The 57671-nt window shown below is 51.1% G+C and carries 56 protein-coding genes, 1 tRNA gene, 1 pseudogene and 1 riboswitch (1 of these 59 running past the window's edge); of the genes and pseudogenes, 34 read left to right on the forward strand and 24 right to left on the reverse strand.

Annotated features, from left to right (window positions below; translation table 11 throughout):
- From D5398_RS15365 to D5398_RS15405, 10 genes are all read left to right on the forward strand, one after another.
- Positions 1-524, forward strand: a 524-nt coding sequence (locus D5398_RS15365) for a bacteriophage T4 gp5 trimerisation domain-containing protein (protein WP_425272771.1), incomplete at its 5' end; no start/stop codon positions are given.
- A complete protein-coding gene (locus D5398_RS15370; protein WP_120508419.1) occupies positions 524-1765 on the forward strand; it encodes a hypothetical protein in 1242 nt (413 codons plus the stop codon). The genes D5398_RS15365 and D5398_RS15370, both read left to right, overlap by 1 nt.
- 33 nt (positions 1766-1798) lie before the next feature.
- Positions 1799-2020 (forward strand): hypothetical protein, encoded by a 222-nt coding sequence (locus D5398_RS15375; RefSeq protein ID WP_120508420.1) that lies wholly within the window; start codon positions 1799-1801, stop codon positions 2018-2020.
- A 10-nt stretch (positions 2021-2030) separates the two neighbouring features.
- Positions 2031-3047 carry a DUF2169 family type VI secretion system accessory protein gene (locus D5398_RS15380; protein ID WP_120508421.1) on the forward strand — a complete coding sequence of 339 codons (1017 nt, stop codon included), beginning with the start codon at positions 2031-2033 and terminating at the stop codon, positions 3045-3047.
- Positions 3044-4114, forward strand: coding sequence for a hypothetical protein (locus D5398_RS15385; protein ID WP_120508422.1), 1071 nt, complete (start codon positions 3044-3046; stop codon positions 4112-4114). Before D5398_RS15380 ends, D5398_RS15385 begins: the two co-directional genes overlap by 4 nt.
- Positions 4101-4772: a DUF4150 domain-containing protein gene (locus D5398_RS25650; protein ID WP_244216773.1), complete on the forward strand. Its 672-nt coding sequence runs from the start codon at positions 4101-4103 to the stop codon at positions 4770-4772. The genes D5398_RS15385 and D5398_RS25650 overlap by 14 nt, the downstream gene beginning before the upstream one ends.
- Before the next feature lie 13 nt (positions 4773-4785).
- On the forward strand, positions 4786-5163 hold the full coding sequence (locus D5398_RS25530) for a hypothetical protein (protein WP_208645971.1): 378 nt from the start codon (positions 4786-4788) through the stop codon (positions 5161-5163).
- Between the two features lie 15 nt (positions 5164-5178).
- Complete coding sequence (locus D5398_RS15395; RefSeq protein WP_120508423.1) at positions 5179-6165, forward strand: type VI immunity family protein; 987 nt, start codon at positions 5179-5181, stop codon at positions 6163-6165.
- Positions 6166-6184: 19 nt separating this feature from the next.
- Complete coding sequence (locus tag D5398_RS15400) at positions 6185-6583, forward strand: effector protein Tle3 domain-containing protein (protein ID WP_120508424.1); 399 nt, start codon at positions 6185-6187, stop codon at positions 6581-6583.
- An 11-nt stretch (positions 6584-6594) separates the two neighbouring features.
- Entirely contained in the window at positions 6595-7314 is a 720-nt protein-coding gene (locus D5398_RS15405; protein ID WP_120508425.1) for a T6SS immunity protein Tli3 family protein, read from the forward strand.
- An 82-nt stretch (positions 7315-7396) separates the two neighbouring features.
- Here D5398_RS15405 and exbD read toward each other — a convergent pair whose 3' ends face one another.
- A complete protein-coding gene (gene exbD / locus D5398_RS15410) occupies positions 7397-7831 on the reverse strand; it encodes a TonB system transport protein ExbD (RefSeq protein WP_120508426.1) in 435 nt (144 codons plus the stop codon).
- Positions 7832-7840: 9 nt separating this feature from the next.
- A complete protein-coding gene (gene exbB, locus D5398_RS15415; protein WP_244216774.1) occupies positions 7841-8767 on the reverse strand; it encodes a tol-pal system-associated acyl-CoA thioesterase in 927 nt (308 codons plus the stop codon).
- Between the two features lie 522 nt (positions 8768-9289).
- Here exbB and D5398_RS15420 point away from each other — a divergent pair.
- The 5 genes from D5398_RS15420 (at position 9290) to D5398_RS15440 (ending at position 14398) form a co-directional block, all read left to right on the forward strand.
- A complete protein-coding gene (locus D5398_RS15420) occupies positions 9290-10267 on the forward strand; it encodes a TRAP transporter substrate-binding protein (protein WP_120508428.1) in 978 nt (325 codons plus the stop codon).
- A 56-nt stretch (positions 10268-10323) separates the two neighbouring features.
- A complete protein-coding gene (locus D5398_RS15425) occupies positions 10324-10836 on the forward strand; it encodes a TRAP transporter small permease (RefSeq protein ID WP_120508429.1) in 513 nt (170 codons plus the stop codon).
- Positions 10837-10849: 13 nt separating this feature from the next.
- Positions 10850-12142: a TRAP transporter large permease gene (locus D5398_RS15430; protein WP_120508430.1), complete on the forward strand. Its 1293-nt coding sequence runs from the start codon at positions 10850-10852 to the stop codon at positions 12140-12142.
- Positions 12143-12331: 189 nt separating this feature from the next.
- Positions 12332-13525 (forward strand): cystathionine beta-lyase, encoded by a 1194-nt coding sequence (gene metC / locus D5398_RS15435; RefSeq protein ID WP_120508431.1) that lies wholly within the window; start codon positions 12332-12334, stop codon positions 13523-13525.
- Between the two features lie 213 nt (positions 13526-13738).
- A complete protein-coding gene (locus tag D5398_RS15440) occupies positions 13739-14398 on the forward strand; it encodes a DedA family protein (protein WP_120508432.1) in 660 nt (219 codons plus the stop codon).
- A 21-nt stretch (positions 14399-14419) separates the two neighbouring features.
- Here D5398_RS15440 and D5398_RS15445 read toward each other — a convergent pair whose 3' ends face one another.
- The gene (locus D5398_RS15445; protein ID WP_120508433.1) at positions 14420-15355 is read right to left on the reverse strand and encodes an AraC family transcriptional regulator; all 936 of its coding nucleotides are present in this window, start codon (positions 15353-15355) and stop codon (positions 14420-14422) included.
- 306 nt (positions 15356-15661) lie between these two features.
- On the opposite strand from D5398_RS15445, the gene ahr reads away from it, so the two are divergent.
- Positions 15662-16702, forward strand: a complete 1041-nt coding sequence (gene ahr, locus D5398_RS15450; RefSeq protein WP_120508434.1) for an NADPH-dependent aldehyde reductase Ahr — start codon at positions 15662-15664, stop codon at positions 16700-16702.
- Between the two features lie 127 nt (positions 16703-16829).
- Positions 16830-17654 (forward strand): 2,5-didehydrogluconate reductase DkgA, encoded by an 825-nt coding sequence (gene dkgA, locus D5398_RS15455; RefSeq protein WP_120508435.1) that lies wholly within the window; start codon positions 16830-16832, stop codon positions 17652-17654.
- Between the two features lie 64 nt (positions 17655-17718).
- On the opposite strand, the gene ftsP is transcribed toward dkgA, so the two are convergent.
- The 3 genes from ftsP to parC form a co-directional block, all read right to left on the reverse strand.
- Positions 17719-19134: a cell division protein FtsP gene (ftsP, locus tag D5398_RS15460; RefSeq protein ID WP_120508436.1), complete on the reverse strand. Its 1416-nt coding sequence runs from the start codon at positions 19132-19134 to the stop codon at positions 17719-17721.
- Positions 19135-19217: 83 nt separating this feature from the next.
- The gene (locus D5398_RS15465) at positions 19218-19955 is read right to left on the reverse strand and encodes a 1-acylglycerol-3-phosphate O-acyltransferase (protein ID WP_120508437.1); all 738 of its coding nucleotides are present in this window, start codon (positions 19953-19955) and stop codon (positions 19218-19220) included.
- Between the two features lie 218 nt (positions 19956-20173).
- On the reverse strand, positions 20174-22447 hold the full coding sequence (gene parC / locus D5398_RS15470) for a DNA topoisomerase IV subunit A (protein ID WP_120508438.1): 2274 nt from the start codon (positions 22445-22447) through the stop codon (positions 20174-20176).
- Between the two features lie 323 nt (positions 22448-22770).
- Between parC and D5398_RS15475 the strand changes: the two genes are divergently transcribed.
- Together D5398_RS15475 and D5398_RS15480 are read left to right on the forward strand one after the other, a co-directional pair.
- Positions 22771-23358 (forward strand): NAD(P)H-dependent oxidoreductase, encoded by a 588-nt coding sequence (locus tag D5398_RS15475; RefSeq protein WP_120508439.1) that lies wholly within the window; start codon positions 22771-22773, stop codon positions 23356-23358.
- A gap of 30 nt (positions 23359-23388) precedes the next feature.
- Positions 23389-23694: a putative quinol monooxygenase gene (locus D5398_RS15480; RefSeq protein ID WP_095923548.1), complete on the forward strand. Its 306-nt coding sequence runs from the start codon at positions 23389-23391 to the stop codon at positions 23692-23694.
- A 93-nt stretch (positions 23695-23787) separates the two neighbouring features.
- On the opposite strand, the gene parE is transcribed toward D5398_RS15480, so the two are convergent.
- The 5 genes from parE to nudF all read right to left on the reverse strand — a co-directional run bounded on the left by parE (position 23788) and on the right by nudF (position 28292).
- Positions 23788-25683: a DNA topoisomerase IV subunit B gene (gene parE / locus D5398_RS15485; protein WP_120508440.1), complete on the reverse strand. Its 1896-nt coding sequence runs from the start codon at positions 25681-25683 to the stop codon at positions 23788-23790.
- 115 nt (positions 25684-25798) lie between these two features.
- On the reverse strand, positions 25799-26380 hold the full coding sequence (yqiA, locus tag D5398_RS15490) for an esterase YqiA (RefSeq protein ID WP_120508441.1): 582 nt from the start codon (positions 26378-26380) through the stop codon (positions 25799-25801).
- Positions 26377-27207: a 3',5'-cyclic-AMP phosphodiesterase gene (cpdA, locus tag D5398_RS15495; protein WP_120508442.1), complete on the reverse strand. Its 831-nt coding sequence runs from the start codon at positions 27205-27207 to the stop codon at positions 26377-26379. The genes yqiA and cpdA overlap by 4 nt, the downstream gene beginning before the upstream one ends.
- 27 nt (positions 27208-27234) lie before the next feature.
- Positions 27235-27657 carry a DUF1249 family protein gene (locus tag D5398_RS15500; RefSeq protein ID WP_162940772.1) on the reverse strand — a complete coding sequence of 141 codons (423 nt, stop codon included), beginning with the start codon at positions 27655-27657 and terminating at the stop codon, positions 27235-27237.
- A complete protein-coding gene (gene nudF, locus D5398_RS15505; protein ID WP_120508444.1) occupies positions 27657-28292 on the reverse strand; it encodes an ADP-ribose diphosphatase in 636 nt (211 codons plus the stop codon). Before nudF ends, D5398_RS15500 begins: the two co-directional genes overlap by 1 nt.
- Positions 28293-28515: 223 nt before the next feature.
- Between nudF and tolC the strand changes: the two genes are divergently transcribed.
- The 3 genes from tolC to D5398_RS15520 all read left to right on the forward strand — a co-directional run bounded on the left by tolC (position 28516) and on the right by D5398_RS15520 (position 32042).
- A complete protein-coding gene (gene tolC / locus D5398_RS15510) occupies positions 28516-30015 on the forward strand; it encodes an outer membrane channel protein TolC (RefSeq protein WP_279635009.1) in 1500 nt (499 codons plus the stop codon).
- A gap of 185 nt (positions 30016-30200) precedes the next feature.
- A complete protein-coding gene (locus D5398_RS15515; RefSeq protein ID WP_120508446.1) occupies positions 30201-30872 on the forward strand; it encodes a DUF1190 family protein in 672 nt (223 codons plus the stop codon).
- A gap of 9 nt (positions 30873-30881) precedes the next feature.
- Positions 30882-32042, forward strand: coding sequence for a glutathionylspermidine synthase family protein (locus D5398_RS15520; RefSeq protein ID WP_120508447.1), 1161 nt, complete (start codon positions 30882-30884; stop codon positions 32040-32042).
- 52 nt (positions 32043-32094) lie between these two features.
- Here the strand turns inward: D5398_RS15520 and ygiD are convergent, their stop codons facing one another.
- Positions 32095-32883 (reverse strand): 4,5-DOPA-extradiol-dioxygenase, encoded by a 789-nt coding sequence (gene ygiD, locus D5398_RS15525; RefSeq protein ID WP_120508448.1) that lies wholly within the window; start codon positions 32881-32883, stop codon positions 32095-32097.
- 250 nt (positions 32884-33133) lie between these two features.
- Positions 33134-33787, reverse strand: coding sequence for a 3,4-dihydroxy-2-butanone-4-phosphate synthase (gene ribB, locus D5398_RS15530; RefSeq protein WP_120508449.1), 654 nt, complete (start codon positions 33785-33787; stop codon positions 33134-33136).
- Positions 33788-33921: 134 nt separating this feature from the next.
- Positions 33922-34096: riboswitch (FMN riboswitch) on the reverse strand.
- A 132-nt stretch (positions 34097-34228) separates the two neighbouring features.
- Between ribB and ubiK the strand changes: the two genes are divergently transcribed.
- Positions 34229-34501 (forward strand): ubiquinone biosynthesis accessory factor UbiK, encoded by a 273-nt coding sequence (ubiK, locus tag D5398_RS15535; protein WP_120508450.1) that lies wholly within the window; start codon positions 34229-34231, stop codon positions 34499-34501.
- 77 nt (positions 34502-34578) lie between these two features.
- Here the strand turns inward: ubiK and yjeH are convergent, their stop codons facing one another.
- From yjeH to D5398_RS15555, 4 genes are all read right to left on the reverse strand, one after another.
- The gene (gene yjeH / locus D5398_RS15540) at positions 34579-35829 is read right to left on the reverse strand and encodes an L-methionine/branched-chain amino acid transporter (protein ID WP_120508451.1); all 1251 of its coding nucleotides are present in this window, start codon (positions 35827-35829) and stop codon (positions 34579-34581) included.
- 112 nt (positions 35830-35941) lie between these two features.
- Positions 35942-37369 (reverse strand): bifunctional D-glycero-beta-D-manno-heptose-7-phosphate kinase/D-glycero-beta-D-manno-heptose 1-phosphate adenylyltransferase HldE, encoded by a 1428-nt coding sequence (gene hldE / locus D5398_RS15545; protein WP_120508452.1) that lies wholly within the window; start codon positions 37367-37369, stop codon positions 35942-35944.
- Positions 37370-37456: 87 nt separating this feature from the next.
- The gene (glnE, locus tag D5398_RS15550; RefSeq protein WP_120508453.1) at positions 37457-40294 is read right to left on the reverse strand and encodes a bifunctional [glutamate--ammonia ligase]-adenylyl-L-tyrosine phosphorylase/[glutamate--ammonia-ligase] adenylyltransferase; all 2838 of its coding nucleotides are present in this window, start codon (positions 40292-40294) and stop codon (positions 37457-37459) included.
- A gap of 57 nt (positions 40295-40351) precedes the next feature.
- On the reverse strand, positions 40352-41659 hold the full coding sequence (locus D5398_RS15555; RefSeq protein ID WP_120508454.1) for a CYTH domain-containing protein: 1308 nt from the start codon (positions 41657-41659) through the stop codon (positions 40352-40354).
- Positions 41660-41939: 280 nt separating this feature from the next.
- Between D5398_RS15555 and D5398_RS15560 the strand changes: the two genes are divergently transcribed.
- Positions 41940-42560, forward strand: coding sequence for a TIGR04211 family SH3 domain-containing protein (locus D5398_RS15560; RefSeq protein WP_112286724.1), 621 nt, complete (start codon positions 41940-41942; stop codon positions 42558-42560).
- A 150-nt stretch (positions 42561-42710) separates the two neighbouring features.
- Positions 42711-43946, forward strand: a complete 1236-nt coding sequence (locus D5398_RS15565) for a multifunctional CCA addition/repair protein (RefSeq protein WP_120508455.1) — start codon at positions 42711-42713, stop codon at positions 43944-43946.
- Between the two features lie 107 nt (positions 43947-44053).
- Here D5398_RS15565 and bacA read toward each other — a convergent pair whose 3' ends face one another.
- Positions 44054-44878 carry an undecaprenyl-diphosphate phosphatase gene (gene bacA / locus D5398_RS15570; protein WP_120133286.1) on the reverse strand — a complete coding sequence of 275 codons (825 nt, stop codon included), beginning with the start codon at positions 44876-44878 and terminating at the stop codon, positions 44054-44056.
- Positions 44879-45064: 186 nt separating this feature from the next.
- Positions 45065-45421: a bifunctional dihydroneopterin aldolase/7,8-dihydroneopterin epimerase gene (gene folB, locus D5398_RS15575; RefSeq protein WP_120508456.1), complete on the reverse strand. Its 357-nt coding sequence runs from the start codon at positions 45419-45421 to the stop codon at positions 45065-45067.
- A gap of 107 nt (positions 45422-45528) precedes the next feature.
- Between folB and plsY the strand changes: the two genes are divergently transcribed.
- Entirely contained in the window at positions 45529-46158 is a 630-nt protein-coding gene (plsY, locus tag D5398_RS15580; RefSeq protein WP_120508457.1) for a glycerol-3-phosphate 1-O-acyltransferase PlsY, read from the forward strand.
- Positions 46159-46276: 118 nt separating this feature from the next.
- Here the strand turns inward: plsY and tsaD are convergent, their stop codons facing one another.
- A complete protein-coding gene (gene tsaD / locus D5398_RS15585; protein WP_120133209.1) occupies positions 46277-47290 on the reverse strand; it encodes a tRNA (adenosine(37)-N6)-threonylcarbamoyltransferase complex transferase subunit TsaD in 1014 nt (337 codons plus the stop codon).
- A gap of 305 nt (positions 47291-47595) precedes the next feature.
- Here tsaD and rpsU point away from each other — a divergent pair, with 305 nt between their 5' ends.
- The 3 genes from rpsU (at position 47596) to rpoD (ending at position 51781) form a co-directional block, all read left to right on the forward strand.
- Entirely contained in the window at positions 47596-47811 is a 216-nt protein-coding gene (gene rpsU, locus D5398_RS15590) for a 30S ribosomal protein S21 (protein WP_001144069.1), read from the forward strand.
- Positions 47812-47946: 135 nt separating this feature from the next.
- Positions 47947-49695, forward strand: a complete 1749-nt coding sequence (dnaG, locus tag D5398_RS15595) for a DNA primase (protein ID WP_120508458.1) — start codon at positions 47947-47949, stop codon at positions 49693-49695.
- A gap of 247 nt (positions 49696-49942) precedes the next feature.
- Positions 49943-51781 (forward strand): RNA polymerase sigma factor RpoD, encoded by a 1839-nt coding sequence (gene rpoD, locus D5398_RS15600; protein WP_120508459.1) that lies wholly within the window; start codon positions 49943-49945, stop codon positions 51779-51781.
- 83 nt (positions 51782-51864) lie between these two features.
- Here the strand turns inward: rpoD and mug are convergent, their stop codons facing one another.
- Positions 51865-52362 (reverse strand): G/U mismatch-specific DNA glycosylase, encoded by a 498-nt coding sequence (gene mug, locus D5398_RS15605; protein WP_120508460.1) that lies wholly within the window; start codon positions 52360-52362, stop codon positions 51865-51867.
- Between the two features lie 142 nt (positions 52363-52504).
- Between mug and D5398_RS15610 the strand changes: the two genes are divergently transcribed.
- The 4 genes from D5398_RS15610 (at position 52505) to D5398_RS15625 (ending at position 54649) form a co-directional block, all read left to right on the forward strand.
- Positions 52505-52581 (forward strand) — tRNA-Ile (locus D5398_RS15610).
- 207 nt (positions 52582-52788) lie between these two features.
- Positions 52789-53685, forward strand: coding sequence for an ATP-binding protein (locus D5398_RS15615; RefSeq protein ID WP_120508461.1), 897 nt, complete (start codon positions 52789-52791; stop codon positions 53683-53685).
- Positions 53686-53687: 2 nt separating this feature from the next.
- Complete coding sequence (locus D5398_RS15620) at positions 53688-54038, forward strand: STAS-like domain-containing protein (RefSeq protein WP_120508462.1); 351 nt, start codon at positions 53688-53690, stop codon at positions 54036-54038.
- On the forward strand, positions 54038-54649 hold the full coding sequence (locus D5398_RS15625; protein WP_120508463.1) for a PIN domain-containing protein: 612 nt from the start codon (positions 54038-54040) through the stop codon (positions 54647-54649). Before D5398_RS15620 ends, D5398_RS15625 begins: the two co-directional genes overlap by 1 nt.
- Positions 54650-55146: 497 nt before the next feature.
- On the opposite strand, the pseudogene D5398_RS15635 reads toward D5398_RS15625, so the two are convergent.
- Positions 55147-56139, reverse strand: a pseudogene (locus tag D5398_RS15635) (hypothetical protein); the annotation flags it as partial.
- Positions 56140-56280: 141 nt separating this feature from the next.
- Between D5398_RS15635 and D5398_RS15645 the strand changes: the two are divergent.
- A complete protein-coding gene (locus D5398_RS15645; protein ID WP_120508467.1) occupies positions 56281-56808 on the forward strand; it encodes a tail fiber assembly protein in 528 nt (175 codons plus the stop codon).
- Positions 56809-56930: 122 nt separating this feature from the next.
- On the opposite strand, the gene D5398_RS15650 is transcribed toward D5398_RS15645, so the two are convergent.
- A complete protein-coding gene (locus D5398_RS15650; RefSeq protein ID WP_120508468.1) occupies positions 56931-57440 on the reverse strand; it encodes a phage regulatory CII family protein in 510 nt (169 codons plus the stop codon).
- Positions 57441-57469: 29 nt separating this feature from the next.
- Positions 57470-57671, reverse strand: partial view of a regulator gene (locus D5398_RS15655; protein ID WP_120508469.1) — the 3' portion only. The gene runs 20 nt beyond the window's last position; the window shows 202 of its 222 coding nt (coding positions 21-222); the start codon falls outside the window, past its right edge; it ends in the stop codon at positions 57470-57472.

The raw sequence follows: 57671 nt of genomic DNA on the forward strand, positions 1-57671 counted from the left end.
CCGCACAGGAACTGCTGTCGATCCATGCTCAGAAAGACATGAAGACGAAGGTGCTAAATAACCGGATGACGGATGTGACGGTTGACCACACGGAGACGATAGGTAAAGGACAGACGGTGACGGTCGGTAAAGAGAAAGCCGCCGGACATGACCAGAAAACGACGGTGACAAATGATCGTCAGGTCTCAGTGGGCAATGACCAAAAGCTTGACGTTGCGCATGACCACCGCACCACAATCGGTAATGACCAATATCTCGATGTGACGAATGATAGACACGCCCAAGTCGGCAACGACCAGAGCAGTGATGTTACAGGGGCCGATACACAAAATGTCAAAAAATCTCAGGTAATTACCATCGGCGAAAACTACACGCTGACGGTAAAGGACAGTCTCACCATCAAAGTCGGCGAATGTCTGCTGACCATGAAGAAGGATGGAACGGTTACCCTGAATGGGGTAAAAATCCTGCTCAATGGTGAAAAAGACATCAAACAAGTCTCAGGTAAGGTCAATATTAACTGATGATTAATCTCAAGACCGGTGTCGCCCCGCTGCTCGCAGAGCAATATGCAGATATGCTATCGCTGGATTATCGTCGTCGTAATAGTCTTCTGCGCTCCTATCATCACAATACTGATGATTTGATTCAGTGGGACAGGAGATTACAAACTTATCTCTCAGGTTTGCTTTATCTTAAAAATGACGCGTATTCTTACTTTGAGACGCAACTCGAATCACCATTAAGTCGTGGCGATGTATTTGCAATAGGTCTCTTCGCATTCCATTCGGGTAATATTCAATTGCTGGAGGGATGCCTGGGACTAATGCAGGTAATGCCACATTTACTGCCCGTAATTAATCCTCTTATTGCATGGGCTCCCGTAAAGTCTCCGCTCTGGGAACGCCTATTTATCAATCCACTTTTCCGGGTTATTGCTGCCTACCAGAAAATTGGACTACCACAAGCACCTGCATTAACAGAGAGTGAAATTGACAAACTCACAGTCTTGCCGGGGGCAGTTCCGGGGTTAATTTATGCACTTCATCAGCAACGGCATCCAGACTACTTTTCTCTGGTCACTCAACTCGCAAACTCTCCAGACTTTCAGATAAGCCTGGAGGCATTACAAACAATTTTGGTACGCCACTTACCCTGTCAGGATATTTCTATTGAGGCGTTACTTCTCCGGCTTATTCAATGTAATAACGATGAAATCCGTGAAAGAGCAGTACGGTTATACCTTCTCAATACCGGTTATTCACCATCGCATTGTCTTCATGTGCTGAGTCAGAAATCATCTAACCGGCGTCTGTATCTCAGCGCTTTGGGAATATCGGGTATGTCAGAAAACATTCCCATACTCAGTGAATATCTCGATTCACCGGACTATGCCCGCCTGAGCGCTGCCTCTATCGTTATGATTACCGGAATGAGCCCGGAACAGGCTGGCTGGCATAAGCCATCGCTGCTTCCTGAATCCTCCTCACACCTGGCTCAGGATGGCACGATCCCAGAAAATGAGGCCGACGAAGATCTCAGCTGGCCAGATAAACCTGCCTTTGAGCAATGGTGGGGAGTCAACTCCTGCGACTTTGAAAAATCGTCTGCTTATACCGGCGGATATCCTGCGACAATTGCAGGACAGCGTTCAGTTTTACAACGTGGTTTACTTGCGCTGCATCCTCTGGCTATTGCTCGTTTGCAATACCTGAAACAAGAAGTCAGCACTCTCTACACCCCCTCTTTTCTTCGTATTTTCTGATATGAGTATCGGGAAAATAAGGATGCAAAAAATATGCTAGGCACCAAAGACAGACCAGTTACACAAAATGATAACGCGACAAGTAAAGTTGCTGATGAAGTTATTATTTCTTCGGAAAAGAAAATTACTCTCAGCTGCGGAAAATCAAGCATCACTCTTTACCCCAACGGCAAAATTGTGTTGAAAGGCGACTATATCCTCAGCGATGCAGAAGGTGTTAATCGCCTGTCTGGCGGGCGTATTGATATTAACTAAGGAACACAGGATGTGGAGCCTAAAAAATGAAACCCCTTACAGTGCAGAACGTGGATGGTACAGAGATGTTAACGGGGCCGAAGTTTGGGTCGTGGCGATAAAAGCAACCTATGACATTCTTGCTGACGGTTCAACTCAATTAACCTCACCGCTACCGGTTAATAATGGCATTGTGATGTTTCCTGACAGCGAAGAAATATTATATGAAACAGATTTAGGACCAGAAAAAGACTCTACTGATATCATACTCAATGGCCATGCCTGGGCACCTAATAACAACCCTGTGAACAGACTATTTATAGGTATGAAATTATCCGGAATATGCCGCCTTGCACGCATAAGCGGTCAGCGTATCTGGAATGGCGATTCTTACGATGCCAGCTCAAAACTCCTGAAAATACCTTTAGGGTATTCCTACATGGCGCAGGGGCCTTTTTCTGGGGAAGGTATTTACAATCCTCTCGGAATAGCTGTAGATGAAAACCCGGAAAAAGGTCAATCACGACTTCCACAGATTGAATTCTTATCAGACTCAGGATATCCGGGCTTTGGTGCCGTGCCCCGCCAGTGGCCGGGACGCGTTTGTCATGCAGGAACTTATGATAAGTACTGGCAGGAAACCCGCTCCCCTTTAACTCCCAAAGATTTTGACCCGCGTTTTTGGCAGGTCGCACCTCCGCCACAGTATGCCGCAGGTCAATTGCGAGGAAACGAGATCGTTACACTGGCGAACCTTACACCACCATCGTTCAGCTCATCAAATATTCTCAGTTTCGCAATTCCCAAAATTTCCTTCAGTTTCAGAACTCAGTTCATCGACGGCACTGTCAGCATGCACAGGGCGAAGATACATACAGTCATTATTGAGCCGGATTACCCACGACTCAGTGTGGTATGGCATACCGCGCTCCCCTGCCACCGGAAGGTCAACATGTTGGATGTCACGACAATTACTGAAAAGAAACGTCTGAATGTGCATCCACCGGTTCTCCCAACCCGCTTCACAGAATGGGAGCAGCTATCATGAGTCTTGGAATTATCGCTGCTGGCTGTTCATTTCCTTCGGGCCCGACACTGGCACTCGCTGATATCGCCGTCAGAACGCAGTTTTCTCTTTCCCGTAAGCTTACTTTTGTTACAGATCGATGCGGGATACCCGTGAAAGCCAGCTATTTCCCGCAGCGTGAATTGGCTTTTGATATTTCCCGCTGGCAGGTGCTTGCAGACAACGCGATGCAAGATGCGCTGTTATCAGCGGGAGACCTGATAAGTCTTCCAACAAGGCTTTGGCTTGTTTTGCCCCCGGCTGACAGACCCGGAGTTCATTCCGCGCTGGACCTGGTGCTTACAGCATCCCTATCAGCGCATTTACCCGACTGTCAGCAAGTTAATGTACTGCGGGGCAATCATGCACAAGCCGGGAATGCATTGCTTCAGATCCGTCAGTTGCAACTACATGACACCAAATTAACTTTGGATATTCTCGTCGCGGTTGAGAGTTGGTTAAAGCCTGAAACGCTGATATGGCTCGAAGAACAAAGACTGTTACACGGCAGCCATAGTCTTTATAAAGGCGAACCTCGCATAAATCCCTATGGTCGTATTCCCGGTGAAGGTGCTGCAGTACTGATATTAGCCCCGACAAAATCCTTTTCTTGCTGGTGCGCTTTGCCAGGCGTTGCCGCAGCTGAAGAACCTGTTTTACATGACGATGACCAGCCCTGTCTCGGACTAGGGCTGAGTGCTGCCGCCCGTGAGGCGATAAAACAAGCCGATATCAATACAATTTCGCATCTTTTCACCGATGTGAATGGTGAGATTTATCGCTTTGATGAATACGGTTTTACCCTTTCGCGCTTAGGTAGCTTTCTCAGTGACGATTTCCAGCGTATTGCACCGGTACTGGCCAGCGGTGATTTAGGCTGCGCCAGCATAGTCACCCATCTGGCATTGGCAGCGTGGCAGATAAAATCAGACCACGATAAAATCAATGGGAAATGCACTTTAGTGTTGTCCAGTTCAGACGATCATCAACGCTGTGCAGTGATGCTTAAGCCAATAACCCAGGGAATGGAACAGTATGATAACGATTAATATTAATGGATTAACGCTATGTCATAAAGGCAGCGGCGGGGTCACTCACAACACATTGCCTGATGTCTGTAAAACACCTCCGGATGCAGTGCCTGTACCCTATGAAAACGAAGCCTATTCCGCCGATTTAACCAACGGCACCAGCAGCGTATTTGCCGACGGCGGCAACACGATTGCTAATTTCGGCTCAAAATTTGCCCGCAGTATTTATGATGAATCAGGTTCAATGGGCGGCGTTAAATCCGGTACAAACAAAGCGGAAGCCGACTGGATTAGCCATTCATTTGATGTGTTCTTTGAAGGCAAACCCGCATGCCGCCTGACAGATAAGATGTTTATGAATCACCGAAATACGGTGAATATGGCGGGGCTATGTCAATCGGAATTGCCAGAAGATGATCTGGAAGACGAGATTTGTAAAAAAGCCAAAGAGTGTTACGAAGAACATTGCAATCGCTTGAAGTCAAAAAATAATCCAAATGGAAAGTACGTTCACTACCAAACCTGCCTTGAAGATAAACTTAGAAACGGAAAATATGCTGGTAGATATCCGAAACCTGAAAGTAATATTTGGACGGAGGTTCATTTTGACCCTGAGGGAAATTTAATATGGTCAAAAAAATGGAGATTGCCCAAGCGCCAGGCTTTATACGCCTAAAGGTGGCAGGAGAATGGATATTATTGAGTTGGGGAGTAGTGGTGAGCCTATCAGATTAATTGATGTTAAGTTCCCAAATGATAGTATCGAAAGAAATCGGCTAAAGGATTATGAGAGAATGGCCGAAAAGTTAGATGGGAATTACAAAACATTTTTCGTTGAAAAGTGCTCTGATTGGCCTAAAAAATGTCCAAACAATAAAAAAGAAACCGAAGTGATATCTGCACCGGCACCTGAATCCGAAAAGAAAAATTCCACCGCGAGTTATTTTGCCTTGGGTGGCCTTGTTATTCTCGGCGTGGCAGCCAGTATATGCCCGTTCGATGGTCCAGTGGGTGACATAGTAGTCTGGTCTGCGGTGAGTGCACAGACTGCTTCAATGAGTTTTTAATTTAAGGATCTATCAATGAATCAGAAAAATATTAAAATTCCAGATTTAGAATTAGAAAAATTAGATTCGATAGCTGTCATGGGTAACAAATCTATAGAAGCTTGCTTTGCCTTAGGTGTGGAACTATTTATTACACCAAAAAATGAGGATGGTAATATTAGTATGTACCAAGATTTCTTAATCTGCATCGAGAAATATTATCTCAACTTCAAAGATCAGCTGAATACATACGTATTACCTAACGCGACAAGAATATCTAAAATTAAAGGGGATCCCGTTCCTCGTTGGCATAGTGCTCTTGAAAAAATCTCTCCCCATTATGGCTATGGAATGAATGTCTACTATGACAACCGGAAATATGAAGGCGATCCGGTTGATGCTACCCCCTGGCAGATTTCATGCTTGGGGGAAAAATTTGAATCGCAAGAATTATCAGCGATAAATGCATCAATGTCAGTCTGTAATACACACGGTGAAAACAATTTCGAAACGTTATTTGCAATGACATTACAGTGGTGTGAAAGATTAAAACCCTCTCATGGCTCAGCGGGATTTTGTTTCGCTTACGCGCCAAACAGTGAGCCGTTAGCAAAATGGACATGGCCATTATTACAACGTCACCCAGGAGTAGATCATCAAGATACGGTAATATTTAGTTTGAGCTGTAAAAATGTCCACAATCGTATTAAAGGCGTTAATTGGTTGACGATTTTAGGGGATGATATTGTTGCAGAGTTAGGTGGCATAGGTGTTATTCATGCTAAATTGGGTGAGAAGTGTAGGGTTCATTCTTATGAGGGAGGAGTAATTATTATAGCGGGCCCTATTCCTCAATTAGGTGATACATATGAAAATTTTATCCCAGAGCGCTATAAAAGTGTCGCTCGTTTAACTAAGCCAATAAGATTTGAAAACTATCGTCGTCCCTTTTTAAAACTACCAAAGCCAATTGATGCTGTGGAGGCCAGTATAAAATGGATAAAACGTTTTGACGAGGCGTGAAGAACTGGAAAAGGAATGGATGGAAACTGATCCTGTTGCCTATAGCCAGCATTCATCCATCGTGATGAGTGAGCCTACACCTTCGCATGCCATGGCGTTTGATCTGGCTATTGGTCAATGTGAGTCTTTTGATTTTCAGGACGGGAAATTCTGGGAAGCATTGCTGCATCGGGCGGACTGGCGTGACCCGCAGAATGGGAACAAATTTGCGAAAGGGTATTACCTGACAGGGAAACTCGATGAAACACAAACAAAATGGTTTATGAATAAACCCGAAGAAGTTTTACCCAAGGATGTAGTAAACCAGTTTTTCAACAGCACCACTGTCAAACAAGCCCGCTATCCGGAAATCCATAATCAGGAAGTAGATAACCTGCAATGGGATATGCCTAAACCGCTAGCTGACTCAAAGTTATAACAGGGAAGACTATGAAAGGATTAACAGCATTGATGTTGACGCTGGCAATCACCGGATGCCAGGCCAGATCACAACAGCCCCCAACGCAGGTAATCTACCGTTTTGACGATCATCGTTATCTGGAACTGAAAGGATATGATTGTGAAGGTGAACTTTGGTACACCGATACTATAAGGGGTATCCATACTGAACCTGTGAGCCAGTTTTACCACATTTTTACCCATAAATTTATGCATCCTTCAGCGCGCTATATTGCGATACCGGGATGGGGAACAGTCATGGGAGGTTTCAAAGTGTCTAAAGACTATGGGCAAACCTGGGAATTGGGTAGCGCCTCCATGTCTCCTGGTCCCAATGAACCTAACGGGGATAACGCTCCGTACTACGATGATGTTCTGTCCGTAACCGTGATTAACGACCAGGGTTTCTTACAAACAAAACACAGTCTCTATACCTCGTCAAAACCTTTTGAAGACCCGCGCATTCTTCCCGGTGGGCCGGGTATTCCTTACAGGTTGGAAAATGGCAAAGTGCAGGTTCTTGAAGCTCAATATCCAGGTGAAGCCTGGGGAATGGTTTATATGACCAAACTAGGACTGGAAGGAACTACCCAGATACTGAAAACCAACTGGCAGGATTTACCCGATCACGTACCTGAAGTGAAAAACTATCAGGGCTGGGATCATATGCGCTGCGATATGGATGCGGGCAAAGTTGCGAAGAAACTGTAGGCGGTAATCGGGCAAAGCTATTTCCAAAAAAGCAAAAAGGCCAGCAGCGCTGGCCTTTGGTGTACTTCCGAGCTGACAAAACCTACTGCGCCGCGGCGGCACCGGTTTGTTCGGCGCCGACCAGTCCGACTTTCAGGTAACCCGCTTTACGCAGGTTATCCATCACTTTCATCAGCGTTTCGTAATCCACCGTCTTATCCGCTCGGAAGAAAATCGTACTCTGCTTGTTGCCCTGAGTACGTTGATCCAGCATCGCGGTCAGATTGTCGCTATTCACTGGCGTATCACCAAGGAAAAGCTGTTTATCTGCTTTCACCGACAGGAAAATCGGTTTCTCCGGACGCGGCTGTGGTTTCGCCGTGGAGGCCGGTAAATCCACCCGCACATCTACGGTCGCCAGCGGCGCTGCCACCATGAAGATGATCAGCAACACCAGCATAACGTCGATGAAAGGCGTGACGTTGATGTCATGCATTTCACCGCTTTCGTCGATATCGTCGTTTAACCGAATAGCCATAATCTGCTCTTACCCTACGCGTAACTGACCTGTCTGACCGCGTGGCGCATCGCCTTCGCTGGCAGCCAGATCCAAATCACGACCCTGCAACAGAATAATCTGCGCCGCCACATCGCCAACCTGATGACGGTAAGACGTAATGGTACGGGCGAAAATATTGTAGATAACCACCGCAGGAATAGCGGCAATCAGACCTACAGCGGTCGCCAGCAAGGCTTCTGCGATACCCGGCGCCACGACGGCCAGGTTAGTGGTTTGCGTCTGCGCGATACCGATGAAGCTGTTCATGATGCCCCAGACTGTTCCGAACAGGCCGACGAACGGAGAAATTGCCCCGATGGTCGCCAGAATACCGTTGCCACGGCCCATGTAACGGCCCGCGGCGCTGACGCGGCGCTCAAGGCGGAAGCCGGTACGTTCTTTGATGCCGTTGTTGTCGGTGGAACCGGCAGACAATTCGAGTTCGTTCTGTGCATCGCGGATCATCTGCGCGCTGATGCTACTGGCAGCGAAGCTTTCGGCTTGTTCAGCGGCTTCATCCAGCGTACGGACGGAAGACAGCGCATCAAACTCACGGCGCATGCGGCGCTTACCGGTGAATACTTCTGCGCCTTTGCTGAACAGCAACGCCCAGGTCACCACTGAAGCCAGCAGCAGGCCGATCATAACGGTTTTCACCACGACATCTGCGTGATGATACATGCCCATAACAGACAAATCGGTTGGAATGACAGGGGTCGCTTCGGCAGGTACCGGTTGCATAACCGGTGCGGACGTTGCATCGCCAGAGGCCAGTGCAGGATTGTCAGCCGCTGCCGGTTGAGCTGCTGCAGAAGTAACGGCTTGTCCAGCCGGCGTCGCCGGTGCTGCCATGGCGTTGCCGCTCAGACCAGCAACCAACATTAACGACATCAGTAATGAGGTCGCCTCTTTCATCTTATTGCGAGCCGTTTTCACGCGTCGCCTCCAGCCAGAATCAGTGTATAGAAGGAATGAATAACGCCGAATGATATCAAAGAAAAAGCCCTAATTGATAGTCGTTCTCATTATTATTTACATTGTCGCGCCTGGAGGCTGCCGTGTCATTGACAGATGACAAGGTTTTTCTTGTTTGCACAAGGCTTGAACAATTTTACCTCCGTCACACTTTCTAAAAAAATCACGCAGTAAATCAATTATCTGAACTTCATTACCAAAGACAAAACAGCGTTTTAAATATTAAGTAACAGCTTTTTACATTTGTTATGAGTTTGTGATAACGCTCAAATACCGCACAGTAGGAAATAAGGTAAGGTGCTTCTACTGGCGAAGACCGCGCACCGGCACGTCCTGTATCCCTATAATTTAAAAGCTTATTTAGAAATTTTCCATAATGATCAGGCCGAACCTTTTCGTCCGCCCAGATCGACATTTGCTCTCATTTATCTTTCCCTTACCCTGTACCCTGGAGACAAACTGATGAAAATGCAAAAAGCACTTCTCAGCCTTTGCCTGAGTTCCGCGACCCTTTTATTTACCCACGGCGTATCCGCACAAACGCTGAAAGCCGCCGACGTGCATCCGCAAGGTTATCCGAACGTCGTCGCCGTTCAGCACATGGGCGAAAAGCTGCAAAAACAAACGGACGGACGCCTCGAAATCAAAACCTTCCCGGGGGGTGTTCTGGGTGATGAAAAGCAAGAAATTGAGCAGGCACAGCTCGGTGCGCTGGATATCATCCGTGTGTCAATGACGCCGGTCGCTTCGATTTTGCCGGAGATTAACGTCTTCACCCTGCCCTATATATTCCGCGACGAAGACCACATGCACAAAGTGCTCGACGGTCAGATTGGTAAAGAGATCGGCGACAAGATCACTAACAATCCGAATTCCCGACTGGTGTTCCTCGGCTGGATGGATGGCGGCACGCGTAATCTGATTACCAAAGAGCCAGTGGTAAAACCGGAAGATCTGCACGGCATGAAAATCCGCGTGCAGGGCAGCCCGATTGCATTAGCAACGCTGAAAGCCATGGGCGCAAACCCGGTAGCGATGGGTGTCAGTGAAGTGTTCAGCGGCATGCAAACAGGCGTTATCGATGGCACCGAAAACAACCCGCCGACGTTTGTCGCCCACAACTATCTGCCGGTGGTGAAAAACTACACCTACAGCCGCCACTTCATCATTCCTGAGCTGTTCCTGTATTCAAAAGTGAAATGGGACAAGCTGAAACCGGAAGATCAGCAGTTGATCCTCAAACTGGCGAAAGAAGCACAGGATGAGCAGCGCGAACTGTGGAAAACTTATAACGAGAAAGCGCTGGCGACAATGAAAGCAGGCGGCGTGAAATTCTATGAAATCGACCCTGCGACCTATGTCAAAGCTACGCAATCTGTCCGTGATGAATTCGGCAAAGACCATCAGGAACTGATGCAACAAATCGCTGACGTTAAGTAAAGCCTGATAACGGCAGCCTGCGGGCTGCCTCTTTATGATCTTTCGCCGGGGGATTTATGGTTTCGAGTTATCACACCCTGATGGACATTCTATACCGCTGCGCAATGTGGTTCGCCGGGATCGCGCTCCTGCTGATGGTGGCGGTGATCCCGGTCGGGATCTTCGCCCGTTACGTGATGAACAGCGCCCTTTCATGGCCGGAGCCGATCGCCATTCTGTGCATGGTGACGTTCACCTTTATCGGCGCCGCCGTAAGTTACCGCGCAGGTTCACATATTGTGGTCGCCATGGTCACTGACCGTTTACCGCCTGCCCTGAAAAAATTCGCCGCACTGCTTTCTGACCTGATGATGCTGGCGATAAGCGTATTTATTTTCTGGTACAGCCTGCAATTGTGCAGCGAGCTCTGGCAACAGCCGGTGGCGGAATTCCCGCTACTAACCGCCGGACAAACCTATCTGCCGTTGCCGGTAGGTTCTGCGCTGACGCTGTTATTCATCATTGAGCAGATCATTGCCGGACCGCAGCATCAGCGTCCTGTGGTGATGCTGGGCAATTCTGACGCCTGACCGGGAGCCTGATATGGATGCCGTAATTTTGCTGTTAACGCTGGCTGTCATGCTGGCGATTGGCGTACCGGTCGCCTATGCCGTCGGGCTGAGCGCGCTGGCCGGTGCCTGGTGGATTGATTTGCCGTTCGAAGCGCTGATGATCCAGCTGACCAACGGCGTGAACAAGTTTTCACTGCTGGCGATCCCGTTCTTTATTCTGGCGGGTGCGATCATGGCTGAGGGAGGGATCGCCCGCCGGCTGGTCAGTTTTGCCTACATATTTGTCGGATTTATTCGCGGCGGACTGTCGCTGGTCAACATTGTAGCCTCGACTTTTTTTGGTGCGATTTCAGGCTCTTCGGTGGCAGATACTGCGTCGATTGGATCAGTGATGATCCCGGAAATGGAGAAGAAAGGTTATCCGCGCGACTTTGCAGCGGCGGTCACCGCCAGCGGATCCGTGCAGGCCATTCTGACGCCGCCGAGCCACAACTCGGTGATTTATTCACTGGCAACCGGCGGCACCGTGTCGATTGCCGCGCTGTTCATCGCCGGTATTTTGCCTGGTTTACTGCTCAGCCTGACGCTGATGGTGATGTGCGTAGTATTTGCGCACAAACGCGGCTATCCGAAAGGGGAACGCGTGCCCTTCCGTCAGGCACTGAAGATTTTCATCGACACCCTGTGGGGGCTGATGACGGTCGTCATCATCATGGGCGGCATTCTCAGCGGCGTGTTCACCGCAACGGAATCCGCGGCCATCGCCTGCCTGTGGTCGTTTTTTGTGACCATGTTTATCTACCGTGATTACAAATGGAGCGAACTGCCTAAGCTGATGTACCGCACGGTCAAAACCGTCAGCATCGTCATGATCCTGATTGGCTTTGCCGCCAGCTTTGGCGCGGTGATGACCTACATGCAGCTGCCGATGCGGATCACCGGGTTCTTCACCTCGATCTCAGACAACAAGTACGTGATCCTCATGTGTATCAACATCATGCTGCTGGTGATCGGCACGCTGATGGATATGGCACCGATCATTTTGATCCTCACACCGGTGCTGTTACCCGTGGTGTTGTCGCTCGGCATTGATCCGGTGCATTTCGGCATGATCATGCTGGTGAATCTGGGAATTGGCCTGATCACACCACCGGTTGGCTCAGTGCTATTTGTGGCCAGTGCGGTCAGTAAGCAGAGTATCGAGAAAGTAGTGAAAGCGATGCTGCCGTTCTACTGCGTGCTGTTCGTGGTGCTGATGCTCGTGACCTACATCCCGACCATTTCGCTGTTCCTGCCCAAACTCTTCGGCGTCTATACAGGCTGACGCCAGGCCGTATTTCTCCCTTGCCCGTCGTGATGACGGGCTTTTTTTATGTTCAAACGGGCAGAGTTGGCTGAAATTTTTTCATTCATCCCCCAAAAGTCTGATCCCATAAATTCATCATGTTAAGTTAATGACATATCAGCGGATGCCAGAGAGTGCCGCGCAACACAACAGGGTGAAATAAGGATTATGTCGTCTAAAAAAATTGAAACTGCATTGGTCAGCGCCGGACGTGACAAAAAATACACGCAAGGGTCGGTGAATGCGGTGATCCAGCGCGCGTCATCTTTGGTGTTTGAAACTGTGGCAGATAAAAAACATGCTACCGCCAACCGTGCCAACGGCGAGCTGTTTTACGGACGTCGCGGCACCCTGACACATTTCTCATTGCAGGAAGCGATGGTTGAACTGGAAGGCGGCGCAGGCTGCGCGCTATACCCTTGCGGCGCGGCGGCGGTCAGCAATGCCGTGCTGTCATTCGTCAGCAGCGGTGACCACATTCTGGTGGCCGGTTCTGCTTACGAACCGACACAAGATTTCTGCGAAAAAGTGCTGAAGAAACTCGGCGTTTCCACCACCTATTTTCCGGCCAATATCGGCGCTGAACTGGGCTCACTGATGCAACCGGACACCAAAGTGGTGTTCCTGGAATCGCCGGGCTCCATCACCATGGAAGTGCCGGATATTCCGGCGATGGTCAAAGCCGTACGCGCAGTGAACCCGGAAGTTGTCATCATGATCGACAACACATGGGCGGCAGGTATTCTGTTTAAAGCGCTGGAATTTGATATCGATATTTCTATTCAGGCGGGCACCAAATACATCGTCGGTCATTCGGATGCGATGATTGGCACCGCCGTTTCAAATGAACGTTGTTGGGCCCAGTTGCGTGAGCATTCTTACCTGATGGGGCAAATGGTCGATGCCGATACCGCTTATGTGGCGAGTCGCGGGCTGCGCACCATGGGCGTGCGCCTGAAACAGCATGCAGAAAGCAGCATCCGTATCGCGCAGTGGCTGGCAGAGCGCCCGGAAGTGGCGGTGGTTAATCATCCGGCATTGCCTGGCAGCAAAGGGCATGAATTCTGGAAGCGGGATTTCACCGGCAGCTGCGGCCTGTTCTCTTTCGTGCTGAAACAGCGTCTGAGCAAACAGCAGCTTTCTGACTATCTCGATCATTTCGAGCATTTCAGTATGGCGTATTCGTGGGGCGGTTTTGAGTCACTGGTGCTGGCCAATCAGCCGGAAGAAATTCAGGCTATTCGACCGGCGGAAACCGTCGATTTTACCGGCACGCTGGTGCGTCTGCATATCGGGCTGGAAAACTGTGAAGATCTGATTGCCGATCTTTCAACGGCTTTTGAACGGATTGCGTCCGCATAAGCCACAGAGATTGCGACATACCGCGCATATCGGTAAGGTAACCGGCGGATATTCATTCGCAAAATGATAATAATCTGTAAGCTATCTATAGCTCCGGGCGACTGATGCCGGAGCCTTCTGTCTTTTTACAGTGTCCTCAGATCAACATATCCGGCATTGATCCGCGTTACACTGGCAAGTGACAGTTTTTAATGAACAGAAACAGGACAGAATATGGCAGTTCTTTGCGACATTTTTCATGCTCTCTGGCAGCATGATTTCAGTATGCTCGCCGACCCGAATCTCCTCTGGGTCATTTATGCCGTCCTGTTTGCCACGTTGTTTCTTGAAAACGGCTTACTGCCCGCCTCGTTCCTGCCCGGTGACAGCCTGCTGCTGCTGACCGGCGCGCTCATCGCCAAAGGCGTGATGAGCTTCATTCCTACTCTGATTATTCTGGTCACGGCGGCGAGCCTGGGCTGCTGGCTGAGCTATATTCAGGGGCGGTGGCTCGGCCACACCAAACTGGTTAAAGGCTGGCTGCTGCAACTCCCGGCGCATTATCATCAGCGTGCACATCAGATGTTTATTCAGCACGGACTGATGGCGCTGCTGGTGGGCCGTTTTCTGGCTTTCGTTCGGACATTGTTGCCGACAATGGCGGGGATTTCCGGGCTCAACAATGCCCGTTTTCAGTTCTTTAACTGGCTGAGCGCGATATTGTGGGTCGGCGTGGTGATTTCTCTGGGCTTCGCACTGAGCCACATTCCGATAGTTAAACGCCATGAAGATCAGGTCATGGCGGGGCTGATGATTTTACCGGTTCTGCTGCTGGTCGTCGGTCTTGCAGGCGCATTGCTGGTTATCTGGAAGAAACGGAAATGTCGTTTCTGAACCGTTTCGGAACAGACCGGCTCAGGCCTTAAAAGCCCCGTCAGCTAACGCCAGAACGCCGGAACTCCCTTCGCGCAGTCGCGCCATTTCGTCACTCGGCGTTACGCCAAAATAGCGTTTGAACTCCCGGCTGAACTGGGACGCGCTTTCATATCCGACCTGTAAAGCCGCCACGCTGGCTTTCACACCATCATAAATCATCAATGTACGTGCGCGGTGCAGGCGGTAGGTTTTCAGATACTGCAACGGTGAGGTACTGGTCACCGCTTTGAAATTATGGTGAAACGCCGAAATGCTCATATTCACTTCACTGGCCAACGTTTCCACACTGAGATTGTCAGCGTACTGCGCTTCAATCCGGCGCAGGGATTTGGCAATCTGGCTGAAATGCGTATGACGGTTAACCAGCGCCTGGAGCGCCCCGCCGTTCTCACTGGTCAGAATAAAGAACAGGATTTCACGGATAATTTTCGGCCCCAGAATGCGGGCGTGCAATGGCTTATCCATCACATCCAGCAGGCGCTCTGTCGCGCAGAGGATATCGTCATCCAGCACACCGGAGTTGATGCCTGTTGAGGATTCTTTCTGACGCATTACGCTTTCGTCACCCATATCCATCAGCAGATCCTGCAACATCAGGTTATCAATGCTGATCTGGATACCGGCCAGAGGCTCTTCGGGGCTACTGAAGGTTTCACATTCGAAAGGCAATGGCACGGTCAGCATCAGGTAATTGTGCGGATCGTAAGAGAAGGTTTTCTTGCCCAGATAACCGACTTTTCGCCCCTGAAAAAGGATCACAATGCCGGGATTGTACAAAACCGGCTGGCGCGGATGGTAACGCGTGGTGTACATCAGCGTCACCTGCGGGACTGCTGACGGCACGAGGTTCTTATCTCCGCTCAGTTGTGCAACTCTGGCTGCCATACGGGCGCACAGACTGTTCACGTTTTCCATCGTTCCGCTCCACTTATTCATTAAACTGGCAATGATTCTGCCATAACCCCCTGTGTTCCTACAGAGACAAGCAGAAACAGGCAAGACTCTGGCAGGAATGGGCATCATGCCGCTGCCAATTTTCTCTTACAGTTAATGTCGCCTTCCGCAGGGGGACACACCTGCATAAATGCGATGAACTGCTAGTCTGTATGAACGCACTTTTCATTCGCAAATCATGATCGGCGTTCCGGTCATCGGTTATATTTTCTGATAACTCCTTATTTTTACTCATTATTCATCTAACCCGATAGTTCGGAGGATTTTATGTCTGCACCTGTTGCTGCTGAAAACACCTTTAACGCCTGGGCCGCTACCGGCCCGAACCAGCCACTCGAGGCGTTTGCTTTCGACGCAGGGCCGATTGGGGATGAAGAAATCGAAGTCGCCATTGATTACTGCGGCGTCTGCCATTCCGATTTATCCATGCTGAATAACGACTGGGGCATTACCCAATATCCCTTTGTACCGGGCCATGAAGTGGTCGGTAAAATCGTTAAAATTGGCAATCATGCGCAGAACAAAGGGCTGAAAGTGGGCCAAATTGTGGGCGTGGGCTGGAACCGTGGCAGCTGTATGCACTGTCACCCGTGTATGTCCGGCGATCAGCATCTTTGTCATGATGTGGAAGCGACCATCATCGGCCATCACGGCGGTTTCGCGGACAAGATCCGTAGCCACTGGGCATGGGCTATTCCGCTGCCGGAAGGCGTGGACATCACCAGCGCCGGCCCGTTGTTCTGCGGCGGGATCACCGTCTTCAATCCGCTGTTGCAATTTGGCGTGCTGCCGACTCACCGCGTTGGCGTAATTGGCATCGGCGGCCTGGGCCACATGGCGCTGCGCTTCCTGAACGCCTGGGGCTGTGAAGTCACTGCGTTTACCTCTTCTCTGGCGAAACGTGACGAAGCTATCTCACTCGGTGCGCACCGCGTTATCGCTACCCGTGACAGCGATGAACTGAAGAAAATTGCCGGTCAGCTGGATTTCATCATGGTGACCGCCAATGCCTCGCTGGACTGGGACGCCATTATCGGCGCACTGGCACCAAAAGGCCGTCTGCACTTTGTCGGCGTGGTGCCGGAAGCGGTACCGCTGCATGTGATGGCGCTAATCAGCAAACAGGCTGAAGTGTCCGGTTCACCGACCGGCTCACCTTCGCGTCTGGCCGACATGCTGGCGTTTTGTGCCCGTCATGACATCACGCCGCAAGTTGAGCATTTCCCGCTGAGCAAAATCAATGATGCCGTGGAGCATCTGCACGAAGGGAAAGCGCGCTACCGCGTGGTGCTGGATATGAACGCTTAAGCCTCTTTCCTGTCTGAATATAGGTAGCCTGCTCAGCAAGATGCCGTTTCGTTTACTAGACTTAACGTCAATCCCTACACAGTACCCGTGCTTTATGGCGGGTACTTTGCCCTGAAAGGAGAAACTCATGGCAACGCAACCCATCATTAAACTTCACGATGGCAACCTGATGCCTCAGTTAGGACTTGGCGTATGGAAAGCCAGTAATCAGGAAGCCACCAGCGCAGTCAAAACGGCGATTGAAACCGGTTATCGTCATATTGATACCGCCGCCATCTACAAGAATGAGGAAGGCGTCGGTGAAGCGATTGCCGCCAATCTGGTTCCGCGCGAAGAGCTGTTTATCACCACCAAATTGTGGAACGACGATCAGTTAAACGCCCCACAGGCGCTGGAAACCAGTCTTAAAAAGCTGAGAACCGATTATGTCGATCTCTATCTCATTCACTGGCCGCAGCCGGCTCAGGGGCATTACGTGGATGCCTGGAAAGCCCTGCTGAAACTGAAAGAAGAAGGTCTGGCGAAAAGCATCGGGGTATGTAATTTCCCGCTGCAACATTTGCAGAAGCTGAAAGATGAAACCGGTATTTTCCCGGTGGTGAATCAGATTGAGCTTCATCCACTGATGCAACAGCGCCAGCTGCACGCGTGGAACGCCACACACACCATTGCCACCGAATCCTGGAGCCCGCTGGCACAGGGCGGCGAAGGCGTGTTTGATCAGCCACTGATCCAGAAACTGGCCGAGAAATATGACAAGACGCCGGCGCAGATTGTCATCCGCTGGCACCTGGATAACGGCCTGATTGTTATCCCTAAATCGGTGACACCAAAACGTATCCGCGAAAACTTCGACGTGTTTGATTTCAAACTGGAGAAGGAAGAGCTGGCGGAAGTCACCAAGCTGGATAAAGAGCACCGTCTGGGTCCTGATCCGGAAAAGGGTCTGTAAGATATTCAGTACCGTCATAAAACAAAAACCCGCCGCGGCGGGTTTTTTATTGGGCGATATACGATTACATCGAAGGCTGCACCAGCATATTGGCCGCAGAACCGCGATCAGCCAGTTCCAGCGCGCCACTGCGGTAAACGAACGGGAAGTGCTCATAGGAAGGCTGGTTGAAATACACCAGCAGTTCGACGTCTCCGTCCACCCACACCGTGTCTTTGAATCCGGCATCTTCCACCAGCGGTGCGGCGCCATTGACGCTTTTCACCAGGAAGGAAACGCCTTCAACATGGAACGTCTGCGGCATATCCGCATGCACCGTCCAGCGTTCCCACGTGCCTTGCTGCGCCGTAAGATCGATACGGTTAATGTCCCACTGCGCGCCGTTAATCCCCGGTTCACTGTCGCCTAAGCGCAGGTCACGGGTACGGACAACGTTACCGCTCAGGATCTGATCTGCCAGTAAACGCATTGGCAGATTGTCTGTCACCAGCGGCAGCAGGCCGGTTGGTTTCAGCGTCAGCACGATAGTTGATACCAGAATGCTTGAAGGCTCGAACAGGCCACGTAGTCTGTCCATCACCCCTGCCGCTTCACCGGCGGTGATCGACACTTCTTCGCCCTGCGACATATCCACCAGCACTTCGCGGCGTTCACCCGGTCCGAGGGAAAGACGTTTCACCGTCATCGGCGCAGGCAGGAAACCAAGATCAGAACCGACGACGTGGAACGCTCGGTTATCGGTCATGCTCAGTTCGTAGCGGCGCGCATTCGACGCATTCAGTAAACGCAGACGAACCCAGCCGCGCGAAACCTCAACGAACGGGCTCTGCACGCCATTGACCAGCATCGTATCGCCAAAGAAACCACCGGAAGCCGGTGTGTCGTATTGCGGTACGCCAAACCCATCCAGGCGCTTGTCCTGAATGATAATCGGGAAATCATCCACGCCGTAATGATTCGGTAATGGCAGGCTCTTGCTGACTTCATCTTCAACAATCCACATCCCCGCCAGGCCGTTATAGACGTGCGGCGCCATACGGTTTGGCGTGTTAGCGTGATACCAGCAAGTCGCGGCCGCCTGACGAATAGGTAACACCGGGGACCAGTCAACACCAGGCTGCATCAGACGCGCGGCCCCGCCGGTTAAGGTTCCCGGTTCAAGCAGACCGCTGACGGTCATTGATACAGGTTCTGCCAGACGGTTGCTGTAAATCAGTTTGACGTCATCACCGCTGTGCACTTTGACCGTCGGGCCAAGATACATGCCATTGATGCCCCAGACCGGCGCTTTTGCGCCACCCAGGAATGACCAGTGAGCAGCCTGCAAAGTCAGAAACAGCGGTTGTCCGCGACGCGATTCGAGCAATGGCGGAACAGGCAATGCAGGTTGCGAACCACTCGCTTCTGCTTTTAATGGCAGAGCACCTGCGGCAAGGGCCACGCCGGAGGCTTGCAGGAACGAGCGACGACTGAGTGACATATCTTCTCCATGAAAACAAAATCAGGAACTGTGTAGAATCCGCCGCCATCAATGGCAGCGGGAAAAGTGGTATCAACTGAATTTTATTTTTTTGCGGCAGCTTCGCGCTGAGCAACTTCGGCATCCAGCTCAGCGATTTTATCCGCCATAATCTGACGACAATGCTCAGACAATTCACGCAGGCGTTCTTTGGTATAACCGCTGGTGTCGATTGGCGGCAGTATTTCGACAATCACCAGGCCGTTTGACCAGCGATTTAACTTCACCTTGTTGCTGGTATTCGATACGCAAATCGGCACAATCGGCACGCCGGCGGCAATGGCCGCATGGAAAGCACCGGTTTTGAATGGCATCAGGCCACGGCCACGGCTGCGGGTTCCTTCCGGGAACATCCAGATCGACAGATTCTTTTTCTTAATCTGACTCACCACCTGAGAAATCGTGCCGTGCGCTTTGGCACGGTTATCACGGTCAATCAGCAGGTTACCCGTCAGCCAGTAGAGCTGACCAAAGAACGGGATCCACACCAGACTTTTCTTGCCGACGGTCACCGTTCCTGGCATGACAACGGACGACGCCGTCACCATGTCGTAATTGTTCTGATGGTTGGCAATATAAATGCAGTTGCCGTTATTCACTGCATCGGCAGGAATACGTTTTTCGACGCGAAGACCCAATACCGGCGCCAAACGACCAAACAATTTGCCGAACGTCGACACATGTTTCGGGTTACGCGGGCTGAAAAGGCAGTAGATGCAACCAAAAACAGAGACCAGAATCGAGTAAACCACCACGATAATCAGACGCAAAATAAATAACATAACATCCTCTTAAAACTACAGCCGAAGCCGGTAAGAAACCTGTGCAATCTCGTTCCCTGTGCGGTGAACTATTCTCAAGCCTCATTCAACACGGCACAACGGTTTTATTGATACAAATGTAAAATCTTTGCACTGCACAACAGTCTCAGGCCACTGCTTTCCCTCAAAAAGAGTTCAGGGCACAAATGTGCCCTGACTTTATGGGGTCAACAGCGATCTTATTCTTCGCTGTCGCCACCCGTGGTACGTGCAGGTGCGTCGACTTCAACCCGATCAATACGTTGCAGACCACGTGGCAGAAGGGTTCCTTTACGGCCACGTTCAGCGCGGAATTTCTGCAAATCTTCCGGACGCAGAACCAGCTTACGTTTACCCACGTGCAGGATAATTGACGTTTGCGGTGGCAGCACCAGTAACCACGTCAGTTTATCTTCTCCGCTTGCTGCCTGCGCAGAAGGGATTGAAACAATTTTGTTACCTTTGCCTTTCGACAACTGCGGCAAGTCAGCCACCGGGAACATCAGCATACGGCCCGCAGCAGTAATCGACAGCAACATGTCATCGCTGCCATGAAGCTCCATTGGCTGGAAAGCTTTCGCATTTTCCGGCAGGGAGATCATCGCTTTACCGGCACGGTTCCTGGCCACTAAATCATTGAAGGTACAAACGAAACCGTAACCTGCATCGGAAGCCATCAGTAACTTCTGATCGTCGGCAGCCATCAGAACATGTTCAATGGTTGCGCCCGGCGGCGGCGTCAGTTTACCGGTCAGCGGTTCACCCTGACCACGCGCCGATGGCAGTGTGGTCGGATCGAGCGCATAACTGCGGCCCGTGGAGTCCATAAACACCACGGGCTGATTGCTCTTACCTTTCGCTGCGGCACGGAAACTGTCACCGGCTTTGTAGCTGAGGCCGGAAGCGTCAATGTCATGACCTTTAGCACTGCGCACCCAGCCAGATTCGGACAACACAATCGTGACCGGCTCGGACGGAATGAAATCGTGCTCGCTCATCGCCTTGGCTTCTTCGCGTTCAGTGATCGGCGAACGGCGTTCGTCACCAAAGGCTTCGGCATCAGCCAGAATTTCCTTGCGGATAAGCGTGCTGAGTTTGCGTTCGGATGCCAGAAGCGCCTGCAACTGATCGCGCTCTTTCGCCAGCTCATCCTGCTCGCCGCGAATTTTGGTTTCTTCGAGTTTCGCCAAATGACGTAATTTCAACTCAAGGATAGCTTCTGCCTGAGTATCTGACAGCTCGAAACGCTGCATCAGCACCGGTTTCGGCTCATCTTCCGTACGGATGATGTGAATGACTTCATCGATATTAAGGAACGCAGTCAGCAAACCTTCGAGGATATGCAGGCGTTTCAGGACCTTATCGAGGCGGTAATTCAGACGACGGCGTACGGTATCACGACGATAAGCCAGCCATTCCGTCAGAATTTCCAGCAGCCCTTTCACCTGCGGACGGTGATCGAGGCCGATCATATTCATGTTGATGCGGTAGCTGCGTTCCAGATCGGTGGTCGCAAACAGATGATTCATCACCTGATCGAGATCGATACGGTTAGAGCGCGGCACTACCACCAGACGCGTCGGGTTCTCGTGATCGGATTCGTCACGCAGATCTTCGACCATCGGCAGTTTTTTGGCACGCATCTGGTTGGCAATTTGCTCCAGCACTTTTGCGCCGGAAACCTGATGAGGTAAGGCGGTGATCACCGCGCTGCCGTCTTCTTTATGCCAGACCGCCCGCATACGCACCGAGCCTTTGCCCGATTCGTACATTTTGCGGATTTCATTGCGTGGCGTAATGATTTCGGCTTCGGTCGGGAAATCTGGCCCCTGAACGAATTCCAGCAAATCTTCCAGCGAACTGTTCGGTTTTTCCAGCAGTGCGACCGCCGCGGCAGCCACTTCACGGATGTTATGCGGCGGAATATCCGTCGCCATCCCGACCGCAATACCGGTGGTGCCGTTGAGCAGAATATTCGGCAGACGCGCAGGCAGCATTTTCGGCTCCTGCATGGTGCCGTCAAAGTTCGGCACGTAATCGACCGTTCCCTGCCCTAATTCACGTAACAGAACGTCGGCATATTTTGACAGGCGCGATTCGGTATAACGCATCGCGGCGAAGGATTTCGGATCATCCGGCGCCCCCCAGTTCCCTTGCCCGTCGACCAGCGGATAACGGTAAGAGAATGGCTGTGCCATCAGTACCATCGCTTCGTAACAGGCGCTGTCGCCGTGCGGATGGTATTTACCCAGCACGTCACCGACGGTACGTGCGGATTTTTTGAATTTGGCGTTATTACTCAGGCCGAGCTCGGACATCGCATAAATAATACGACGCTGTACCGGCTTGAGCCCGTCACCGATAAACGGCAGCGCGCGGTCCATGATGACGTACATGGAGTAGTTGAGATAGGCGTTCTCAGTAAACGTGTGCAGTGCTAAACGCTCTGTTCCGTCATGAGTCATTTCGCTCATTGATGTTTAATCCTCAGACCCGTGGCGTTATCGTTTTGGAAATTAAGGAAGCTTGCACCCGCAGGCGCACACAGGCGGCTTTCGCAGGGCAATGATGTTCGCGATAGTACATCATCTGCCGTATGGCTGTCACAGTTGCTGTGTTTATGGTTCTTTTTTCAGCCATTTTTTCACAAAAGAAGGATTAAATTGTCGTGTCGATTCTTCGATTATTGCATCTGAGTCAATAGTCTTGTGCGCTATATCACATTTTTCTGCGGTGCAGAGTTAAGTACACTACGTGACAACAGCCTGACCACCAGAATTCTATTTAAGGGAAATCCATGAGCAATATCCTGATTATCAATGCCGGCAAAACATTTGCCCACTCTAAAGGCGCGCTGAATAACAGCCTGACTGAAGTCGCCACCAGCTTCCTGCGTGACAAAGGCCACGACGTGCGAGTCACCGTGCTGGAAGACGGTTACGACGTGCAGACCGAAATTGAAAGCTATCTGTGGGCGGATGCCATCATTTATCAGCAACCGGGCTGGTGGATGGGGATGCCCTGGACGCTGAAAAAATATGTTGATGAAGTGTTCACCGAAGGTCACGGCAAACTGTACGCCAGCGATGGACGTACCCGTTCTGACGACTCGAAAAAATACGGTTCCGGCGGCCTGCTGGAGGGTAAATGCTACATGCTTTCCGTCACCTGGAATGCTCCGCTGGAAGCGTTCGAAGATAAAGAGCAGTTCTTCCACGGCGTCGGCGTCGACGGCGTATATCTGGCGCAGCATAAAGCTAACCAGTTTATCGGTCTTGATACCCTGCCAACCTTTATGTGTAACGACGTAATTAAACAGCCCGATGTGGAAGGTGATTTTGCACGCTACCGTGCTCACCTTGAAAATGTATTCGGTCAGGCTTAAGGTTGAAGGTCACCTGGGAAAGAGGTTTTTATGATCACTGTTATTGCTGAAATCAAAGTAAAACCAGGCCGTCGCGATTCGGTTATGGAAAAAATCACGGCACTGCTGCCAAGCGTTCTCGCTGAAAAAGGCTGTCACCGTTATGAGCCTTACGTTGATTTCAACGGTCAGATCCCGTGGCGTAAAACGGTACCTGATTCCATCTTTATGCTGGAAGACTGGGAAAGCCTGGCGCATCTTGAAGCGCATCAGCAGGCTGAACATATGGACAAACACCGCGAAAACATCAAAGCCGACGTGCTGGATGTGGTGATCCATATTATTGAGAAAGCGTGATTTTCTGATTCATTTCTAAAACACCGATTTTCAAAAATAAAAATGCCGGAGCTGCAAAGCGTCCGGCATTTTTTTATAGCGACGGCGAAAGGATCAGACGTCCAGTTCGGCGGTGTCGCCTTTTTCCTGCAACCAGTTACGGCGATCTTCAGAACGCTTCTTGGCCAGCAACATATCCATCATGCGCAGCGTCTGATCGATATCATCTTCATCGATAGTCAGCTGCACCAGACGACGGGTATTCGGATCCAGCGTCGTTTCGCGCAGCTGTAACGGGTTCATTTCACCCAGACCTTTAAAGCGCTGTACGTTCGGTTTGCCTTTCTTGCGTTTCAGCTGATCCAGCACGCCTTCTTTTTCCTGCTCGTCCAGCGCGTAGAACACTTCTTTGCCCAGATCGATACGGTACAAAGGCGGCATCGCCACGTACACATGACCGCCACGCACCAGGGAACGGAAATGACGGACAAACAGCGCGCACAGCAGCGTGGCGATGTGTAAGCCGTCGGAGTCCGCATCCGCAAGGATACAGACTTTACCGTATCGCAGCTGGGTCAGATCTTCGCTGTCCGGATCGATACCGATCGCCACAGAAATGTCATGCACTTCCTGCGAGGCCAGCACTTCATCAGAAGAGACTTCCCAGGTATTTAAGATCTTACCTTTGAGCGGCATGATCGCCTGATATTCACGGTCACGCGCCTGTTTGGCTGAACCGCCAGCGGAATCCCCTTCCACCAGGAACAGTTCGGTCATGTTCAGATCCTGCGACGTACAGTCCGCCAGTTTGCCCGGCAGCGCAGGGCCGCTGGTCAGTTTCTTACGCACAACTTTCTTCGCCGCCCGCAGACGACGCTGAGCGCTGGAAATGCACAGTTCAGCCAGCTGTTCTGCCGCCTGAACGTTCTGGTTCAGCCACAGGCTGAACGCATCTTTCACCACTCCGGAAACAAATGCCGCACACTGGCGCGAAGAGAGACGTTCTTTAGTCTGACCGGCGAATTGCGGATCCTGCATTTTCACTGACAGCACATAGGCGCAGCGTTCCCAGATATCTTCTGCCGAAAGCTTCACGCCGCGCGGCAGGATATTGCGGAATTCGCAGAACTCACGCATGGCGTCGAGCAGCCCCTGACGCAGACCGTTAACGTGCGTACCGCCCTGCATCGTCGGGATCAGGTTGACGTAACTTTCGGTCAGCAGTTCGCCGCCTTCCGGCAGCCACAAGAGCGCCCAGTCGACCGCTTCAGTATCACCGGCGAAATTACCGACAAACGCTTTTTCAGGCAGAGTAATCAGGCCATTAACCGCTTCCATCAGGTAGTCAGTCAGACCGTCTTCATAACACCAGCGTTGCTCGGTATTATTCACTTTGTCTTTGAACAGAATTTCTACGCCGGGACACAGTACAGCTTTGGCTTTCAGCAAATGGCTGAGGCGGCTGACCGAAAAACGCGGGCTGTCGAAGAAGCTGCCGTCCGGCCAGAAATGTACGCTGGTCCCGGTGTTGCGTTTACCGCAGGTGCCAGTGACGTGTAAATCCTGCACTTTATCGCCGTTTTCAAACGCCATTTCATACACTTCGCCGCCGCGTTTTACCGCAACTTCGACGCGTTTAGATAAGGCGTTGACCACCGAAATCCCCACGCCGTGCAGACCGCCGGAGAATTGGTAGTTTTTATTCGAGAATTTACCGCCTGCATGCAGACGGCAGAAAATCAGTTCGACTGCCGGGACGCCTTCTTCCGCGTGGATATCCACGGGCATACCACGGCCATCATCGATGACTTCAAGAGACTGGTCTTCGTGAAGGATGACTTCGATGCGTTTCGCGTGACCGGCTAATGCCTCATCGACGCTGTTATCAATAACTTCCTGGCCGAGATGGTTTGGCCGGGTAGTATCGGTATACATGCCCGGACGGCGGCGCACCGGTTCAAGTCCGCTGAGGACCTCTATGGAATCCGCGTTATAAGTTGATTGGCTCATCGTTGATTATTCGTGGCTCATAGGTTTGTGGGCTAACGATACAGTATTTGGGCGGGTATCAGCACTGGCAGCAAGCAGACGCGATAAATCCGGGGATAAAATCACCCTGACGATGTTAGTCTGCGGCCAGCTCAAGGAAATCTACAATCGGCGAAAAATAACGCTCAAAGCCGACAAACGCATGATTTCCTTCGGGTTCGACCGTCTGGCGACAGGTGGTGTAATACGCCACAGCCTGACGGTAATCGAGAATTTCATCGCCCGTTTGCTGCAGTAACCAGAGTAAATCCGGTGACTCCAGCGGTTCGACCTGCATCACTTTCAGATCGTAAACGTGGCGTGACTCTAACACATATTGCTGTCCGGTGTAGGGGTTCTCGTTTTGCCCGAGGAAGTCGATCAGTAGCTCATACGGCTTCACGGCGGGGTTCACCACCACCGCGGGCACGGCAAAACATTGCGACAACCAGGTGGCGTAATATCCGCCGAGGGAGGAGCCGACAATACCCAGTTTTTTACCGGCATTTTGGATAACCAGCGTTTCCAGTTGCTCAGCCGCATCTGCCGGATAAGGCGGAAGTTGCGGGATCACCATATCAATATGAGGATAATTGACCGCCAGCCAGTTTTTTAATGACGTGGCTTTTGCTGAGTTCGGTGAACTGTTGAATCCGTGCAGGTAAAGTAAGGTATTCATTCGTAGCCGTCCGACTCCGTGTCAGGATGAAACTCGCTGGTTTCCAGACGGAAGACTTCAGTCTCCACACGGCCATCCGGATACAAATCAAGATAGCGCCAGCCCGGCGCAACGGTATCAATCGTAAAATTAGTACAATGCGGTTTGAACTGCACACAGGTCGAGGGCGTCGCATAGAGACGACGGCCATACCAGTCGAGATCCAGTTCCTGATGAATATGTCCGCACAAAAGCGTATTCACTTTCGGGTAATTCACCAGCTTGTTCGCCAGCATATGTGCGTTGCGCAGGCTGTGCTGATCCAGCCACGTACAGCCGGAAGGCAACGGATGGTGATGGAGCATCAGCAACGTAAAACGATCCGGGTAAGCCTTCAGGCAACGTTCCAGCCACTCCAGCTGATATTCGCTCAGTTCACCGTGTGGCACGCCAAATACCTGGGTATCAAGCAGAACGATCTGCCAGTGTTCGCCCAGAAGTACGTGCTTGGAAGGGTTGATACCGGCATCTTGCAGCGCATCAAACATCGCAGGTTGAAAATCATGATTGCCGGGCAGCCAGACACAGGGAGCGGTGAGCTCACAAATGCCGCGGGCAAACTGATGGTAGGCTTCCAGCGACTGATCCTGAGCAAGGTCACCTGTTGCGGCGATGATATCCACTTCACGCTGCTGTGCTTTGATGGCATCCAGCACTGCGCGATAGCTGTTAAACGTATTCACGCCTAACAACGTTTCATCTTCACCGGCAAATAGATGGGTATCAGTAATCTGTAGAATCCTGACTTTGGCCCCATTCACCAAAGGCAGTGTAAACAGGCTTTCCAAATCGTTTCCTTTGTTGTTGAAGTCTGTCTAACAAACCGGAATTGCCATCGCTCCATGCGCAAGGCAATAACGCAGCCAGTCCGCCAGGAACTGGTTAATTTGATGCTTTTCATCACGCTGATGCAACTTTTTATTCGGGTAATCATAGCGTGCTTTGAAGCGAAAGATCTGCTGACTTGCACACACTTCGGCCACCATCGCATCGTGATACAGGCGAACAGTGAGCGAAGGCAGACTCCAGTAACTGACGGCCGGTGCCGTCTGTTTGATTTCCACCAGCGTGGTATAACGCGTTGATTCGAGGATCGTCAGGCGATACGTGGCGCTACTTACCTGATATGTCACAGTTTCACCGGGCTCGTCGGTGCGTGGCATTAAACGGCGCAATTGTGCAAAGTTGGTTTCGCACAATCTCATCATTTCAGGGAAATCAGGCGTATAGCGCTTAATCATTCGTTGGCCCACTCTTTTCTCAGGGATTCATGGTGCAGCTGCAGCCATTGCAGGGCAATCACTGACGCCGCATTGTCTATCGCTCCTTCTTCCACCCAGCGGTAGGCCTGTTCTCGGCTCACCACATGTACCCGGATGTCTTCATTCTCTGCTTCCAGACCGTGAATTCCTTCTGCCGTCGTGGCATCGACTTCACCAACCATAATAGAAAGGCGCTCGCTGGTTCCACCCGGACTTGCCAGGTAATTCAGAGCCGGTTTGCAGCGCTTCACCACTATGTTCGCTTCTTCGAGTGCTTCGCGGCGGGCGACATCTTCGACTGTCTCGCCCTCTTCAATGATACCGGCGACCATCTCCAGAAGCCAAGGGGTATCACTGGAATCCAGTGCCGGGATACGGATCTGCTCGATAAGCACCACTTCATCCCTTTTCGGATCATAAGGTAAGAGTACCGCCGCATGTCCACGCTCGAAAACTTCGCGCACAACTTCACCGCTCATTTCCCCATTAAACAGCCGATGGCGAAACCGATATGCAATAATAGAAAAAAAACCTTTATATCGCGTCTCACGTGCAATAATTTCTACATCATCTTTGCCGAAAGTAACCGGTGACCGTTTAAATGAAGACATGGAATGTTTCCTTATCCCTCTTAAAGGTAATTTATCGCCCTTTGAGGTCAATTTGATGAAAATGCGTTAATAATAATCAAGGTTGTTTGTGATAGATTTAGGCTCATTCAGTCGGGAAGGCACGTTAAGCCAACCAACCCGTTAGCCTGACTCTGCTAGAATCCGCGTCTATTGGTAATTTGACAGCGCCACCATACATAACAACATTGCTGCACAACAAGGAATGCAAATGAAGAAACTGCTCCCCCTTCTCATCGGACTCAGCCTGGGCGGCTTCAGTACGATAAGCCAGGCCGAAAACCTGATGCAGGTCTATCAGCAAGCCAGGACAAGTAACCCGGACCTGCGCAAATCTGCTGCTGACCGGGATGCTGCATTCGAAAAAATCAACGAAAGCCGCAGTCCTTTATTACCGCAACTCGGTTTGGGTGCGGATTACAATTATACCAATGGCTACCGTGATGCGAATGGCGTTAACAGCGATGTTGGCAGTGCCAGTCTGCAATTAACGCAGACCATTTTCGATATGTCAAAATGGCGCGCCCTGACCTTGCAGGAAAAAACTGCGGGTATTCAGGATGTGTCTTATCAGACTGATCAACAATCTTTGATCCTGAATTCTGCGACGGCATATTTCAACGTTTTGAGTGCGATCGATTCACTCTCTTATACCGAAGCGCAGAAACAGGCTATTTACCGCCAGTTGGATCAAACCACTCAGCGTTTTAATGTGGGTCTGGTCGCAATTACCGATGTGCAGAACGCCCGTTCACAATACGACACCGTATTGGCCAACGAAGTGACTGCCCGTAATAACCTGGATAACGCACTGGAATCCCTGCGTCAGGTTACCGGTATGTATTATCCGCAACTGTCTTCCTTGAATGTCGACAATTTCAACACTACGCGTCCGCAACCGGTCGCGACCTTGTTGAAAGAAGCTGAAAGCCGCAACCTGAGCTTGCTGTCTGCACGTCTGTCACAAGATCTGGCACGTGAGCAAATCCGTTATGCGGAAACCGGCCACATGCCAACGGTGGACCTGACCGCCTCTACCGGCATCAGCAATACCAAATATCACGGCGACAAAACCGGTAACGGTAGCAGCTACAATGATGCTGACGCAGGCCAGAACAAAATTGGTCTGAGCTTCTCCCTGCCACTGTACAGCGGCGGCTCAGTGACCTCTCAGGTCAAACAAGCTCAGTACAGCTTCGTCGGTGCCAGCGAACAGCTGGAAAGCGCGCATCGCAGCGTTGTTCAGACCGTTCGTTCTTCCTTCAATAACATCTCTGCCTCCATCAGCAGCATCAACGCTTATAAACAAGCCGTTGTTTCTGCTCAGAGTTCTTTAGATGCGATGGAAGCCGGCTATCAGGTAGGTACCCGTACTATCGTTGATGTGCTGGATGCGACCACCACGTTGTATAACGCCAAACAACAGCTTTCCAGCGCACGTTACACCTACCTGATCAACCAGCTGAATATTAAATCAGCGCTGGGTACATTGAACGAAAGCGATTTGCTGGCACTGAACGGTGCACTGGGCAAACCGGTTCCGACTGCGCCTGATCAGGTTGCGCCGGAAACGCCGGATCAGGATGCAGCAGCAGACGGTTACGGTAACAAAACCGCAGCAGCACCTGCACCACGCGCTCAAAAAGCCAGTGCAACGACCTCTGCGAACACCACCAAGAAAAGCGGTAATCCTTTCCAGAACTGATCCTGAAAAGCGTCCCGATTTTCGACTAAAGCAGCCTGAAAAGGCTGCTTTTTTTTGCCTGTATCACGCCGCTCTGTAAAGTCTCGTAACAATTGCCTGTCGCTGCTTTAACATTAACCAACTTTCCCCTATTCTTAGGCCCTACTGGGAAAGGGCGAAAAAGCCCTACACATGGGATAAGAACGATGAAACGGACACAACAAGTCAACTTAGCTACCTTCCGTAAATCATGGCGTAGCTCTCGGATCACTCCTGTCGCTCTGGCAGTCAGTGCGGTCTTTATGCTGGCCGGCTGCGAGAAAACCGACGAAACAGTTTCTCTGTATCAGAACGCGGATGACTGCTCGAAAGCCAATCCGTCAGGTAGCGCACAATGTGTCGCCGCCTACGATGCAGCCAAACAGGAAGCGGCAAAAACTGCGCCGAAATATGCCAGCCGTGAAGACTGTATTGCTGAATTTGGCGAAGGCCAATGTACTCAGGCTCCTGCTCAGGCAGGTGTTGCGACAGCTGAAAACCAGAGCAGCGGTGGCAGCATGTGGATGCCACTGATGGCCGGTTACATGATGGGCCGTATGATGAGCGGCGGCGGCTACGCGCAGCAGCCACTGTTCAGTTCAAAAAATCCGGCCAGCCCGGCTAACGGTAAATTCGTTGATGCGACCGGTAAAAACTACGGACCGGCAACCGCCGGTGGCCGCACCATGAACGTACCGCGCACCGCGATGGCGCCAAAACCTGCAGTCACCAACACCATCACCCGTGGCGGTTTTGGCGACAGTGTTGCCAAACAAACCTCGATGCAACGCAGCTCTTCCGCCGCGACACGCAGCCCTGGCCGCAGCATGGGTGGCTAAGAGAGACCGATGAAACGTTTAGCCATTAACGAGCGCCCGGACTGGCGCGAAAAAGCCACGGAGTTTGGCTTCAATTTTCACACCATGTATGGCGAGCCGTACTGGTGTGAAGATGCGTATTACCAGTTCACGCTGGCGCAGATTGAAGAGATTGAAGACGCCACCGCTGACATTCACCAGATGTGCCTGAAAGTGGTTGAGCGCGTGGTGAATGACGACAAGCTGATGGCGAAATTCCAGATCCCGAAACACGTATGGGAATTTGTCCGCAGTTCGTGGCGGACAAATCAACCTTCGCTGTATTCACGTCTGGACCTGGCTTACGACGGAATCAATCCGCCTAAGTTGCTGGAAAATAACGCCGATACACCGACCTCTTTGTATGAAGCGGCCTTTTTCCAGTGGCTGTGGCTGGAAGATCAAATCGCGGCGGGCAACCTGACTCAGGATGCTGACCAGTTCAACAGTTTGCAGGAAAAACTGATCGAGCGTTTTGCCGAGCTGAAAAACGAACATGGTTTTTCTCTGCTGCACATCGCCTGCTGTCAGGACACCGAAGAAGATCGCGGTACTGTGCAATATTTGCAAGACTGCGCGCTGGAAGCCGAACTGGCCAGCGAGTTCCTGTTTATTGAAGAAATCGGTCTGGGAGAGCGCGGGCAATTCACAGACACGCAGAATCAGGTGATCTCTAATCTGTTCAAGCTGTATCCGTGGGAATTCATGTTCCGCGAAGTGTTCGCCACCAAGCTGGAAGATGCCGGTGTACGCTGGCTGGAACCTGCCTGGAAGGCCATTCTGTCGAATAAAGCGCTGCTTCCGCTGTTGTGGGAAATGTTCCCGGATCACCCCAATCTGCTACCGGCCTATTTCGCCGAAGATGCGCATCCGGAACTCGATCACTACGTCGTGAAACCGCTGTTCTCACGCGAAGGCGCTAACATCAAGGTCATCGAAAAAGGCCAGGAAGTGGCGAGCGTAGAAGGCCCGTATGGCGCTGAAGGCATGATCGTGCAACAGTTCCATCCGTTGCCGGTATTTGAAGGCAGCTATACTCTGATCGGCAGCTGGCTGGTGAATGATCAACCTTGCGGTATCGGCATACGCGAAGATAAAGCGTTGATCACGCAGGATCTGTCACGTTTCTATCCGCATACGATTGTCGGATAAACCGCGTAAAAAAGGATAATGAAGAAATTCATTATCCTTTTGTTTTAATGTTTTATCCTACCTGAACAGAAAGCATAGAAAGCGATCCCATTACGATCCCATCAGTCGGCTGAGTAATTGGCTCCGCACCATCCCACGCGCCTAAAACATACAGCAATGGCAGATAGTGATCCGGAGACGGATTCGATAGCGCACCGCCCTCATGTTCCATAAACTTCACCAGAGGATGATCTTTCGCCTCGCCCTTCCAGCTCAGGTTATCTTTGACATATTTCTCGAAGGCAATCGCCCACGGATACGGCTCGCCGTTGCCGTCCCATTTCACCATGCGCAGGTTATGCACCACGTTCCCGCTGGCGACAATCATCACGCCTTCGTCACGCAGAACCGCCAGTTTCTTACCTAACTCATAGTGATATTCCGGCGGCTGCGTACCGTCAATGCTCAGCTGAATCACCGGGATATCGGCGTCCGGATACATCTTGATCAGCACGCCCCATGTACCGTGGTCAAAACCCCACTCGCTGGTGTCAGCCATCACATTCACCGGACTGAGCAATTCCTGAACCCGTTTCGCCAGAGCCGGTGAACCCGGAGCCGGATAACGTTTATCAAACAGCGCCTGCGGAAAACCGCCAAAGTCGTGAATGGTGCGCGGTTTTTCCATCGCCGTCACTGCGGTTCCGCGAGTGAACCAGTGAGCAGAAACCGCCAGAATCGCTTTTGGCCGTGGTAATGATTCGCCCAGCGCATGCCAGGCACGGGTATAAATGTTGTCTTCCAGCACGTTCATCGGGCTACCGTGGCCTAAGAAAAGTGCGGGCATACGTTGGGTTGTCATCATAAATTCCTTACCGCAGATAAAAGTGAGCGGGCCGAAAAGCGGCCTCCGCGTGATTTCATTACGGTACTCTTTTTGATTACGGGTTACAGCCGGATAACCATGAAGGAGATGTTCAATAAATTTGATGAGACAAATCAAAAGAAGAAGCAGGGAAATTACGCTTAAGACAAATTGCAGGATTCAAAAGCAAAAGGCCGCATAAGCGGCCTTTCTGTTACGCACGATAGGTCTACGCACTACCGGTCATTCAGCTTGCCTGACGGGTCTGCGCCTGACGGTAAGCCACCAGATCGGCGATGGTAACAACCGGCATATTATGCTGACGGGCAAAGACGATCACTTCCGGCGCATGCGCCATGCTGCCATCATCATTGGTCAGTTCACACAGCACGCCGAAGGGCTTCAGGCCTGCCAGTGTCGCCAGATCAATAGAGGCTTCTGTGTGACCGCCGCGGGTCAGAACACCACCTGCCTGTGCGCGCAGCGGGAAGATATGCCCTGGGCGGTTCAGGTCAGAAGGTTTTGCGCCGTCTTTGATTGCCGCACGGATAGTCGTGATGCGGTCAGCAGCAGAAACACCAGTGGTCACACCTTCAACCGCTTCAATCGTCACGGTGAAAGGGGTCTGGAACGGGCTGGAGTTGTTCTCAACCATCATCGGCAAGTCCAGCTTTTTACGGCTGTCTTCGTTCATGGTGAGGCACACAATTCCGCTGCCGTGGCGAATCGTCAGCGCCATTTGCTCAACGGTCATGTTTTCAGCGGCAAAGATTAAATCGCCTTCGTTTTCACGATCTTCGTCATCCAGTACCAACACACCAACACCGTTACGCATGGCGTCAAGTGCACGCTCAACACGTTCAGCTGATGTACCGAATTCGGAAAGTAGGGTCTGATTCATGGTAAAAATAACCTCATGTTCTGTATGTGGATTACCAGAATCAGGGCGTCTTGAGGAGGCTAGCTGCGGCAGCCGCATGGCGTGCTACAGTTATAAAAAATAACGCAGCGGGCAATAATATGCCCGGCTTGAATCGTTACTCTCTCCCATCCGGACTTTAACCGTCGGCCCCGGAATTACACCGGATCTGCTGACCTCTAACCCCGAAGGATTGAGCGCTCGCGGGCTTCCACATGGAAGGATTATGACTCTTCCGATATTCCGTGGTTTACCGCCGGTGGGGACTTTCACCCCGCCCTGAGAATAAGCAAAGCAACTATAGCGCCAATAAATGAGCAGAGCAATCCTGCGGATTGGCCAATTAGTGCCACTGATGGTTTATAGAAACGGCGTCAGCGATTACACTAAGGGAAAGCACCTCCTTCGAGAAAAGGAATAATCATGATTGACCCGAAAAAAATTGAACAAATTGCCCGCCAGGTTCACGAATCTATGCCTAAAGGGATCCGTGAGTTTGGTGAAGATGCCGAAAAGAAAATCCGTCAGGTATTACAGGCGCAGTTCAGCCGTATGGATTTAGTCAATCGCGAAGAGTTTGACGTTCAGACGCAGGTTTTACTGCGCACCCGCGAAAAGCTGGCCGTACTGGAACAACGTCTCGCGGCGCTGGAAGCCAAACAGACTGAAGCGGTAAAACCGCAAGATCCGGCCTGACTGTCGCTGAGCGCAGAAGTCGATCCAGAAACAGAAAAGGCCTGCTAAGGAGGCCTTTTTACTGTGAACTCATGCAGTTATCTGGCGCTAATTACCGCTTTAGCGCGGGGCAACAGCAGCGATAACGCCGCAAACACCACCACCGCGTACAGCGCTTTCCAGCCGACCATCGCCAGCAATCCGCAGCACAATACCGCACCCAGCATCGCCATCCATTTTGAACGCCCTTTCAGGATCCGCGTACCCGCCAGCATACAAAGCAGGTAGATCAGGATGAAAATACCGTTGGCGTAAGTGATCAGTGCCCCCAGCGGCAAATGCAGCCAGTAAATCAGCAGGGTAAACAACATACAGCTGCCGACCACCAGATTCAGCGCAGCGACCGGCACCTGCTGAGAGGATAGCTGTGCCAGCTTACTTTGCGGCTTGAGCTGAGCCTGCGACCACACCAGCCGGGCAAAACTTTGGGTGTAAATATTCACGCTGGCAAAACACGCCAGATAGCCGATGATACAGGCCACCCACAGCGCTTTTTGTCCGAACAGTTGCACGACGATGCCAGGTAGCGAAGCCCCCGCTTCCCGCCTTTCTCCCCACGCATGGAATTTCAGCACCGCGACAGTACAACCCCAGTAAACAGCGCCCGCCACCAGCATGCCGATCAGCAGAGCACGGGGGAAATCCCGTTTCGGATTGCGGAATTCTGTCGCCAGATGAGCAAAAGCTTCCAGGCCGACAAAGCACCAGAACATGACCGCCAGCGCATCAAACAGGTTTGAGGGTGAAACGTCACGTATCGCAGGTAACGGAATTTCAGGCAGGGAAATTCCGCCTTTCCACCAGATGGCAATCACCAGCGCGATCACCAGCAGAGCAATCAGCGTCTGTATATTGGCGCTCGAACCGGCACTGCGTGTGCCCAAAAACCAGATAACCAGCAACGTTGCGAGCTGTACCAGCAGAAGATTTTCACTGCTCCAGCCAAATGCCGCCTGCCAGAAACCGGCGGCGATATGCAGCGCGGCCGGTAAGCCGACCGGTATAACTGACAGAAACAGCCAGCCGGTGACGCGCGCCATATGCGGACCGAATGCTTTCCCAACAAAATGCGCCGCGCCGCCTGCGCTGGGGAAATGCCTTCCCAGCGCGGCGAAGCCGATAGCGATGGGAAACACCAGCAGGATAAGCACCGGCCACGCCCACAGGCTATCGTTTTGCGCCAGTTGTGCCGCAAGCGCAGGCACGGCAAAAACACCGGTTCCCAGCAACGAAGTGGATAACAACCCGACACCCTGCGCCAGGCTTAATTCCTGTTTTAATCCGCTCACAACGTTAACCCGCTCACAACAAAGTCACTTCCGTTTTGTGCTATTGACGAAATAATCAAAAAGAAAAAGGGCTTATCAGATAAGCCCTTTCATGAAAACAGCCGGTGTTAAATCAGTCCTGCGCTTTGATCTGATTGATGATTTTGGTGGTAGATAAACCATCTTCAAAATTCAGTACGCGCACTTCACCGCCATTCGCCCAGACTTCCTCACTACCGGCAATTTGCTCAGGCTTATAGTCGCCGCCTTTGACCAGCAAATCAGGCAGGATCCCGGCGATCAAACGCTGTGGCGTATCCTCTTCGAAAGAAACGACCCAGTCGACTGCACCCAGCGCACCCAGCACGATCATGCGGTTTTGCAGCGCATTCACCGGACGGGTTTCGCCTTTAAGACGTTTGGTCGAGGCATCGCTGTTGACCGCAACAATCAGACGGTCGCCCAGTTTGCGGGCATTGGCCAGATAAGAAACGTGTCCTGCATGCAGGATGTCGAAGATGCCGTTGGTCATCACGACTTTTTCGCCACGCTGACGCGCCATCGCCACAGCCGCTTTCAGCTGTTCTTCATTCATCACGCCAAAACCGACGTCCGAACGCCCGCCGATGGCGTTTTCCAGCTCAACCGGAGAAACGGTAGACGTACCGAGTTTACCGACCACCACACCGGCGGCGGCATTGGCCAGGAAGCAGGACTCTTCCAGCGTATTCCCGGCTGCCAGAGCCGCTGCCAGCGTACCGATCACCGTGTCACCGGCACCGGTCACGTCATACACTTCCTGCGCCTGCGTGGGCATATGGAAAGGCGCTTTGCCCGGCTGCAATAAGGTCATGCCGTGCTCGGAACGGGTGACCAGCAACGCAGAAAGCTCGAAATCAGCAATCAGCTGCATACCGCGCGTGACGATTTCATCTTCGTTTTTACAGCGACCGACAACGGCTTCGAATTCGGACAGATTTGGCGTCAGCAACGTCGCACCACGATAACGTTCAAAGTCAGAACCTTTAGGATCCACCAGCACCGGCACACCGGCTTTTCTCGCCAGCTGGATCATCTTCTGAACTTCTGTCAGCGCGCCTTTGGCGTAGTCGGAAAGCACCAGCGCACCGCTTTGCGGTAACGCCTGCTCGATTTTGGTCAGCATCGGCTGGAGATCAACACCTTCAAAACCTTCTTCAAAGTCGAGGCGGATCAGTTGCTGATTACGGGACAAAATGCGCAGTTTGGTGATAGTCGGATGAGTCGGCAACGCCACAAAATCGCAGTTTACTTTCACTTCCGCCAGACGTTCGCTCAGCGCACGTGCCGCGTCATCCACACCTGTCAGGCCGATGAGACGCGAAGAAGCACCGAGAGACGAAATGTTCATCGCCACGTTTGCCGCGCCGCCAGGCCGTTCCTCGATAGTATTCACCTTCACGACCGGTACCGGCGCTTCAGGCGAAATCCGGTTAGTCGGGCCATACCAGTAGCGGTCTAACATTACGTCACCGACCACCAGCACACCGGCACGGTGGAAATCAGGCAAAGTCACTTTCATCCCAAGACTCCAAAACAGATAAATCAAATCGGGTAAACACAATGCGCCGGATAATATCACAAGCGCCTGTTACCCGAATAAAAACCCTTAGCCCAGCCAGTTCGCCCAGCTGGCGCGGATTTGCGTACGCTCCGTCGCAAAGCATTCTGCGGCCACTTTTCCGCTGTGTTCCTGCAAGGCGAGGTGATGGATTTCATCACGCAGCGTGACATAAGCCTGCGTCAGATTTCGCGCCTCTTCCTCCGGCATGATGTCGTATTGCGCCATCAGCTCGAAAATCCTCACATTATCGGACCAGCGGGTCAGCTTTGGCTCGTCGTGAGCAAAGCGTAAGACCAGATATTGTGCAATGAATTCAATATCAGTGATGCCGCCCGGATCGGTTTTCAGATCAAACTGGTCAGCTTTTTTACTGCCCAGATGCGCATACATTTTCTCCCGCATTTCACGCACTTCTTTGCGCAACCCTTCGTCATCACGCTGGCGGCACAAAATATCGCGGCGCGTGGCGTTAAACTGCTGCGTCAGCTGCGGGTCACCATAGACCACGCGTGCACGGACCAGCGCCTGATGCTCCCACGTCCAGGCCTCATTGGCCTGATAATCCGCAAACGCTTCAATGGTGCTGACCAGCATGCCGGAAGCACCCGAAGGCCGCAGACGCGCATCGACTTCATACAAAATGCCGGATGATGTTCGCGTGCTGAACAGATGCATAATGCGTTGCGCCAGCCGCAGATAAAACTGACGCCCGTCAATGACCCGCTCTCCGTCGGTCATGACTTCCGGTGCGCAATCAAGCAGGAAAACCAGATCCAGATCGGAACTGTAGCCCAGTTCCCAGCCGCCAAGTTTGCCGTAACCAATGACGGCAAAACCACGCCCTTCGCGGTGCTGAAGATGCGCTGGCTGGCCGTATTTTACGACCATCTGTTCCCACGCCTGCTGCACCACAACGTCGAGAATCGCTTCGGCGAGATAGGTCAAATGATCACTGACTTTCATCACCGGCAATGCGCCGGAAATATCCCCGGCAGCGATGCGCAGATGCTGGGCCTGCTTAAACTGACGCACAGCTTCAAGCTGCTGCTCTTCATCTTCTGTCGGCACGCGCATCAGATACTGGCGCAGTTCATCGCGGTAGGCGGTCAGTTCAATCGGCTGATACAACGTGCGCGGATCAAGTAACTCATCGAGCAATAGCGGATGACGGGCCAGCTGCGTCGCGACCATCGGGGACGCAGCACACAGGCGGATTAACTGTTTGAGCGCACCGGGATATTCCACCAGCAGCTCGATATAAGTGGTACGCGTGACGATGTTCAGCAGCAGTTGCATCAGGCGCTGAAGTGTCACGTCGGCATTTTTGTAGGTACACACCTGCGCCAGCAGGCGCGGCATCAGTAAATCCAGTTGCTCGCGCCCACGCGGTCCGATGGTGCGTTTATCGACGTCCCTGCGGAATTCGGCAATTTGCTGCAAGACATGGCGCTGCGCGTTTTCATTGAGCAGGGGAACCAGTGGCGCCAGTTCGGCAGGTTCCAGCGCGTCAATCCACAAACTGCTGAACTGCGCCTGTTGCTGATCGTCTTCTGCCTCCGGAGAGTCATCCCCAATCAGATCGTTAAATACCGCGCGCACGGCCTGCATGTGAGCATTCACTGCATCCAGAAGCTGTGGCCAGCCGGCATAATCCATTCCCCAGGCCAGACGAGCCTGATTCAGTTCGTCAGAAGGTAAGGTTTGTGTCTGCTCATCGGAAATGGCCTGCAACAGGTTTTCCAGCCGACGCAGGAACAGATAACTGGTGCGCAGTTGCAGCACCTGCTCGACCGGCAGCAACCCCAGATTCTCCAGCGCCTGCAACGTCGGCAACAATGCACGCAATTGCAGCGCCGGTTCACGTCCGCCACGGATCAGCTGGAAAACCTGAACAATAAATTCAATCTCGCGGATACCGCCAGCGCCGAGTTTGATGTTGTCTTTCAATCCGCGGCGGCGGACTTCACGCGCGATCATTCCTTTCATATTGCGTAATGACTGGATCACGCTGAAATCGATGTAACGACGAAAGACAAACGGCATCAGCATTTTGCGCAGTTCCTGACTGCTGATATCTTCCGCGCCGCCCATCAGGCGCGCTTTCACCATCGCGTAGCGTTCCCAGTCACGCCCCTGCTCCTGGTAATAATCTTCCAGCGCCGGGAAACTCATCACCAGCGGACCGCTGTCGCCGAACGGGCGCAAACGCATATCCACACGGTAAACAAAACCGTCGATAGTCGGCTGATCCAACGCCTTGATCAGCCGCTGTCCGAGGCGGGTGAAGAACTGGGCATTATCCAGTTCGCGACGTCCGCCACGGGTCTGGCCGTTTTCCGGATAGGCAAAAATAAGGTCGATGTCGGAAGAGAAATTCAGCTCCCCGCCGCCGAGTTTGCCCATACCGAGGATCAGCATTCTCTGCGGTTCGCCTGCCGCATTCATCGGTGTACCAAATTCACGACAACAGGCGTCGTACAGCCAGTCTCTGGCGCTGACGATCAGCAGTTCAGCCAGTTCGCTCAGCTGGTGAAGTGTATCTTTGGCTTCACTGGTTTGCGCGGATTGCGACCAGGCAATGCGGGTCAGAATACGGCGGCGGAACAGGCGCAGCGCTTTCATCAGCCCGTTTTCATCCGTTACACCGGCCAGTGCTTCTTCCAGCCAGGGACGATATAGCTGCCACTCCTGGGACTGAGGGGGAGTTTCATTGATTTCATGCCACCACTGCCCAAACGCCAGCAGGCTGTCCGTAACGAATTCACTGCTGGTGAGTACGGCCAGTTGTTGATCATCGGGAAGCGGGAGATTTTCAGGATGTTCACGCCAGCGCTCAAGCAGACTCTGAGCATGACGTTGCAAAACAGAAGAGAGTGGCAACATGAAATCGGATTCCTTGCAAAAAAAAGCCCGGACAATTTGCCCAGGCTTATCAGTCAATTAACGTGGTTGCCCGTTTAACCAGAACGCATCCATCATCACCGCGTGGGAACGGGCTGAATCCTCCCAGGCATGCTGTTGCTGAACGATAGCCTGTTGCAGCTCGACCCAGCCGGCAATGTACGCGGCAACGTCTTTCTCAGGGTATGCACCGGCCAGCAGATGGAAGGTAATAATCTGACGCTTCAGACGTGCCAGCTGGTCGCGATAGCCTTCTTCGGTCAGCGGCTGTGCGAACGCCTCTTTTAAATCCGCTGCGGTGCGGCCCAGCATGATGTCGGCAAAGCGCTTGAAAGAACCTTCCAGTTTTTTCGCAGATTTATCATCGATGAATGGCGTCCAGCCTGAAGTCGCCAGCCAGGAAGTAAGCACTAACTTGCATTTCAGATAGCTGGCGCTGTAACAAATTTCCTGTGCATCAGCAGATTTCTGTTCCAGCACGGGCACCAGATCGGTCAGTAATGTACGCAGTTCAGAAGAGGCTTTACGCGGTACCAGGCCGCCAAACAGCACCAGAACCTGACGCACGGTTTCTACCGCCTGTAATACCGTCAGACGCGCCGTTTTATCGCCACGGACCCACAGTTCTTCGTGATATTGCCAGTGATCCAGCGCCAGTTCGAACATGGCAGACATCGCCTGCTCAAGCGTCGCTTTTGGCAGGGCTTTGAATACCGGCAAAGGTTTGATTTCCCGTGCAGGATTGCCTTTCGCCAGATGATAGCCGCGGGCTGCCTTGCTGAATCCGCCCTGACGTAAACCGCCATGTGCTCCGATTTCAGCCGCCAGCGCCAGCAGATCGGCGGTATTGCCTTTTTTCAACTCCAGTTCAACTTCTGCCAGTGCTTCAGAAAGCTCACCGGCCACCACTTCGCCCTGATCCAGGCCCAGTTCGATCTCGCTTTCGCCGTAAGTGATCACCCACTTCTCACGGGTGAAATCGGTACGGAACAGCGGAGCCAGTTCTTTTTGCAGTGCGGCAGGCTTACAACCTTCCGGCCAGATATCTTTCGGGAAGGCGCTGAGCTTCAATACCGGCTTTTTCAGCTCGACATTGTATTCAGGGCGCTGATGCAGTCCGCCCACCACTTTCCCGCCGGTTTTGATGGTCATTTCGTACTGATCGTCGAAACCACGGATACGCAGGCCAATATCATGCGAACGTAAATAGTTTTCCGCAGTCTCAAAATAGATGTTGGTCAGTTTCGAAGGCGCGGTGTGCACGCTGTTAAAACCAGCGAGTTGCGAAGGTAATTCGGCGATTGCGGCCGGGGTGGCGATAAATTTTAATTCTATTTCTACGGTCATAGGAGTCTTCACACCGATTCTTTGCTGCCAAAAGGGATAAACGCGTCGCTGCAATTCTATCATAACCACTGCGCGCAAGCCGCATGTTGCGGGATTGTAAGATAGTTCTCATTCCGGTTTATACATTGCGTCGTCACACTGTTGCCCTTACTATCGGTATCCAAACTTTTAGTACATTTATAAAAGCAATGGCCGGACTGAGGCGGTTGCCGGAAGACGTATCCCGATAAAACGGATCCACACTTCACGTTCCCTAAATTCACAAAGAAACGATGAAATAATGCAGAAATTACGCCTAATTGGTTTCGCTTTGCTTGGTTTAAGCATCACATGGGGCGCTCACGCTGATGAGAAGCGCTATATCTCCGACGATTTGATCACCTATATCCACAGTGGTCCGGGTAATCAGTATCGCATTGTTGGCACCCTGAATGCCGGTGAAGAAGTCACCCTGCGCAGCGTCAACGACAGTACTAAATACGGTGAGATTGTTGATTCAAAAGGTAAAACGGCCTGGATCCCACTGGATCAGTTAAGCAATGTGCCGAGCCTGCGTACCCGCGTTCCGGATCTGGAGCAACAGGTGAAAACGCTGACTGACAAGCTGACCAATATTGATTCCAGCTGGAACCAGCGTACTGCGGAAATGCAGAGCAAGGTTTCTTCCAGCGACGGGATTATCAATGGCCTGAAGAAAGAAAATCAGGATCTGAAAAATCAGCTGATTGTGGCGAAGAAGAAAGTTGATGCCGTAAACGTTCAGCTCGACGACAAACAAAGAACCATTATTCTGCAATGGTTTATGTACGGCGGCGGCGTTGCTGGCGTGGGTCTGGTTCTGGGCCTGTTGTTGCCGCATCTGATCCCACGTCGCAGAAAGAAAGATCGCTGGATGAGCTGACAGCTCTACCTCCTGATCAATCCTGTTTAGACATTTTAATCCGTTAAGGCACATTGGTGCCTTTTCGTGTTTCCATCAATCAGGAAATCTTCATCGCAACTTTGCTATGATGAAGAAAGAGTCCCTTAGCCTTATTTCAGGAGTTATCGCGTGGAGATTTACCTGGTCGGCGGCGCAGTCCGAGACAGTTTATTAAACCTGCCTGTGTCTGAACACGATTGGGTAGTGGTGGGCGCAACGCCTGAATACATGCTCGAAAATGGCTATCAGCAGGTCGGCAAAGATTTCCCGGTCTTCCTGCATCCGCGTACCCGTGATGAATATGCCCTGGCCCGCACCGAGCGAAAATCAGGTTCCGGCTATAACGGGTTTACCTGCTACGCCGCACCCGATGTCACGCTGGAACAGGATTTGATGCGCCGTGACCTGACCATCAATGCCATCGCCAAAAGTGAAGATGGGACGCTTTTCGACCCCTATCACGGTCAGCGCGATATCGAACAACGTCTTCTGCGCCATGTCTCTGACGCCTTCGGTGAAGATCCGTTGCGCGTGTTGCGTGTTGCCCGCTTTGCCGCGCGTTTTGCCCATTTAGGTTTTACCGTCGCCCCTGAAACTCAGGCGTTGATGCAGCACATGGCGCAAAGCGGTGAGCTCGAAGCCCTGACGCCTGAACGTGTCTGGAAAGAAACCGAGAAAGCCTTGCAGACGCAGGATCCGCAGGTGTATTTCCAGGTGCTGCGTGACTGCGGTGCGCTCAAAGTTCTGTTTCCGGAAATCGATGCGCTGTTTGGCGTTCCGGCTCCGGAGAAATGGCATCCGGAAATTGATACCGGCATTCATACGCTGATGACATTGAAAATCGCCAGCACGCTGACGCCCGAAGTGGATGTGCGTTTCTCTGCGCTTTGCCATGATTTAGGCAAGGCGCTGACCCCGCCGCAATTCTGGCCTGCCCATCACGGCCACGGTCCGGCAGGTGTGAAACTGGTGGAAAATATTTGCCAGCGTCTGAAAGTCCCGACGCATATCCGCGATTTAGCGAAGCTGGTGGCGGAGTTCCATGATCTTATCCACACAGTGAATAAATTGCGCCCGGAAACCCTGTTAAAACTGTTCGACACGATCGATGTGTGGCGTAAACCGCAGCGACTGGAGCAGATGATTATGACCAGCGAAGCGGATGCGCGCGGACGTACCACCTTTGAAAACAATCCTTATCCGCAAGGTGATTACCTGCGCGAAGCCTTTAAAGTGGCGAACAGCATCACCAATAAAGAAGTGCTCGATGCCGGTTTTCAGGGGATTGAGATCCGCGATGAGCTGAAAAAACGTCGTACACAAGCATTAGCGGACTGGAAACAAACGCAGGACGTGACGATTTAAACGCTGCCTTTGGTTTCAGTTTTTCGATTCGTAAAAAGCTTCATAAAAAAAAGCCCCGCACGGTGAATAACCTGCGGGGCTTTTTTATCGCTTGCGGGAAGCAATAATCAGGCGATGAATACGAAGTAAACTGCGATCGCAACAAAGAACCGATAGATGGCAAACGGAATAAAGGAAATACGCTTAATCACCGCCAGGAAGGTTTTGATGGCAATCAGGGCAACGATAAATGCGCAGATAAAACCGGTGGCGAACATCGGTAAATCAGCCATCGTCAGGAAGCTGTAACTCTTATACAAGTCCAGCGCCGTCGCACCCATCATCATCGGCACCGCCAGCAGGAAAGAGAACTCAGACGCTGCAAAACGGCTGATACCCATTAACATCCCGCCGCTGATGGTCGCACCTGAACGGGAGAATCCTGGCCAGAGCGCCAGACACTGGAAAACACCGATCATAAATGCTTGCAGATAAGTGATGTCATCCACCCCTTCTGCACGCGGTTTTTTCGGTTTCAGCAGTTCGGCTGCAATCAGCAAAACGCCGCCGACGACCAGTGCATACATCACAAATTTTGGCTCAAACAGGGACTTGATCTGCGAATGCAGCAGTAAGCCCAGGATCGTGGCCGGGATCATCCCTAAAATAATATGCAATAAATTCAGACGGCGGTTACCCGTGCCCTCATGAACAGGCGGCTTGCCGAAGTGCAGGCCGATCATGCCAAACAAACGACGCCAGAACATCACCACCACAGCCAGAATCGATCCCAGCTGGATGACCACTTCAAATGACTTCGAGGTATCTCCGGTAAAGCCAAGTAGATTTCCCGCGATGATCAGATGGCCGGTAGATGAAACCGGTAAAAATTCAGTCAACCCTTCAACAACACCCAAAATTGCTGCTACAAGCAACGAATGACTTTCGACGATCATTATCGCACCCTACCCTATGAAATTTCCGCTAATGGGAAAACATGCTCAAAGTACAGACAACAAAAAAGCGGCATCACGCTGAGCCGCTTCATTAAAGGAAGCCCGGTTCTCCGGACTTTCCTTTTAACGCTTCTATATGACATTAAATAGACAAGCATTTCTTAAATTGTATCCATTGAAGGATTAAAAACGTTTTCCACGCTCAATAATTACGCCGACATTGGATGCCTGAGCCACCGCGCCGGGCTTACTGAGCTTAATCCGCACCCACGGCGAATTAAAACGGGCCAGAAGCAATGCCGCCACCTCTTCGGCAACACGCTCTACCAGCGCGAAATTTTGCGATGCCACATGTTCGATCACCGCATCACTGACGTCAGCATAGCTTAAACAATCATTCACATCGTCGCTGGCGGCGGATTTGCGGTTATCCCAGGCCATTTCGATATCGAACACCAGTTTCTGTTTAATGGTCTGTTCCCAGTCGTAAGCGCCAATCGTGGTGATTACATTTAGTTGCTCAATAAATACGATATCCATCACGTGATTCTCTGTTTTTGGCCCAGCCGGATACCACTTCCAGCAGAAAATGCGTATTATCCATGGATGTTGCGATTAAAACGACCCTTATTAGACGGAACTGCTTTATGAGTGCTACCGCGCTTGGAATGATTATTTTCGCCTACCTCTGCGGCTCGATTTCCAGTGCGATTCTGGTCTGCCGGGTAGCCCGGTTACCGGATCCGCGCACAGCAGGCTCTGGCAACCCCGGTGCCACGAATGTGCTGCGCCTGGGTGGTCGTCTGGCCGCAGCGTCTGTTCTCATCTTCGATATTCTTAAAGGGATGCTGCCTGTCTGGCTGGCCTATCGCCTGAATATTCCGCCGATGTACCTTGGGCTGACTGCCATCGCAGCCTGCCTGGGTCACATCTACCCGGTATTCTTCCGCTTCAAAGGCGGCAAAGGCGTTGCCACGGCTTTCGGTGCTATCGCACCTATCGGCTGGGACTTAACCGGCCTGATGATGGGGACATGGCTGCTGACCGTGCTGCTGAGTGGATATTCTTCGCTGGGCGCGATTGTCAGCGCACTGATCGCACCTTTTTACGTCTGGTGGTTCAAACCTGAATTCACCTTCCCGGTCGCCATGCTTTCCTGCCTCATATTGTTGCGTCATCATGACAATATTCAGCGTCTGTGGCGCGGTCAGGAAGGAAAAATCTGGGATAAGCTGAAGAAGAAACGCAAAGCGGCGAAAGAAGATAAAGCCGAATAGCAGATAAGCTCAGATTTCAGCCATTAAAAACGACCTCAAGCGGGTCGTTTTTTTATGCATTTTTTCAGCACAGCCAGCCTGACTGAGCGGGTGTGAGACAAGGCGTCAGGAGACCCACTCAGACTGGCGGTAGCTCAGCGAGAGGCCAGCGCGGACGTACGGTCACGCCGAGATCAGGCGTAGCGCCGGTTTTTAACCGCACCATACCCGCGTAGGCGATCATCGCACCATTATCGGTACAAAATTCAGGACGCGCATAGAACACCTTACCGCCGCGTTTGGTCATCACTTCTTCAAGTTTAGCGCGTAAAGTACGGTTGGCGCTCACGCCACCGGCCATTACCAGCTGTTTAAAACCGGTCTGATCCAGTGCGCGTTTGCATTTAATGGCCAGCGTATCGACAACAGCATCTTCAAATGCACGGGCAATGTCAGCATGCGTCTGCGGGTCGCTGTCATTACCGCGAATGGTATTAGCGGCGAAGGTTTTGAGGCCGGAGAAGCTGAAATCCAGCCCAGGACGGTCAGTCATCGGGCGCGGGAACGTAAAACGACCGGCAACACCCTGAGCCGCCATTTTTGACAGCAGCGGGCCGCCCGGATAATCCAGACCCAGCAGTTTAGCCGTTTTATCAAAAGCTTCACCGGCGGCATCATCAATGGATTCACCCAGTAATGTGTACTCGCCGATACCCGTAACGCTGATGAGCTGCGTGTGTCCGCCGGAAACCAGCAGCGCCACAAACGGGAAGTCGGGCGGATTATCTTCAAGCATCGGTGCCAGCAAGTGGCCTTCCATATGATGAACAGGCACAGCAGGCACATCCCAGGCAAACGCCAGAGAACGTCCGATAGTCGCGCCGACCAGCAATGCGCCGACCAGGCCCGGACCGGCGGTGTACGCCACGCCGTCGATATCCTGAGCGGTCAGCCCGGCTTCTTTCAGCGCGGCCTGAATCAAAGGGATTGTTTTACGCACATGGTCACGCGAGGCCAGTTCAGGCACCACGCCGCCGTAATCTGCATGCAGTTTTACCTGACTATACAGTTGGTTGGCTAACAAACCGGTTTCGCTGTCATAAACTGCAATTCCGGTTTCATCGCAGGACGTTTCAATACCCAGTACTCGCATCACTCTTTCCATCATAGTTTGGCGCTAACTCGCGGCGCGCAGTTTAGCACACAAGGCTCTGCGGGTGCTGCACCGGCGTGGGAATTCCTTGCTTCATAAGCCAATTAATGTCGAGCAATTTCGATTGATTGGTATATAATCGCCGCCCGACGCAAAAGCGAGCGCACAATGTTGCAGAAGGCGCCTGTTTCAATTTGCCGTTATGCTTTACAAGACGAGGCGAATTGGAGTAAAATTCCGCACCATTTTGAAATGTGCTGGTACAACATCAGCAAACAAACCGATTTTATCGAGGTGAGAGGCACATGCCTGTAATTAAAGTACGTGAAAACGAGCCGTTCGACGTAGCTCTGCGTCGCTTCAAGCGTTCCTGCGAAAAAGCAGGTGTTCTGGCAGAAGTTCGTCGTCGTGAATTCTATGAAAAACCGACTACCGAACGTAAACGCGCTAAAGCATCTGCAGTAAAACGCCACGCCAAGAAACTGGCTCGCGAAAACGCACGTCGCACTCGTCTGTATTAATCTTCGGGGGCAACCCCAAATCGCGTGATTTGCAATATTAAGAACGCGCAGACTGCGTAGTAGCATACGAAGGCCGTGCTTTCCGAAAGGAATGCGCGGCTTGTTCTCGTTTATAGGCTAGTGAGTAAGGGGCTTATGGCTGGGAGAATTCCGCGCGTATTTATCAATGACTTGCTGGCTCGCATCGATATCGTCGATTTGATCGACGCACGTGTAAAGCTCAAGAAACAGGGTAAAAACTATCACGCGTGCTGCCCTTTCCACCATGAGAAAACACCCTCATTTACCGTAAATGGCGATAAGCAGTTTTATCACTGTTTCGGCTGTGGTGCCCACGGCAATGCCGTCGATTTCCTGATGAACTATGACAGGCTTGAGTTTGTCGAAAGCATTGAGGAACTGGCGACAATGCAGGGTCTGGAAGTGCCGTACGAAGCAGGCACCGGTCCAAGCCAGATGGAGCGTCATCAGCGTCAAAGCCTCTACCAGTTGATGGCACCGCTCAGCGAGTTCTATCAGCAATCACTTAAACAGCCTGCTGGTGTCCCCGCAAAGGAATATCTTGCCCGGCGTGGTTTAAGTGAAGACGTCATCAGCCATTTCGCTATTGGTTTCGCCCCACCGGGTTGGGACAACGCATTAAAGCGTTTCGGCAAAAATGCCGATGATAAAGCGTCTCTGATTGACGCCGGTATGTTGGTCACCAATGACAATGGCCGTAGCTATGATCGTTTCCGCGAACGGGTGATGTTTCCTATTCGTGATAAACGTGGCCGCGTGATTGCCTTTGGCGGCAGGGTTTTGGGCGACGGTACGCCCAAATACCTCAACTCACCGGAAACCGAAATTTTCCATAAAGGCCGCCAGTTATATGGTCTGTATGAAGCACAGTTAAAGCACCCGACGCCGGCGCGTTTACTGGTCGTTGAAGGGTATATGGATGTCGTTGCACTGGCGCAGTTCGGCATTGATTACGCCGTTGCCTCACTGGGGACGTCCACGACCGCTGATCATATTCAGCTGATGTTCCGCAGCACCGATAACATCGTTTGTTGTTATGACGGCGACCGGGCGGGACGTGAAGCCGCGTGGCGTGCGCTGGAAACAGCACTGCCCTATCTCAATGATGGCCGTCAGCTGCGTTTTATGTTTTTACCCGACGGCGAAGATCCGGACACGCTGGTACGTAAAGAAGGCAAAGAAGCGTTCGAACAAAGAATGGAGCAGGCGATGCCGCTTTCCACTTTCCTGTTTGATTCGCTGATGCCACAGGTTGATTTGAGCAGCCCTGACGGGCGCACCAAATTGAGCATGCTGGCATTGCCGCTGATCCGCCAGGTACCCGGCGAAACGTTACGGATGTATTTGCGTCAGCAGTTAGGGAATAAGCTCGGGATTTTGGATGACAGCCAGCTGGAAAAGCTGATGCCTAAACAGGCGGAAAGTAGCAATGTCTATCAGGTGCCCCAGCTAAAACGCACAACCATGCGTATACTTATAGGGTTACTGGTACAAAATCCACAACTGGCTACACTTATACCCTCGCTGCAAGGTTTGGAGCAAGCGAAGCAGCCAGGATTGGATCTGTTCAGCGAGTTAGTCACCACTTGCTTAGCCCAGCCGGGGCTGACGACAGGCCAGTTACTGGAACTTTATCGCGATAATAAGTTCTACCAACAACTTGAAACTCTGGCGACATGGAACCACATGATCGTAGAGGACATGGTCGAAGAGGAATTTCGTGCCACGTTAGCCAGCCTGTATGACTCGATTTTAGAGCAACGGCTTGAAACCTTGATTGCAAAAGCCAGGACGCATGGCCTGAGTCCAGAGGAACGCACCGAAGTCAGTTCCCTGAATCAGGTATTAGCGAGAAAGAGTTAATTTTCATAACAAGAACATATAATTACCCGAAATAATTCGAGTTACAGGGAGGCAGCCAACGCACCTGCGGCTCGAAGTATGACGGGTAAAACAGAAAACACGGCTTAAGTGCCGATATAAAGCGGGGCACGGCCCTGCGCAGAGCCGCCCTGGTGGGCCGCGGCACAATAAACGCCCCTAACGTTATTGTTGGCGATGTTACCCGACCGACACCAACCCAAATACTCTGAAGTGTGGATACCGTCTTATGGAGCAAAACCCGCAGTCACAGCTTAAGCTACTTGTCACCCGTGGTAAGGAGCAAGGCTATCTGACCTATGCTGAGGTCAATGACCATCTGCCGGAAGATATCGTCGATTCCGACCAGATCGAAGACATCATCCAGATGATTAACGACATGGGCATCCAGGTACTTGAAGAAGCTCCGGACGCCGATGATTTAATGCTGGCCGAAAATCGCCCTGATACCGACGAAGACGCTGCAGAAGCGGCGGCGCAGGTACTTTCCAGCGTTGAATCCGAAATTGGCCGTACCACCGACCCTGTGCGTATGTATATGCGCGAAATGGGTACCGTTGAGTTACTGACCCGTGAAGGCGAAATCGACATCGCCAAACGTATCGAAGACGGTATCAATCAGGTTCAGTGTTCCGTTGCTGAATATCCTGAAGCTATCACTTATTTGTTAGAGCAATATGACCGTGTGGAAGCTGGCGAAGTTCGTCTGTCTGACCTGATCACCGGTTTTGTTGACCCGAACGCTGAAGAAGAAATCGCACCAACTGCGACTCACGTGGGTTCTGAACTGACCACGGAAGAGCAGAATGATGATAACGAAGACGAAGATGAAGATGACGACGCTGAAGACGACAACAGCATCGACCCTGAACTGGCTCGCCAGAAGTTCACAGAACTGCGTGAACAGCATGAAGCGACGCGTCTGGTCATCAAGAAAAACGGCCGTAGTCACAAGAGCGCAGCAGAAGAAATCCTGAAGCTGTCCGATGTGTTCAAACAGTTCCGTTTAGTGCCAAAACAGTTCGATTTCCTGGTTAACAGCATGCGTTCCATGATGGATCGCGTTCGTACTCAGGAACGTCTGATCATGAAAGTGTGCGTTGAACAGTGCAAAATGCCGAAGAAAAACTTCGTCAATCTGTTCGCCGGTAACGAAACCAGCGATACCTGGTTCGATGCGGCTCTGGCAATGGGTAAACCATGGTCTGAGAAGCTGAAAGAAGTCACCGAAGACGTACAACGCGGCCTGATGAAACTGCGTCAGATCGAAGAAGAAACTGGCCTGACTATCGAACAGGTTAAAGACATCAACCGTCGCATGTCGATCGGCGAAGCGAAAGCCCGTCGCGCGAAGAAAGAGATGGTTGAAGCAAACTTACGTCTGGTTATTTCTATCGCGAAGAAATACACCAACCGTGGTTTGCAGTTCCTTGACTTGATCCAGGAAGGTAACATCGGCCTGATGAAAGCCGTTGATAAGTTTGAATATCGCCGTGGTTATAAGTTCTCAACTTATGCGACCTGGTGGATCCGTCAGGCTATCACCCGCTCCATCGCCGACCAGGCACGTACCATCCGTATCCCGGTGCATATGATTGAGACAATCAACAAACTCAACCGTATCTCCCGTCAGATGCTGCAAGAGATGGGCCGTGAGCCGACGCCGGAAGAACTGGCTGAGCGTATGCTGATGCCGGAAGACAAAATCCGTAAAGTGCTGAAAATTGCTAAAGAGCCAATCTCCATGGAAACGCCAATCGGCGACGATGAAGATTCGCATCTGGGTGATTTCATCGAGGATACGACTCTCGAACTGCCACTGGATTCTGCAACGTCTGAAAGCCTGCGTTCTGCAACGCATGACGTTCTGGCTGGCCTGACCGCACGTGAAGCGAAAGTTCTGCGTATGCGTTTCGGTATCGACATGAACACTGACCACACTCTGGAAGAAGTGGGCAAACAGTTCGACGTTACCCGTGAACGTATCCGTCAGATCGAAGCGAAAGCGTTGCGTAAACTGCGCCACCCAAGCCGCTCCGAAGTGCTGCGCAGCTTCCTGGACGATTAATCGCCCTCAGGCTGTTAGCCAATAAAAAGCCCCGCCTTTCTCTGGAAATGGCGGGGCTTTTTTATTCTGCTGAGTTAAGGCATTCAGGAATGCAGCGCGTCATAAAGCTCGCGATAAGCCGCAACCAGCTCTTCTAACGTCGCGCGGTTCAGCCCGCTGGGATTGGGTAATACCCAGATCTGCGTTTCACCGATTTTCAACGTCTGGTAGCCCCAGTTCACCTTGTTTACTCCAAACGCTTTACTGAAAGCCTGCTTACCTAAAATCGCTAACGCACGCGGCTGATAGCGTAAAATCTTCTCTTTTAACACTTCACCGCCATCGCGCAGTTCATCACGCATCAGTTCGCTTGCAGCCACCGTCGGACGGGCCACCAGTGCCGTGATACCGCAACCGAAATCCTTTAACTGCTGCCAATCCTGTGGCGCTAACTGACGCCCGGTAAAACCCGCCTGATGAATGACTTTCCAGAAACGATTACTGCCATTAGCAAAAGGGTAGCCTTTATGGGCAGATGAAAGGCCGGGATTAATGCCGCAGAACACGACCTGAAGATCCTCAGCAAGGATATCTGAAATCATATTGTTTTCCTGAGACGTATTTGTTCGAGTTATCAGTAAAAAAGTCTGCGAACACAACGTGCTAGAACTGTGCACAAAACGCGCATACAAACCGAACACATGTAGACCTGTAAGCAATATTTACCGTATAATCCTGCACCTTGGCCCTTTAGCTCAGTTGGTTAGAGCACGCGACTCATAATCGCTTGGTCGCTGGTTCAAGTCCAGCAAGGGCCACCAAATTTTATATTTAAAATCATGCATTTAAGCCACTTTATTGAAAAGTGGCTTTTTTGTTTATGCCGTTGATGTCGCAAATTCGTCGCACAAGCTCTTACATTTGTAAAGCGGCACCTCTACAACTTATGGGATTTGTAAGCTCTGTCTGTTTGAAACCTTGGTAAACTATGCGATATTGACCTATCGAAAATCGTATCAGGAAGAAACATGTTCGATTCGAGAACAGGCCTTACCATCATGGTTCCTACGCTAAACGATACAGAAAGTGATTTCTCACGCTTGTTTATGATTTTTGAGCAAGTAATGAGCTCTACAACGCAACAGGTTCTCTTTGTTTTCACTTATTGTCGTTTCTTAAGGCCAAACGCTGTTGCTTTCCTTGGCGGAACCGTTCGCTCTCTTCAGAGAAAGGGGGTAACTGTATTCATTGATTGGACTTCCTTCCAAGAAAAGGTAAAAGCTTCACTTACACAAAATACTTTTTGCAGCAAACTTGGCCATGGCACCCCTGGCTATTTAGGCCATGCAATTCCATATAGAGAGGATCCCAGGGAGGATGCAAACTCTATACTTGATTATTTAACACAAAATTGGATCGGTAAAGGTTGGGTGAAAGTTAGTGAAGAGCTTAGAGATGCGATTGCAGGTAAAGTCTGGGAGATATACGCTAACTCTTTTGAACACTCTAATTCATTAATAGGTGTATATTCTTGTGGCCAGCATTTCTATGGGAGAAATGAGCTTGTGTTATCTGTCGTCGACTTCGGCGTCGGAATACCACATAACGTTCGAGAGTATCTATCTTCAGATTCAAGAGCAGCATCTTTAACAGCTGAATCTTGCTTAAGATGGGCTTGTGTAAGTGGTAATACCACAGCCACGGCAAAAGGAATACCGAGAGGTTTAGGTTTACACTTACTAAAAGAACTTGTTCGAGTGAATAACGGAAAATTAGAACTTTATAGTCATAATGCTTATGTAAAGATGGATAGCTCTGGTGATGAATTTAAAACCTTACCATTTTTCTTTAAAGGTACTATACTGAACATTACATTAGTCTGTGATGAGAAGTATTATAGACTCACTTCAGAATCAGGGAAATAATAATGCGTATATTAATAAAAGAGTTCATCGGCCCAAGATGTATATTGAAAGATGATGGACAAAAACTCTTCGATAAAATTTCTTCGCTGCTAGATAGCAAGAGTGAAGTTATATTGGATTTCTCCAATGTTAGAATGTTTGCCTCGCCATTTTTTAATTATAGTATAGGCCAGTTGTTTAGTAATTTCTCTGAGAAGGAAATACGAGAATCATTACACCTTGAGAACCTAGAACCTGTTGGGCACTCAATTATTGAACGAGTTATTGAAAATGTAAATAGGTTCAACTCTGATGTAGACTATAAGAAAATAGTGGACGAGATTCTTGAACAACAAGCCAAGGAGTCAGACTAATGGCATTCTCTGGAACAATATTATCTAATGTCATTGATATAAATAATTACATTCCGAAAGATAAAGATAATTTCTTTGTGGATACTAATGTATGGTTTTGGCTAACCTACTCCAAAGGAATCCCTCAAGGGAGGTCTTATTTACACATTTATAATCAATTTATTAACTCAGCTTTGAATAACAATTCTAAACTCTATCATTCTGGGTTAACACTAGCCGAATTAGCTCATATAATAGAAAAATCAGAAAGAGAAATTCACGGAAAAGTAATTAATAAAACAATATCCACTAAAGATTTCCGTCATTTATTCTCTGTGCAAAGACTTGCTGCAATTAAGGAAGTAGAGACTTCATGGCTTCAAGTTGAGAGTCTTGCAGAACAAATTGAAATTAATATTTGTGAAAACATTACCGATAATTGTGTAACAAAAATGCCTTCAAATTCATTAGATGGTTATGATCTCATGATTCACGAGAGCATGCTCAACTCCGGAATATTAAACATAGTTACTGACGACGGGGATTATACCACCGTGCCAGGGATTAACGTTTATACGTCAAATAAAAACGTACTACTTGCAGCATTGCAACAAAAAAGACTCATCCTTTGATGATAGTTTGAAAAGAAGCATTTATAAAATAACTAGATTCTTCATACAATTAGGTTTCCTTAAGGGAAAGTATATTTTTTCACTATATGCAAAAAAATAATTTTAATTCTTTATAATCAACACCTTACAAAATACAAACTTTGATCCAATCCCTAGAAAACTGAAATTTACTGAAATTCTTTTCAATCTTTTCAGTTTGGGAATGACGGCAAAACCCCAAACACGACGCGGGCTGGCGGTGTGGTTTGTAGAATTTCAAAACTGAAAAAAAATACTGACGCAAAAAGCGCAGGCGGGTGCGGTGTAGTGCAATTTCCGTCTGGTCTTGCTTTGTTTCGTGGGCGCACGGCTGCACTGGCTCACACAGGCGGCTTGATCGTTTTGAAAGGGTTCTGGGCGTTGAATGCAAAGTTGCGCGGCACTGCGTGCGATTGAGGCGGGTAATCTGCGGGCAATAAAAAACCCGCACGCGGCGGGCTTTGGTCTGTATGAAATGGCTATCCAATAACCGGATCGTATTTCTCTTTTAGCGTGGTGGCTTTGGTGCCAGTGTCGGTAATGGCCAGGGCATTCAACGGCGTACCGGTATTGTTGTGAGTATGCGCGGCCGTCAGTTGTGCCAGCTGCTTTACCACATCCAGGGTATCAAGCATCAGTTGGCACACGTTAACCGACTGACTCCCAATCCATACCACCGGCGCAATAACTTCCTGACGCACACCGGCCACACTGCTGCGTAACATTCCGACCTTTTCAATCAGCTGGCCAATCACGTTGGTTTCCGCATCGCCCTGGACACTGGCCACATAATTGGCCTGCGTGGCCAGGCTGTAATCTCCCTGGGCAATTTGTTGAATTGCACCGGCCAGTAAGGTGGTTTTGCCCAGCACCGTGGTTTTATCCGTGGCCTGTACCGTGGTTTCCCTGGCCACCAACGTGCGTGTTTCATCATCGGCCGTGACAATCCGGCTCATTGAGGTTTCGCGTATAACCTGATCAGTCTGGCGTTCCCAATCGCCCGCCACCGTCACCCGCTGCGATACTCCATCACGCTGCTGTTGCAGCTGCTCGCCAGGTTTCACGGCGGGCAGGCTGTTGCCCTGGGAAAGGGTTTGGCGCACAAACGGCTTATCGGCGCGACCACCATTAAACCCGACTTCTACCAGCGTGCCAGCCGGGGGAAACTGAAACATCCCGGACTCACCGCCCGCCATTGGTAGCGGCAGCGGCACGGCCGGATAAAGCGGCGTATCTTTTGCGGGGTTGCCGTCTGCGTCTAACAGCTGCAAGTCCACGGCATAGCGCGGCCTGAATGGATCGGCAATGTTTCCGTTGCTCACATCCTCGCTTGGCGCTTCCACCCTGGCGAACTGTGGCAGGTGCAAGCCGCTGGCCAGCTCTGGATAACTGCTTTCAACCTGACGCTGAAACGGCGTTTTCTGCAATGCCTGGCCGGTGGCCTTATTGCGCGGCGTGGGTAGCACAACAAGTTTGGGAAGCGCCAACGGGTTGTTTCATGACGGGGCTAAATATCCGCCCGGATATGGGTGATTGCCGAATGATGGGAAAATATTACCGCGCTTTAATGGTGCGAACGGCTAGCGGAAGCTGGCGGCAGGTGGGTAACTAATATGATTACGTTTAAAAATATCAAAATCTCTAAGCAAGTTTTTGAGGAAGGTTTGGCGATCCCCGTTCTCTATTTTGAAGATGAAAACGGCGTGGATTGGTACACGTTGCGCGATGCGCAATGGAAAGGGAAAAATGCTTTTATTGCAGTGGGACAGGATGGATTTATCACTACCTGGTCAGATAATCCCAACTTTCTCACCCTGTGCGAAGGCGTAAGCGTCTATGAAGTTTCGCCAAAGAAATTGCCTCAGGATATTGGGGTACAGACATACCGTTACCAGGCCGCAAAGTTTATCCGGGTTGAACTCTTTGCCGTCGAAGTGGCAGAGCAGCGTAAAACGGATTTATTGAATCTGGCCACTGCCGCTATTGCCCCGTTGCAGGACGCCGTTGATCTGGATGATGCGACAGATAGCGAGCTGGCAAGTTTGAAGGTCTGGAAAAAATTTCGTGTTGCACTTAATCGCCTGGATTTGTCCACTGCGCCGGAAATCACCTGGCCGGAGGTGCCGGAAAATGTGGCGTAAGGCAACATTGAGCATCCCGGCAGATATGAGCGCATTAACCTGTTCGGTGCTGCCGGTTCATCCGTGGGTTTACGGTGTTGGCCAGGCAGCTGGCGACAGCAGTTATTTAAGCCCGGTTAGCCTCAATTCAGGCCGGGCATGACGCCGCATGAACTTATTACGTCCATTGCGGAAGCCAGCAGCGGCGTGGTGTGAAAACGCGACTCAACAGACACAACGAGCAAAGACAGATCGCGGATCGCCTGATTGGCTCGGTCTAAAATGGCGTTTCTACGGAGTTGCGTCATAGGCGCAGCGGATATGGTTTCACCGGCAATAACGCCGATTGCGGCCGTGGCACTCAAGGTGTGCAACGATAAATTATCTGGCTTTGCTTCATTCATCGGTACAGCAGGCAGGCATTTCAGCTGTGCCAATAAGCCGTCCAATACCGTTGAGTCGTCGGTGATATCGGTAAGCGTGATCAGCTCTTGCAGAGTTAAACGGTGTGGCTGGTCTGGATTCAGTTTGTTGCGTAACACCTGGGCTGAGACGCCCATAACCGCAGCAACCTCAGTAAGATTGTGAGCCAGAGAAAAACGGCGGCAAGCCGTTTCAAGGTGTGGATGTATAGAGGTTTGATAATCAAACATTGTCGCTTTCCCCTAATCTGGGCAAGTTATTACGCAGAAAGCGCAATGTCGCATTCACTCAAAGCCTGGACAGTAAGGGCTGCCATATTAATTTCTATTAAGCCTTTCTTTTGTAAACCTTTTGGCTTAATTGGTAGCTTCCCATACTCGATTAGATTACGAGCAGTTTCGACGGCCATACCGGTACGACGGCAATATTCAGCGAGAGGTAAGTAAGGTTCGGGGATGACA

The organism is Rahnella bruchi, from assembly GCF_003614975.1.
GTDB classification, from domain to species: domain Bacteria; phylum Pseudomonadota; class Gammaproteobacteria; order Enterobacterales; family Enterobacteriaceae; genus Rahnella; species Rahnella bruchi.

Bases quoted from the DNA above. Each gene is read 5' to 3' on its own strand.
- D5398_RS15370 (WP_120508419.1), top strand. From the start codon at position 524: ATGATTAATCTCAAGACCGGTGTCGCCCCGCTGCTCGCAGAGCAATAT.
- D5398_RS15375 (WP_120508420.1), top strand. From the start codon at position 1,799: ATGCTAGGCACCAAAGACAGACCAGTTACACAAAATGATAACGCGACA.
- D5398_RS15380 (WP_120508421.1), top strand. From the start codon at position 2,031: ATGTGGAGCCTAAAAAATGAAACCCCTTACAGTGCAGAACGTGGATGG.
- D5398_RS15385 (WP_120508422.1), top strand. From the start codon at position 3,044: ATGAGTCTTGGAATTATCGCTGCTGGCTGTTCATTTCCTTCGGGCCCG.
- D5398_RS25650 (WP_244216773.1), top strand. From the start codon at position 4,101: ATGATAACGATTAATATTAATGGATTAACGCTATGTCATAAAGGCAGC.
- D5398_RS25530 (WP_208645971.1), top strand. From the start codon at position 4,786: ATGGATATTATTGAGTTGGGGAGTAGTGGTGAGCCTATCAGATTAATT.
- D5398_RS15395 (WP_120508423.1), top strand. From the start codon at position 5,179: ATGAATCAGAAAAATATTAAAATTCCAGATTTAGAATTAGAAAAATTA.
- D5398_RS15400 (WP_120508424.1), top strand. From the start codon at position 6,185: ATGGAAACTGATCCTGTTGCCTATAGCCAGCATTCATCCATCGTGATG.
- D5398_RS15405 (WP_120508425.1), top strand. From the start codon at position 6,595: ATGAAAGGATTAACAGCATTGATGTTGACGCTGGCAATCACCGGATGC.
- exbD (WP_120508426.1), bottom strand. From the start codon at position 7,831: ATGGCTATTCGGTTAAACGACGATATCGACGAAAGCGGTGAAATGCAT.
- exbB (WP_244216774.1), bottom strand. From the start codon at position 8,767: ATGAAAGAGGCGACCTCATTACTGATGTCGTTAATGTTGGTTGCTGGT.
- D5398_RS15420 (WP_120508428.1), top strand. From the start codon at position 9,290: ATGAAAATGCAAAAAGCACTTCTCAGCCTTTGCCTGAGTTCCGCGACC.
- D5398_RS15425 (WP_120508429.1), top strand. From the start codon at position 10,324: ATGGTTTCGAGTTATCACACCCTGATGGACATTCTATACCGCTGCGCA.
- D5398_RS15430 (WP_120508430.1), top strand. From the start codon at position 10,850: ATGGATGCCGTAATTTTGCTGTTAACGCTGGCTGTCATGCTGGCGATT.
- metC (WP_120508431.1), top strand. From the start codon at position 12,332: ATGTCGTCTAAAAAAATTGAAACTGCATTGGTCAGCGCCGGACGTGAC.
- D5398_RS15440 (WP_120508432.1), top strand. From the start codon at position 13,739: ATGGCAGTTCTTTGCGACATTTTTCATGCTCTCTGGCAGCATGATTTC.
- D5398_RS15445 (WP_120508433.1), bottom strand. From the start codon at position 15,355: ATGGAAAACGTGAACAGTCTGTGCGCCCGTATGGCAGCCAGAGTTGCA.
- ahr (WP_120508434.1), top strand. From the start codon at position 15,662: ATGTCTGCACCTGTTGCTGCTGAAAACACCTTTAACGCCTGGGCCGCT.
- dkgA (WP_120508435.1), top strand. From the start codon at position 16,830: ATGGCAACGCAACCCATCATTAAACTTCACGATGGCAACCTGATGCCT.
- ftsP (WP_120508436.1), bottom strand. From the start codon at position 19,134: ATGTCACTCAGTCGTCGCTCGTTCCTGCAAGCCTCCGGCGTGGCCCTT.
- D5398_RS15465 (WP_120508437.1), bottom strand. From the start codon at position 19,955: ATGTTATTTATTTTGCGTCTGATTATCGTGGTGGTTTACTCGATTCTG.
- parC (WP_120508438.1), bottom strand. From the start codon at position 22,447: ATGAGCGAAATGACTCATGACGGAACAGAGCGTTTAGCACTGCACACG.
- D5398_RS15475 (WP_120508439.1), top strand. From the start codon at position 22,771: ATGAGCAATATCCTGATTATCAATGCCGGCAAAACATTTGCCCACTCT.
- D5398_RS15480 (WP_095923548.1), top strand. From the start codon at position 23,389: ATGATCACTGTTATTGCTGAAATCAAAGTAAAACCAGGCCGTCGCGAT.
- parE (WP_120508440.1), bottom strand. From the start codon at position 25,683: ATGAGCCAATCAACTTATAACGCGGATTCCATAGAGGTCCTCAGCGGA.
- yqiA (WP_120508441.1), bottom strand. From the start codon at position 26,380: ATGAATACCTTACTTTACCTGCACGGATTCAACAGTTCACCGAACTCA.
- nudF (WP_120508444.1), bottom strand. From the start codon at position 28,292: ATGTCTTCATTTAAACGGTCACCGGTTACTTTCGGCAAAGATGATGTA.
- tolC (WP_279635009.1), top strand. From the start codon at position 28,516: ATGCAAATGAAGAAACTGCTCCCCCTTCTCATCGGACTCAGCCTGGGC.
- D5398_RS15515 (WP_120508446.1), top strand. From the start codon at position 30,201: ATGAAACGGACACAACAAGTCAACTTAGCTACCTTCCGTAAATCATGG.
- D5398_RS15520 (WP_120508447.1), top strand. From the start codon at position 30,882: ATGAAACGTTTAGCCATTAACGAGCGCCCGGACTGGCGCGAAAAAGCC.
- ygiD (WP_120508448.1), bottom strand. From the start codon at position 32,883: ATGACAACCCAACGTATGCCCGCACTTTTCTTAGGCCACGGTAGCCCG.
- ribB (WP_120508449.1), bottom strand. From the start codon at position 33,787: ATGAATCAGACCCTACTTTCCGAATTCGGTACATCAGCTGAACGTGTT.
- ubiK (WP_120508450.1), top strand. From the start codon at position 34,229: ATGATTGACCCGAAAAAAATTGAACAAATTGCCCGCCAGGTTCACGAA.
- hldE (WP_120508452.1), bottom strand. From the start codon at position 37,369: ATGAAAGTGACTTTGCCTGATTTCCACCGTGCCGGTGTGCTGGTGGTC.
- glnE (WP_120508453.1), bottom strand. From the start codon at position 40,294: ATGTTGCCACTCTCTTCTGTTTTGCAACGTCATGCTCAGAGTCTGCTT.
- D5398_RS15555 (WP_120508454.1), bottom strand. From the start codon at position 41,659: ATGACCGTAGAAATAGAATTAAAATTTATCGCCACCCCGGCCGCAATC.
- D5398_RS15560 (WP_112286724.1), top strand. From the start codon at position 41,940: ATGCAGAAATTACGCCTAATTGGTTTCGCTTTGCTTGGTTTAAGCATC.
- folB (WP_120508456.1), bottom strand. From the start codon at position 45,421: ATGGATATCGTATTTATTGAGCAACTAAATGTAATCACCACGATTGGC.
- plsY (WP_120508457.1), top strand. From the start codon at position 45,529: ATGAGTGCTACCGCGCTTGGAATGATTATTTTCGCCTACCTCTGCGGC.
- tsaD (WP_120133209.1), bottom strand. From the start codon at position 47,290: ATGCGAGTACTGGGTATTGAAACGTCCTGCGATGAAACCGGAATTGCA.
- rpsU (WP_001144069.1), top strand. From the start codon at position 47,596: ATGCCTGTAATTAAAGTACGTGAAAACGAGCCGTTCGACGTAGCTCTG.
- dnaG (WP_120508458.1), top strand. From the start codon at position 47,947: ATGGCTGGGAGAATTCCGCGCGTATTTATCAATGACTTGCTGGCTCGC.
- rpoD (WP_120508459.1), top strand. From the start codon at position 49,943: ATGGAGCAAAACCCGCAGTCACAGCTTAAGCTACTTGTCACCCGTGGT.
- mug (WP_120508460.1), bottom strand. From the start codon at position 52,362: ATGATTTCAGATATCCTTGCTGAGGATCTTCAGGTCGTGTTCTGCGGC.
- D5398_RS15615 (WP_120508461.1), top strand. From the start codon at position 52,789: ATGTTCGATTCGAGAACAGGCCTTACCATCATGGTTCCTACGCTAAAC.
- D5398_RS15620 (WP_120508462.1), top strand. From the start codon at position 53,688: ATGCGTATATTAATAAAAGAGTTCATCGGCCCAAGATGTATATTGAAA.
- D5398_RS15625 (WP_120508463.1), top strand. From the start codon at position 54,038: ATGGCATTCTCTGGAACAATATTATCTAATGTCATTGATATAAATAAT.
- D5398_RS15645 (WP_120508467.1), top strand. From the start codon at position 56,281: ATGATTACGTTTAAAAATATCAAAATCTCTAAGCAAGTTTTTGAGGAA.
- D5398_RS15650 (WP_120508468.1), bottom strand. From the start codon at position 57,440: ATGTTTGATTATCAAACCTCTATACATCCACACCTTGAAACGGCTTGC.